The 57671-nt window shown below is 64.5% G+C and carries 45 protein-coding genes and 1 riboswitch (1 of these 46 only partly in view); of the genes, 26 read left to right on the top strand and 19 right to left on the bottom strand.

Features of this window, described 5'->3' with window-relative positions:
• The first annotated feature begins 5 nt into the window (after positions 1-5).
• Entirely contained in the window at positions 6-899 is an 894-nt protein-coding gene (locus tag HV823_RS01575) for a LysR family transcriptional regulator (RefSeq protein WP_176947989.1), read from the top strand.
• A 128-nt stretch (positions 900-1027) separates the two neighbouring features.
• Entirely contained in the window at positions 1028-2311 is a 1284-nt protein-coding gene (locus HV823_RS01570; RefSeq protein WP_176947988.1) for an NAD(P)/FAD-dependent oxidoreductase, read from the top strand.
• 79 nt (positions 2312-2390) lie between these two features.
• Here the strand turns inward: HV823_RS01570 and HV823_RS01565 are convergent, their stop codons facing one another.
• Positions 2391-3587 carry an MFS transporter gene (locus tag HV823_RS01565; RefSeq protein ID WP_176947987.1) on the bottom strand — a complete coding sequence of 399 codons (1197 nt, stop codon included), beginning with the start codon at positions 3585-3587 and terminating at the stop codon, positions 2391-2393.
• Positions 3588-3704: 117 nt separating this feature from the next.
• Between HV823_RS01565 and HV823_RS01560 the strand changes: the two genes are divergently transcribed.
• The 6 genes from HV823_RS01560 to HV823_RS01535 all read left to right on the top strand — a co-directional run bounded on the left by HV823_RS01560 (position 3705) and on the right by HV823_RS01535 (position 8954).
• Positions 3705-4529, top strand: a complete 825-nt coding sequence (locus tag HV823_RS01560) for an AraC family transcriptional regulator (RefSeq protein WP_176947986.1) — start codon at positions 3705-3707, stop codon at positions 4527-4529.
• Between the two features lie 133 nt (positions 4530-4662).
• Positions 4663-5445, top strand: coding sequence for a precorrin-6A synthase (deacetylating) (gene cobF / locus HV823_RS01555; RefSeq protein ID WP_343051694.1), 783 nt, complete (start codon positions 4663-4665; stop codon positions 5443-5445).
• Positions 5442-6830 carry a precorrin-3B synthase gene (cobG, locus tag HV823_RS01550; protein ID WP_176947984.1) on the top strand — a complete coding sequence of 463 codons (1389 nt, stop codon included), beginning with the start codon at positions 5442-5444 and terminating at the stop codon, positions 6828-6830. Before cobF ends, cobG begins: the two co-directional genes overlap by 4 nt.
• On the top strand, positions 6827-7459 hold the full coding sequence (locus HV823_RS01545; RefSeq protein ID WP_176947983.1) for a precorrin-8X methylmutase: 633 nt from the start codon (positions 6827-6829) through the stop codon (positions 7457-7459). The genes cobG and HV823_RS01545 overlap by 4 nt, the downstream gene beginning before the upstream one ends.
• A complete protein-coding gene (locus HV823_RS01540) occupies positions 7456-8193 on the top strand; it encodes a precorrin-2 C(20)-methyltransferase (protein ID WP_176947982.1) in 738 nt (245 codons plus the stop codon). Before HV823_RS01545 ends, HV823_RS01540 begins: the two co-directional genes overlap by 4 nt.
• Positions 8190-8954 (top strand): precorrin-3B C(17)-methyltransferase, encoded by a 765-nt coding sequence (locus HV823_RS01535; RefSeq protein WP_176947981.1) that lies wholly within the window; start codon positions 8190-8192, stop codon positions 8952-8954. Before HV823_RS01540 ends, HV823_RS01535 begins: the two co-directional genes overlap by 4 nt.
• Here the strand turns inward: HV823_RS01535 and HV823_RS01530 are convergent.
• Positions 8918-9688: a cobalt-precorrin-6A reductase gene (locus HV823_RS01530; RefSeq protein WP_176947980.1), complete on the bottom strand. Its 771-nt coding sequence runs from the start codon at positions 9686-9688 to the stop codon at positions 8918-8920. The two genes, HV823_RS01535 and HV823_RS01530, sit on opposite strands and share 37 nt — an antisense overlap.
• On the opposite strand from HV823_RS01530, the gene cbiE reads away from it, so the two are divergent.
• Both cbiE and cobM read left to right on the top strand, forming a co-directional pair.
• Complete coding sequence (gene cbiE / locus HV823_RS01525) at positions 9672-10928, top strand: precorrin-6y C5,15-methyltransferase (decarboxylating) subunit CbiE (protein ID WP_176947979.1); 1257 nt, start codon at positions 9672-9674, stop codon at positions 10926-10928. The two genes, HV823_RS01530 and cbiE, sit on opposite strands and share 17 nt — an antisense overlap.
• 82 nt (positions 10929-11010) lie before the next feature.
• Complete coding sequence (cobM, locus tag HV823_RS01520; RefSeq protein ID WP_176947978.1) at positions 11011-11772, top strand: precorrin-4 C(11)-methyltransferase; 762 nt, start codon at positions 11011-11013, stop codon at positions 11770-11772.
• Between the two features lie 15 nt (positions 11773-11787).
• Here the strand turns inward: cobM and HV823_RS01515 are convergent, their stop codons facing one another.
• On the bottom strand, positions 11788-12663 hold the full coding sequence (locus HV823_RS01515; RefSeq protein ID WP_176947977.1) for a LysR substrate-binding domain-containing protein: 876 nt from the start codon (positions 12661-12663) through the stop codon (positions 11788-11790).
• 81 nt (positions 12664-12744) lie between these two features.
• On the opposite strand from HV823_RS01515, the gene HV823_RS01510 reads away from it, so the two are divergent.
• Entirely contained in the window at positions 12745-13788 is a 1044-nt protein-coding gene (locus tag HV823_RS01510; RefSeq protein ID WP_176947976.1) for a YeiH family protein, read from the top strand.
• A 7-nt stretch (positions 13789-13795) separates the two neighbouring features.
• On the opposite strand, the gene metH is transcribed toward HV823_RS01510, so the two are convergent.
• Positions 13796-17587, bottom strand: a complete 3792-nt coding sequence (metH, locus tag HV823_RS01505) for a methionine synthase (protein ID WP_176947975.1) — start codon at positions 17585-17587, stop codon at positions 13796-13798.
• An 83-nt stretch (positions 17588-17670) separates the two neighbouring features.
• On the bottom strand, positions 17671-17886 hold the full coding sequence (locus HV823_RS01500; RefSeq protein ID WP_176947974.1) for a hypothetical protein: 216 nt from the start codon (positions 17884-17886) through the stop codon (positions 17671-17673).
• 99 nt (positions 17887-17985) lie between these two features.
• Positions 17986-18206: riboswitch (cobalamin riboswitch) on the bottom strand.
• 442 nt (positions 18207-18648) lie between these two features.
• On the opposite strand from HV823_RS01500, the gene HV823_RS01495 reads away from it, so the two are divergent.
• Both HV823_RS01495 and HV823_RS01490 read left to right on the top strand, forming a co-directional pair.
• Positions 18649-27138, top strand: coding sequence for a glycoside hydrolase family 94 protein (locus HV823_RS01495; protein ID WP_176947973.1), 8490 nt, complete (start codon positions 18649-18651; stop codon positions 27136-27138).
• 91 nt (positions 27139-27229) lie between these two features.
• Complete coding sequence (locus HV823_RS01490) at positions 27230-28390, top strand: OpgC family protein (protein ID WP_246300643.1); 1161 nt, start codon at positions 27230-27232, stop codon at positions 28388-28390.
• Positions 28391-28582: 192 nt separating this feature from the next.
• Here HV823_RS01490 and HV823_RS01485 read toward each other — a convergent pair whose 3' ends face one another.
• Positions 28583-30343: a glucan ABC transporter ATP-binding protein/ permease gene (locus HV823_RS01485; RefSeq protein WP_176947971.1), complete on the bottom strand. Its 1761-nt coding sequence runs from the start codon at positions 30341-30343 to the stop codon at positions 28583-28585.
• Between the two features lie 295 nt (positions 30344-30638).
• Between HV823_RS01485 and HV823_RS01480 the strand changes: the two genes are divergently transcribed.
• From HV823_RS01480 to HV823_RS01465, 4 genes are all read left to right on the top strand, one after another.
• Positions 30639-31379, top strand: a complete 741-nt coding sequence (locus HV823_RS01480; RefSeq protein ID WP_176947970.1) for a LuxR family transcriptional regulator — start codon at positions 30639-30641, stop codon at positions 31377-31379.
• Between the two features lie 112 nt (positions 31380-31491).
• Positions 31492-34947 (top strand): pyruvate carboxylase, encoded by a 3456-nt coding sequence (pyc, locus tag HV823_RS01475; RefSeq protein ID WP_176947969.1) that lies wholly within the window; start codon positions 31492-31494, stop codon positions 34945-34947.
• A gap of 187 nt (positions 34948-35134) precedes the next feature.
• On the top strand, positions 35135-35689 hold the full coding sequence (locus HV823_RS01470; RefSeq protein ID WP_176948176.1) for a GNAT family N-acetyltransferase: 555 nt from the start codon (positions 35135-35137) through the stop codon (positions 35687-35689).
• 106 nt (positions 35690-35795) lie between these two features.
• On the top strand, positions 35796-36953 hold the full coding sequence (locus HV823_RS01465; protein WP_176947968.1) for a glycosyltransferase family 92 protein: 1158 nt from the start codon (positions 35796-35798) through the stop codon (positions 36951-36953).
• An 18-nt stretch (positions 36954-36971) separates the two neighbouring features.
• On the opposite strand, the gene HV823_RS01460 is transcribed toward HV823_RS01465, so the two are convergent.
• The 3 genes from HV823_RS01460 to acnA form a co-directional block, all read right to left on the bottom strand.
• Positions 36972-37367, bottom strand: coding sequence for a DUF2794 domain-containing protein (locus HV823_RS01460; RefSeq protein ID WP_176947967.1), 396 nt, complete (start codon positions 37365-37367; stop codon positions 36972-36974).
• A 487-nt stretch (positions 37368-37854) separates the two neighbouring features.
• Positions 37855-38625, bottom strand: coding sequence for a DUF1223 domain-containing protein (locus HV823_RS01455; RefSeq protein ID WP_176947966.1), 771 nt, complete (start codon positions 38623-38625; stop codon positions 37855-37857).
• A 173-nt stretch (positions 38626-38798) separates the two neighbouring features.
• Positions 38799-41492 carry an aconitate hydratase AcnA gene (acnA, locus tag HV823_RS01450; RefSeq protein ID WP_176947965.1) on the bottom strand — a complete coding sequence of 898 codons (2694 nt, stop codon included), beginning with the start codon at positions 41490-41492 and terminating at the stop codon, positions 38799-38801.
• A 268-nt stretch (positions 41493-41760) separates the two neighbouring features.
• On the opposite strand from acnA, the gene ccmA reads away from it, so the two are divergent.
• The 5 genes from ccmA (at position 41761) to HV823_RS01425 (ending at position 44891) form a co-directional block, all read left to right on the top strand.
• Positions 41761-42408 carry a heme ABC exporter ATP-binding protein CcmA gene (ccmA, locus tag HV823_RS01445; protein WP_176947964.1) on the top strand — a complete coding sequence of 216 codons (648 nt, stop codon included), beginning with the start codon at positions 41761-41763 and terminating at the stop codon, positions 42406-42408.
• Between the two features lie 196 nt (positions 42409-42604).
• Positions 42605-43264 (top strand): heme exporter protein CcmB, encoded by a 660-nt coding sequence (gene ccmB, locus HV823_RS01440; RefSeq protein ID WP_176947963.1) that lies wholly within the window; start codon positions 42605-42607, stop codon positions 43262-43264.
• Between the two features lie 60 nt (positions 43265-43324).
• Positions 43325-44125, top strand: a complete 801-nt coding sequence (locus tag HV823_RS01435; RefSeq protein ID WP_176947962.1) for a heme ABC transporter permease — start codon at positions 43325-43327, stop codon at positions 44123-44125.
• Complete coding sequence (gene ccmD / locus HV823_RS01430; protein ID WP_176947961.1) at positions 44122-44283, top strand: heme exporter protein CcmD; 162 nt, start codon at positions 44122-44124, stop codon at positions 44281-44283. The genes HV823_RS01435 and ccmD overlap by 4 nt, the downstream gene beginning before the upstream one ends.
• Positions 44280-44891 (top strand): DsbE family thiol:disulfide interchange protein, encoded by a 612-nt coding sequence (locus HV823_RS01425; protein ID WP_176947960.1) that lies wholly within the window; start codon positions 44280-44282, stop codon positions 44889-44891. The genes ccmD and HV823_RS01425 overlap by 4 nt, the downstream gene beginning before the upstream one ends.
• Before the next feature lie 31 nt (positions 44892-44922).
• Here HV823_RS01425 and HV823_RS01420 read toward each other — a convergent pair whose 3' ends face one another.
• Entirely contained in the window at positions 44923-45564 is a 642-nt protein-coding gene (locus tag HV823_RS01420) for a LysE family translocator (protein WP_176947959.1), read from the bottom strand.
• Between the two features lie 231 nt (positions 45565-45795).
• On the opposite strand from HV823_RS01420, the gene HV823_RS01415 reads away from it, so the two are divergent.
• Positions 45796-46998 carry a multidrug effflux MFS transporter gene (locus HV823_RS01415; protein WP_176947958.1) on the top strand — a complete coding sequence of 401 codons (1203 nt, stop codon included), beginning with the start codon at positions 45796-45798 and terminating at the stop codon, positions 46996-46998.
• Between the two features lie 66 nt (positions 46999-47064).
• Here HV823_RS01415 and HV823_RS01410 read toward each other — a convergent pair whose 3' ends face one another.
• Positions 47065-48288, bottom strand: a complete 1224-nt coding sequence (locus tag HV823_RS01410; RefSeq protein WP_176947957.1) for an argininosuccinate synthase — start codon at positions 48286-48288, stop codon at positions 47065-47067.
• Between the two features lie 125 nt (positions 48289-48413).
• The gene (gene tenA / locus HV823_RS01405; RefSeq protein WP_210270656.1) at positions 48414-49073 is read right to left on the bottom strand and encodes a thiaminase II; all 660 of its coding nucleotides are present in this window, start codon (positions 49071-49073) and stop codon (positions 48414-48416) included.
• A gap of 102 nt (positions 49074-49175) precedes the next feature.
• On the opposite strand from tenA, the gene HV823_RS01400 reads away from it, so the two are divergent.
• Positions 49176-49826 carry a LysE family translocator gene (locus tag HV823_RS01400; RefSeq protein WP_176947955.1) on the top strand — a complete coding sequence of 217 codons (651 nt, stop codon included), beginning with the start codon at positions 49176-49178 and terminating at the stop codon, positions 49824-49826.
• Positions 49827-49871: 45 nt separating this feature from the next.
• Here HV823_RS01400 and HV823_RS01395 read toward each other — a convergent pair whose 3' ends face one another.
• The 7 genes from HV823_RS01395 to mtgA all read right to left on the bottom strand — a co-directional run bounded on the left by HV823_RS01395 (position 49872) and on the right by mtgA (position 56082).
• Positions 49872-50666 carry an ATP-binding cassette domain-containing protein gene (locus HV823_RS01395; protein WP_176947954.1) on the bottom strand — a complete coding sequence of 265 codons (795 nt, stop codon included), beginning with the start codon at positions 50664-50666 and terminating at the stop codon, positions 49872-49874.
• On the bottom strand, positions 50663-51544 hold the full coding sequence (locus HV823_RS01390; protein WP_176947953.1) for an ABC transporter permease subunit: 882 nt from the start codon (positions 51542-51544) through the stop codon (positions 50663-50665). Before HV823_RS01390 ends, HV823_RS01395 begins: the two co-directional genes overlap by 4 nt.
• 124 nt (positions 51545-51668) lie before the next feature.
• Positions 51669-52622, bottom strand: coding sequence for an ABC transporter substrate-binding protein (locus tag HV823_RS01385; protein ID WP_176947952.1), 954 nt, complete (start codon positions 52620-52622; stop codon positions 51669-51671).
• Between the two features lie 151 nt (positions 52623-52773).
• Positions 52774-53949: a dual-specificity RNA methyltransferase RlmN gene (gene rlmN / locus HV823_RS01380; RefSeq protein ID WP_246300711.1), complete on the bottom strand. Its 1176-nt coding sequence runs from the start codon at positions 53947-53949 to the stop codon at positions 52774-52776.
• A gap of 334 nt (positions 53950-54283) precedes the next feature.
• Positions 54284-54469, bottom strand: a complete 186-nt coding sequence (gene rpmF, locus HV823_RS01375; RefSeq protein ID WP_097137963.1) for a 50S ribosomal protein L32 — start codon at positions 54467-54469, stop codon at positions 54284-54286.
• Between the two features lie 188 nt (positions 54470-54657).
• Positions 54658-55317 carry a glutathione S-transferase family protein gene (locus HV823_RS01370; RefSeq protein ID WP_176947950.1) on the bottom strand — a complete coding sequence of 220 codons (660 nt, stop codon included), beginning with the start codon at positions 55315-55317 and terminating at the stop codon, positions 54658-54660.
• Between the two features lie 78 nt (positions 55318-55395).
• Positions 55396-56082 (bottom strand): monofunctional biosynthetic peptidoglycan transglycosylase, encoded by a 687-nt coding sequence (gene mtgA / locus HV823_RS01365; protein ID WP_425487625.1) that lies wholly within the window; start codon positions 56080-56082, stop codon positions 55396-55398.
• Between the two features lie 283 nt (positions 56083-56365).
• Between mtgA and HV823_RS01360 the strand changes: the two genes are divergently transcribed.
• Together HV823_RS01360 and hisC are read left to right on the top strand one after the other, a co-directional pair.
• The gene (locus tag HV823_RS01360; RefSeq protein WP_176947949.1) at positions 56366-57283 is read left to right on the top strand and encodes a polyprenyl synthetase family protein; all 918 of its coding nucleotides are present in this window, start codon (positions 56366-56368) and stop codon (positions 57281-57283) included.
• Between the two features lie 4 nt (positions 57284-57287).
• On the top strand, positions 57288-57671 hold the 5' portion of the coding sequence (gene hisC, locus HV823_RS01355) for a histidinol-phosphate transaminase (protein WP_176947948.1). 672 nt of this gene lie beyond the right edge of the window; 384 of the gene's 1056 nt are visible here — the first part of the coding sequence; it begins with the start codon at positions 57288-57290; the stop codon falls past the right edge of the window.

The raw sequence follows: 57671 nt of genomic DNA, 5'->3' as shown, positions 1-57671 counted from the left end.
GCCGAATGAAGTTGAGCCGCAGGCTGATCCCCGACGTGACGACGCTGCAGGCGTTCGAGTGTGCTGCACGCCATGGCAGCTTCACGCAGGCGGCCAATGAGCTGAACCTTACCCAGAGCGCGGTCAGCCGGCAGATCAAGGACCTGGAAGAACAGCTCGGCGTGCTGCTGTTCGAGCGCGTACGCCAGCGCGTCGTGCTGTCGGAAGACGGGCGCCGGTTCCTGCCCGAAGTGCGCAAGCTGCTGCACCAGACGGAAGAGACGATGTTGCGCGCCATGTCGGCGGCGCGCTCGGACCACAGCCTCACCATCGCCACGCTCCCGACCTTCGGCAGCCGCTGGCTAACGCCGCGCATCCCGGCATTCCTCAAAAGATATCCGGGAACGGTGCTCAATGTCGCCTCGCGCTCGGCGCCGTTCGATTTCGACGAGGAAAGTTTCGATCTCGCCATCCACTATGGCCAGCCGGTCTGGGCGCGGGCCACCTGCTCCTATCTCTGCAGCGAGGTGATCCTGCCTGCGGCGAGCCCGGAGCTTCTGCGGCACTGGCGGCTGAACGAGCCGAAGGATCTGGAGACTGCGCCGCTGATGCATCTGGCCACGCGGCCGAAGCTGTGGGCGCAGTGGTTCGAGATCAACGGCGGGGCGACCGAGACGGCCTACCGGGGCCACCGCTTCGACCAGTTCTCCATGGTGATCGAGGCGGCGGTGGCAGGCCTGGGCTTTGCGCTCCTGCCGCGCTACCTGATCGAGCAGGAACTGGCGAACGGCCGGCTCGCCGTCGTCTTCGACCGGCCGATGCAGACGGACAACAGCTATTATCTCGTCGTGCCGGAAGGCAAGCTCGAGAACTCGCTGAGCCAGGCCTTCCGCGCCTGGATCGCGTCCGAGGTCAATTGAGCGGTGCCGACAGCGCTCGGGCTCATTCGCAGGCTGAATGACCCGGTGCCGAAACAGCACTTTCCACCTTGCCGGCAATGGGGGAATGTGGCGTTCATCCAGAACTCGTCCATTGAAGAAGACAACCCATGCAGAACGATCCCCGCTCCCACGGCCTTTGGGAACTGACCGCACCGCCTGCGCCGCCAACGCAGGCCCTCTCCGGTCCGGCGGAGGCGGATGTCGTGATCGTCGGGGGCGGGTTCACCGGCTTTTCCGCGGCGCTCCATCTGGCCGAGCGTGGGACGAAGGTGGTTCTGCTGGAGGGCAAGGAAATCGGCTTCGGCGGCTCGGGCCGCAATGTGGGGCTCGTCAATGCCGGCATGTGGACGATGCCCGACGATCTTCCCGGCGTCCTCGGGCAGCTCTACGGCGATCGCCTGCTCGATGTCCTCGGCAATGCGCCGAAGCTCGTGTTCGAGCTGGTGCAGAAGCATGCGATCGAATGCGAGATCAATCCCGTCGGAACGCTGCATTGTGCGATCGGCAAATCCGGCCTGGAGGAGTTGCAGGCGCGGGCGGAGCAGTGGTCGCGCCGCGGCGCGCCGGTGACGCTGCTGGACGCGGCGGAGACGGCCAGGCGCGTCGGGACCGAGGCCTATGCCGGAGCCTTGCTGGACATGCGCGCCGGTACGATCCAACCGCTCGCCTATGTCCGCGGGCTGGCGAAGGCTGCGATCGCGGCCGGTGCCCGCGTGCATACATCAAGCCCGGTGACGGGAGCCGAGCGTTCCGGCAGGCGCTGGACGGTCAAGACCGACAGGGGTTCGGTCAACGCGGACTGGGTGATTGTCGCGACCAACGCCTATACGGTCGCGCCCTGGGCCGAGGTGCGTGCCGAGCTCGTCCATCTGCCTTACTTCAATTTCGCCACGAAGCCGCTGACGCCGGAGCTGCAGACGAAGATCCTGCCGGGGCGGGAGGGTGCCTGGGATACGGCGGAAATCCTCTCCTCCTATCGCTATGACAAGCTCGGCCGGCTCGTTTTCGGCAGCGTCGGCGCGCTGCGCGGCACCGGCATCGCGATCCACCAGGCCTGGGCGCGCCGCTCGCTGAAGAAGCTGTTTCCCGAGATCGGCGAGGTCGAGTTCGAGGCCGAATGGTACGGCAAGATCGGCATGACCGTCGACAACCTGCCGCGCTTCCATCGCCTTGCCGAGAATGTGATCGGGTTTTCCGGCTATAACGGCCGCGGCATCGCGCCGGGGACGGTGTTCGGCAAGGTGCTGGCCCGCCACATTGCCGGCGAGATCGTGGAGGGCGACCTGCCATTGCCGGTCACCGAGCCGATTGCGCAATCCTTCCGCCCGATCCGTGAAGGTTACTACGAGGTCGGCGCGCAACTGGCGCATCTGGTTCAGGCGCGCGTCTGAGCGGGCGCTAGGAACGTCCGAAATGACAGGCCCGCGCTTCCGGGGAAGCGCGGGCCTTTTTGCTGTACGGTGCGCTTGCTCAGCGCACCGGCAGGCGCGGCAGGAAGATTGTCAGGATGCCGAGCAGCGGCATGTAGGAGCAGACGCGGTAGACGAAGTCGATGCCATGGGTGTCGGCGAAGACGCCAAGCGCTGCCGCGCCAAGGCCGCCCGCGCCGAAGGCGAAGCCGAAGAAGACGCCGGCGATCAGCCCGACCCGGCCCGGCACCAGTTCCTGCGCGAAGACGACGATAGCCGAAAAGGCGGAGGAGAAGATCAGGCCGATCAACACCGTCAGCACGCCCGTCCAGAAGAGGTTGGCATAGGGCATGATGAGCGCGAAGGGAATGACGCCGAGAATGGAGAACCAGATGACGAAGCGCGCGCCGAAGCGGTCACCGATCGGTCCGCCGAGGAAGACGCCGGCTGCGGATGCGCCGAGGAAGAGGAAGAGCATCAGCTGGGCTTCCTGCACCGTCAGGCCGAATCGCCCGATCGTGTAGAAGGTGAAATAGCTTCCGATCGAGGACAGGTAGACGTTCTTCGTCGTCGTCAGCAGGACCAGCACGGCAAGCGCCCAGGCGACGCGGCCCCTTGGCAGCGGCAGTTCACGGCTGACGGGGGGACGGCTTGCCATGCGCAGGCGCTCCTCGGCGTACCAGCGGCCGACCCAGGTCAGGATGACCATGCCGAGCATGGCTGCGACGGAGAACCAGGCAACGCTCGTCTGGCCGAAGGGCAGCACGATGAAGGCCGCAAGCAGCGGGCCGAGCGCCGTTCCGGCGTTGCCGCCCACCTGGAACATGGATTGCGCCAGCCCGTGGCGGCCGCCGGAGGCGGCGCGGGCGATGCGCGAGGATTCCGGGTGGAACACCGCCGAGCCGAAGCCGATCAGGCAGGCGCCGAGCACGAGCACGGGGAAGGAATGCGCATAGGCGAGGAAGAACAGCCCGAAGAAGGTGCTGCCCATGCCGAGCGGAAGCGAGAAGGGTATCGGCCAGCGATCCGTCACCATGCCCACAACCGGCTGCAGCAGCGAGGCCGTCACCTGGAACGCCATGGTGAGCAAGCCGATCTGGACGAAGTCGAGCGAATAGTTGTCCTTCAGAAGCGGGTAGAGCGACGTCAGCAGGGACTGCATGATGTCGTTCAGCATGTGGCAGATGCTGACGGCGACGATGATGGAGAAACTGGTTCGCGCGACATGAGCGTGCGCGACGGGAACGGCCGTCGACATGGAATCCTCGGTCCTTATTCAGAATTGGTTCTTGTGTTTCCTCATGCCTCCCATAGCGCGATTGCGCACGGCCTGCTTTTGTGCTCTGGTCCAATTCCTTCGAGAGTGGGCCAAAAGATGCAGAAGCTCAACCCGAAATTGCTGTCGACCCTGAATGACGACCATTTGCGCAATCTGTCGTGGATGGAGCAGTCCAATGCCGACGTGCTGGTTCACAGCAACGAGATTCCGCACGGCTACGTGGTGCCGGTGCACAGCCACCGGCGCACGCAGCTGCTGTGCGTCTTTGCCGGCGTCGTGCTCGTCGCCACTGCACGTGGCCGCTGGATGATCCCGCCCGGACACGCGCTGCTCATCCCGCGCGGTCTGGAGCATTCGGTGGAAATGTACAGCGACGTCAGCATGCGCTCGGTCTACATCCTCTCGCCGCACGGCCGGGCCGAGGCGTCGGCTCCCGTCGTGCTGGAGGTCAGTGCGCTTGCGCATCATCTTCTGGCCGATGCCATCAGGCTGAAGGACGAGGAGGGGGATGGCCGCCGCGAGGATCTGGTGATGGCGCTGCTTCTCGACGAGATCGAAAGGCTCACCGAGCAGCCGCTGGGCCTGCCCTTTCCCGCCAGCGGGCGGCTCGCGGCGCTTTGCCGGGATTTCATCGAGCGCCCGGTGCCGGGGGCGAAGATCGATGACTGGGCCAGACGGCTCAACATGAGCCGGCGCTCGTTTACCCGGTTCTTCCGGGAGGAGACCGGCGTCAGCTTCGCCACCTGGCGACAGCAGGCCTGCATCTTCGCCTGCATGCCGCGCCTGGCGAACGGCGAAGCGGTGACGACGGTGGCGATCGACGCCGGCTATGAGAGCGTTCCAGCCTTCATCACCATGTTCAAGCGGATGCTCGGCGCATCCCCGCGAACCTATTTTACCGCCCGCCAGGCAACGGTCTGAGACCCTTCGTCTCAAAAAGACAGGCCGACGACGCCCACAGGGCACTGTTCTTGGCCGACCTTTGAGATTAGGAAGAAGCTGCGGGACCCAAGCCGGGCCGCAACCGGGAGCGCTGGCCGCACGGGGAGTGAGCGTGTCGAGAACAATTCTGATCATCGGGATAGGCGCAGGCAATCCCGAACACATGACCGTTCAGGCGATCAATGCGCTGAACCGCGCCGACGTGCTGCTCATTCCGACCAAGGGAGAGGAGAAGGCCTTCCTTGCCGACATGCGCCGCGATATCTGCGAACGCTACCTGACGAACGAAGCCACCCGCATCCACGAATACGCGGTACCGAAGCGCCGGACCGACGGCAGCTACGATGGCGGCGTCAACGACTGGCATCATGCAATCGCTTCGATTTACGAGGAAACGCTCCTTGAGCGATCCGGGCCGGACGATACAATCGGACTGCTCGTCTGGGGTGATCCGATGCTCTACGACAGCACGATCCGCATCGTCGAGCACGTCCGCGCCGCCGGGCGCGTCGCTTTCGAGCTGGAGGTCATTCCGGGCATCACCAGCATCCAGGCACTCTGCGCCAGCCGCAAGATCGCGCTCAACCGCATCGGCCTGCCGGTGCAGGTCACGACGGGGCGGCGGCTGTCCGAAGGCTGGCCGGAGGGGACGGGTGATGTCGTCGTCATGCTCGACGGTGTCGAGGCATTCCGTACGGTGCAGGATCGCGATGCGGAAATCCATTGGGGTGCCTATCTCGGCACGCCGCTGGAGATAACGATTGCCGGCCGGCTCGGCGATGTTGCCGAGACGATTTCTGAAACCCGCAGTCGTGCACGCCAGGAAAACGGCTGGATCATGGACACCTACCTGATCCGCCAGCGCAACGGGCAAGAGGCGGAGGGCGAGACGTGAGCCCCGGCCTGCAACGGACCGGCAATGCGCCGGCGGTACCTCAGGTCGCTGCGGCGTCCCTGCGGCGCGGCGCCTGCCCCTCACTCGCAGCCCCCATGCAGACGGGCGACGGACTGCTGGTGCGGCTGCGGCCCACGCGCCCCGGCCTGCCGCCGTCGGACTACGTCCTGCTCGCACAACTTGCCGCAGAGCATGGAAACGGCCTTTTGGAAGTTACCGCGCGCGGCAACCTTCAGATCCGCGGACTGCGAGGCGAGACTGTGCCGCGCCTTGCCGCAGCACTTGCCGAAGCGGGGATCGATTTCCATCGCGGCGTCGCGGTCGAGACCCCGGCGCTATCCGGCCTCGACCCGCAAGAGATCGCGGATGCGACGCCGCTCGCAGCTAGTATACGCGATGCGCTCGGCGGGCCGCTCTCCATGCTTCGGCTGGCGCCGAAGCTCTCGATCGTCGTCGACGGCGGCGGGCGGTTGAACCTTGCCGACATGGTGGCGGATATCCGGCTGGATGCGCTGCGTGGCGGAGAGAGCCTGTTCTGGCGGATTTCCGTCGGCGGTGATGCCAAAGCCGCGCGCGCCGTTGCGACCGTCGCGGATGCAGATGCGCTTGCTGCACTCACGATCGTTCTAAAGGCACTTGATGGAGCCGGTCCTGCTGCACGCGGGCGCAGTATTCACGTCGACGGGTTGAAGGACGCGCTTGCCTCGATGGCAACCGAGGGGAGTCCGGGAACGCCGCCTGCACCTTCTCCGTCGCCGATCGGCCGACATGAAGTCGGCATGCGCGGCGTGCTTGGCATCGGCCTTCCCTATGGCGCAGCCGACACCGCCTCGCTTCAAGCCCTCATGCGCGGGCTTTCCGGCCTCGGGGCGACGGAGATCCGGCTGTCGCCGCATCGGGCGCTGCTGGCGCTCGGCCTTTCCGCAGACAACGTGGAGGCAGCGGCCGTACTGGCAGAGGAATTGGGGTTCTGGACACGGGCCGATACGCCCGGCAATGCGATCGCCGTCTGTGCCGGTTCTGCCGGCTGCGCGTCGGGAAGCTTCGACACCAGGGCCGTCGCAGACCTGCTGACCGCGTCCGCGACAGACCTGCTGGACGGGTCGATGACCATCCACATTTCCGGTTGTCCAAAGGGTTGCGCGCATCCTCGTGCTGCCGGCCTGGCGCTCTGCGGCCGGTCGGAGGGCATCGGTCTCGTTCTCGGCGGGCTTGCCGGGGACGCGGCGCTGGCGACGCTTTCGCAACAGGCCGTTGGCAAGGTCATCGAAAATCTCGCGGCAAAGATCCGCGAACGGAGTTTGAAGGGGGAGACGGCGCATCGAACGATCGAGCGGCTGGGAGCCGGAACGATTCTCGAAGCCGTCCAGCAAGGCAGGCAATGACAGGTTACGACTACATCAAGGATGGCAACGCCATCTATGAAAGATCCTTCGCGATCATTCGCGCCGAGGCGGATCTGGCCCGCTTCTCGGACGACGAGGCGGATGTCGCCGTGCGCATGATCCATGCCTGCGGGCTGGTGGAGGCGGCGGCGCATATCGAGTTTTCGCCCGGTTTCGTATCGGCGGGGCGGGCGGCGCTACGGTCGGGCGCGCCGATCTTCTGCGACGCCGAGATGGTGGCGCGCGGGGTGACGGCCGCACGGCTGCCGGCGGAAAACGAGGTGATCTGCACGCTGCGCGATCCGCGCACGCCGCAGCTTGCAAGCGAGATCGGCAATTCGCGCTCGGCGGCGGCCATCCGGCTCTGGCTCGAGCGCATGGCCGGTTCGGTCGTGGCCATCGGCAACGCGCCAACCGCCCTGTTCTACCTGCTGGAGCTTCTGCGCGACGGCGCGCCGAAACCGGCTGTCATCCTCGGCATGCCGGTCGGCTTCGTCGGTGCGGCAGAATCCAAGGACGCGCTGGCGGAAAACGCCTACGGCGTCCCGTTTGCGATCGTTCGCGGCCGCATGGGCGGCAGCGCCATGACGGCCGCCGCACTCAATTCTCTGGCGAGGGCGGGCCTATGAGCACGGTTCGTGAGGGGCGGCTATTCGGCGTCGGGACGGGACCTGGCGATCCGGAGCTTTTGACGCTGAAGGCGGTGCGCGCGATCGGCGAGGCCGACGTGCTCGCCTTCTTCGCCAAGGCGGGCCGCACGGGTAATGGCCGGGCGATCGTGGAAGGCCTTTTGAAGCCGAGCATGGTCGAGCTGCCGCTGTACTATCCGGTGACGACAGAGATCGACAAGGATCACGACGACTACAAGAGCCAGATCACGTCCTTCTACGACGCCTCGGCGGCCGCCGTCGCGGAACATCTGCAAGCAGGCCGCACCGTTGCCGTCCTCTCCGAGGGCGACCCGATGTTCTACGGCTCCTACATGCACCTTCATGTCCGGCTTGCGGACCGCTTCCCGACGGAGGTGATCCCCGGCATCACGGCGATGTCCGGTTGCTGGTCACTCTCCGGGCTGCCGATCGTGCAGGGAGACGACGTGCTGTCGGTGCTTCCCGGAACGATGGTCGAGGAGGAGATGTCGCGCCGGCTGGCCGACACGCAGGCCGCAGTCATCATGAAAGTCGGGCGCAACCTGCCAAAGATCCGCCGGGCGCTGTCGGCCGCGGGCCGGCTCGTCGAGGCCATATATGTCGAGCGCGGCACCATGCCGGAAAGCCGGGCCGTCCGTCTCTCCGAAAAGCTCGACGACACGGCGCCCTATTTCTCGCTGGTGCTCGTTCCCGGCTGGAGTGGCAGGCAATGACCGGCAGGCTTTATGTGGTCGGCACCGGCCCCGGCAATCCGGATCAGATGACACCGGAGGCGGCGCGCGCTGTTGCGGATTCGGCCGAGTTTTTCGGCTACTTTCCCTATATCGACCGCCTGTCGCTGCGGCCGGACCAGAAGAAGGTCGCCTCCGACAATCGCGAGGAGCTCGATCGGGCGCAGGCGGCGCTGAAGCGCGCGGCCGAGGGCGTGAACGTGTGCGTGGTTTCCGGTGGCGATCCGGGCGTCTTTGCCATGGCGGCCGCGGTCTGCGAGGCGATCGATGCAGGCCCGGCCGAATGGCGCGGGATCGACCTCGTGGTCGTGCCTGGCGTGACTGCGATGCTGGCCGTCGCCGCCCGGATCGGCGCGCCGCTCGGCCATGACTTCTGCGCGATCTCGCTGTCCGACAACCTCAAGCCCTGGGCGGTCATCGAGAAGCGGCTGCGGCTGGTGGCCGAAGCCGGGCTGGTCATGGCGTTCTACAACCCGATCAGCAAGGCTAGGCCCTGGCAGCTCGGCAAGGCGTTCGAGATCCTGCGCGAGGTCCTGCCGGCGCACACCCCGGTCGTCTTCGGTCGCGCCGCCGGCCGGCCGGACGAGCGCATGCTGGTCATGCCGCTTGGCGAGGCGGACGCAGAAAGGGCCGACATGGCGACATGCGTCATCATCGGCTCGCCGCAGACGCGGGTAATCGCCCGCGAGGGGCGGCAGGACCTCGTCTATACGCCGCGCTTCCTGCAGGCGGAGGCGACATGATCGATCAGCGCCAACGCCGCATCCACCGTTTCCGCCGTCGGGACATTATCGCTTCCGGTGCGTTCGACCATGATCACCGGCAGGCCGAGCGTGCGGGCTGCGGCGATCTTGGCGTAGGTGGCCTCGCCGCCGCTGTTCTTGGAGACGATCACGTCGATGCGGTGATGGCGCAGGAGGTCGATTTCCTCCTCGACGGCAAAGGGGCCTCGGGCGAGGATGTAGGTCGCGTCCGGCACCGTCAGCGGCGGGTCGACGGGATCGACGCTGCGAACGAGGTAGCTGTGATGGGCGGCTGCGTTGAAATGATGGGCCTCCTGACGGCCGATCGCCAGAAACACGCGGCGCGGTTCGGTGCCGAGTGCTGTGACGGCTTCGGTGAGCTTGCGTACGCCCATCCAGCGGTCGCCCTCGACCTGTTGCCAGCCGGCACGCTGCAGGCGGATGACGGGCGTGTCCGACATCACTGCCGCGCGCTCGGCATTGGCGGAAATCTGGCGGGCGAAGGGGTGGGTCGCGTCGACCAGGAGATCGATGCGGTTGAGGCGGAGATAATCGTGAAGGCCCTGAACACCGCCGAATCCGCCGGTGCGGGTCGGAACCGGCTGCGGCGCGGGATCGAGCGTGCGGCCGGCGAGCGACAGCGTCACTTGGAGGGTGTCGCGCCGCGCCAGTCGCTCCGCCAGCTCGCGGGCTTCCGCCGTGCCGCCCAGAATGAGGATGCGCATCTTGTCCACGCCTGATTCGTCCGTCTCGTTCGCCGTCTCCGCGCCCTGGCTCACCATCGTCGGGATCGGCGAGGATGGTCTAGCCGGTCTTTCCGACGCGGCCAAGGCGGCAATTACGCGGGCCGAGATCGTCTTCGGCGGGGCACGGCATCTGGAGCTTGCGGCGGATGCGATTGCTGGCGAAGGCAGGGCGTGGCTCAGTCCGTTCGAGCGCTCCGTCGAGGCGGTCCTTGCCGCCCGAGGGCGGCCGGTCGCGGTGCTCGCCTCGGGCGATCCGTTCTTCTTCGGTGTCGGCGTGACGCTTTCACGGAAAATCGCGCGTGCCGAAATGACTGTGCTGCCTGCTCCCTCGGCCTTCAGCCTTGCGGCGTCCCGCATGGGCTGGGCGCTGCAGGATACCGCCTGCATATCGCTGCATGGCCGGCCGGTCGACCTTGTCCGTCCACACCTGCATCCGGGCATGCGGATCCTGGCGCTGACGTCCGACGGCGACGGCCCGCGCGCGCTGGCTGCGCTGCTTTCCGAAGGCGGCTTCGGCGGATCGCGGCTGACGGTTCTGGAAGCGATCGGCGGCCCGCGCGAGCGGGTCAGTTCGCACCTCGCGGAACGTCCCGAGTTCGGCGAAATCGACATGCTGAACGTCTGCGCCGTCGAGGTGGAAGCCGAGGCGGGCGCGCGCGTCCTGCCTTACGCGGCCGGCCTCGATGACGCGCTTTTCGAGCACGACGGGCAGATCACCAAGCGCGAGGTGCGTGCGCTGACGCTGTCGGCGCTGGCGCCGCGGCACGGCGAGCTTTTGTGGGATATCGGTGCGGGTTCCGGGTCGATCGGCATCGAATGGATGCTCGCCGATCCCTCGTTGCGCGCGATCGCGATCGAGGCTGTGCCGGCACGGGCGGCGCGCATCCGCAGCAATGCTGCCCGTTTCGGCGTCCCGGGCCTGTCGGTTACAGAGGGCACGGCACCGGCGGCGATGACTGGTTCTCCGGCTCCCGACGCGATCTTTATCGGCGGTGGCGGCAGCGAGGACGGGGTGTTCGACGCTGCGGCCACGGCGTTGAAGCCGGGCGGGCGGCTTGTCGCAAATGCCGTGACGACGGAGATGGAAGCGGTGCTGCTGGCCGCCCATGCGCGACGCGGCGGTTCGCTGATCCGGATCGACATCGCGCGGGCAGCTCCGGTGGGGCAGATGACAGGCTGGCGACCGGCCATGCCGGTGACCCAGTGGAGCTGGGTGAAGCCGAAATGACAGGGCCTGAAAGCGATACGGCGAAATCGCCGATGCGTTTCGGTTCGGCCCGCGATGCGGGAATGTTGAGGAAAGAGACAGAATGACCGTACACTTCATTGGCGCCGGCCCTGGGGCTGCCGACCTGATCACCGTCCGCGGGCGCGACCTGATCGGCCGCTGCGCGGTCTGCCTGTATGCGGGGTCGATCGTCTCGCCGGAGCTTCTGCAATATTGCCCGCCGGGCGCGCGCATCATCGATACGGCGCCTATGTCGCTGGACGAGATCGAGGCGGAATATGTCCGCGCCACGGAGGCGGGCGAGGACGTGGCGCGTCTGCATTCCGGCGATCTTTCGGTCTGGAGTGCGGTTGCCGAACAGATCCGCCGGCTGGAAAAGCACGGCATCGCCTACACGCTGACGCCGGGGGTGCCGTCTTTCGCGGCGGCCGCGGCGGCGCTGAAGCGCGAGCTGACGATCCCGGCCGTGGCGCAGAGCCTCGTGCTTACCCGCGTCTCGGGCCGGGCCTCGCCGATGCCGAACCGCGAGACGCTGCAGGGCTTCGGCGCAACGGGCGCGACGCTTGCGATCCATCTTGCGATCCATGCGCTGGAGCAGGTCGTTGCCGAGCTCGTGCCGCTCTATGGTGCAGAGTGCCCCGTCGCGATCGTCGTCAAGGCATCCTGGCCGGACGAGCGCGTCGTGCGCGGCACGCTTGCAGACATCGCCGCGAAGGTTGCCGAGGAGCCGATCGAACGGACGGCGCTGATCTTCGTCGGGCCTACGCTTGCGGCAGAGGATTTCCGCGAGAGCTCGCTCTACGACCCGGCCTACCAGCGGCGGTTCCGCGGCCGCGGAGAATAGGCACAATCGCGGTCGTCACATCTGGCCCTTTGCAAGGGCCTCGAAAGCGAGCGATGCCTTCGAGCGATGGCGCTCGCGATGCCGCAGCATGACGAAGTTCCGTTCCGGCAGCTCGAAGGCCAGCGGTACGAGCCGGCCGGACTCGATATCGGGTTGCACGATCAGTTCCGACAGCGCCCCTAGGAATGGTCCCGCCCGAACCGCAGCCCGTACGGCCTCGTTGGAGGGCAGCGTGAGCTCCAGCGCGAACTCCCCCGGCGCGGCATTCAACGCCGAAGTCAGGACCGACCGCGTGCCGGACCCGGGCTCGCGCAGCACCCATCGGGCGGCCAGCAGCTCGTCGCGCGCGACGTTTGGGCGGCCGGCGAGTGGATGGTCCGGGCGGGCGACGATCACGAGCCGGTCGCGGGCGACCACCTGCTGTGACAGCAGTACGCTTTCGACCTCGCCCTCGACCAGTCCGATCTCCGCGGCTCCCTCAATGACGGCTCCGGCCACCCGCTCGGTATTTGCCGCGGCCACGCGCAGGTCGAGGCCGGGGTGCTGGGCATGGAGCTGCATGAGCACAGGCGGCAGCCAGTAGCTGGCTATCGTTTGACTGGCCTGGATCGTCAGGGATCCGCGTACGAGGCTGCCGATTTCGGCAAGGAAGAGTTCCGCCTGCTGCGAACGCGCCACCGTGGCCTTCGCCTCAACGAGGAAGGCGCGACCGGCGTCCGTCAACTCGATCCTGCGCCCGGTGCGATCGAAGAGCGCAACCATGTAGCGTTCCTCGAGCACGCGGATGGCGGAGCTGACGGCTGAGGGCGTCAGGTGCAGCGCGTGCGCCGCCTGCGTCAGGTGCTCCCGTTCCGCGACCGCGATGAAGATGCGAAGCTGTTCGAGCGTCATTCTCAATCGTTCGATGAATTCGAACGAAACGTACTTCATTAGTCGATGGATTGCATAATGGAATTCCATCAAACATTGTGAATGAGCAAGTTTTTTCCGTTCTCTCCCTCCGAGGTCGCTCCTGGCCGCGTCCCCGGTGTCGCGTTGTCCGTGGCGATCGCCGTACTTGCAACACTTGGGGATGTGCTCGAACGGGCGCTCGGTGGTACGGCCTGGGTCGAGGCGCTGGTGCTTGCCATCCTGCTGGGGGCCGCCGTTCGGCTGGCACTGCCTCGCCCGGCCCTGTTCGGGCCGGGGATCGAATTCAGTGCGAAATATTTTCTCGAGATCGCGATCGTGCTGCTTGGCGCCGGCGTCAGTGCGTCCGCCCTGGCCGCAATCGGTCCCGCAATGCTCGGTGCGATCGCGCTTGTCGTCTTTTGCGCGCTTGCCGCAAGCTATGGCATCGGCCGCCTGTTCGGTCTGCCGAAGCGCATGGCGGTACTGGTCGCCTGCGGCAATGCGATCTGCGGCAATTCGGCGATTGCGGCGACCGCACCGGTGATCCACGCGAAATCCGACGACGTCGCCTCTTCGATCGCGTTCACGGCGGTGCTCGGCGTGCTCACGGTGCTGCTTCTGCCGCTGCTCGTTCCGCTGCTCGGCCTCTCCTCAACCGACTACGGCGTTCTGGCCGGAATGACCGTCTATGCCGTTCCGCAGGTGCTTGCCGCCACGGCGCCGGTCTCGGTCGCAAGCGCCCAGGTGGGGATGCTGGTCAAGCTCGTCCGGGTCCTGATGCTCGGCCCGGTCGTGTTTGCGCTCTCGCTGATGGCCGCACGCGCCGGTGCCACGGGTCGCCGCCCGCCGCTTTATCGACTCGTGCCGTGGTTCATCATCGGCTTTCTGCTGATGCTGGCGGCGCGCTCGCTCGGATTTATCAGTGAACCCGCTGCGGCCGCCATGGGCCATGCATCCGGCGTGATGACGGTGGTGGCGATGGCAGCGCTCGGGCTCGGTGTCGACTTGCGCAAGGTGATGCAGGCGGGAGCGCGCGTCAGCGCCACGGTGGTGCTGTCGCTGTTGGCCCTGTTCGCCTTAAGCTACGCGATGATCTTGCTGCTTAGAGCGCTCGCGACGTCATGAGCGCCACCTATTCCGCCGCCTCCGCAACCGGCGCCGGCACGTAGTTCAGGACCGGTCCCAGCCAGCGCTCGACTTCGCTTACCGCCATGCCCTTGCGGGCGGCATAGTCCTCGACCTGGTCGCGCTCGACCTTGGCGACGCCGAAATAGTAGCTTTCGGGCGAGGCGACGTAGAGGCCGGAGACGGAGGAGCCGGGCCACATGGCGAAGCTTTCCGTGAGCGTGACGCCGATCTCCCTTTCCGCATCGAGCAGATGGAAGAGCGTCGCTTTTTCCGTGTGATCGGGCTGGGCGGGGTAGCCGGGTGCGGGGCGGATGCCGGTATAGGGTTCGCCGATCAGATCGGTCGGGCCAAACGTTTCGTCCGGTGCATAGCCCCAGAGCTCCTTGCGGACATATTCATGCATCCGCTCGGCAAAAGCCTCGGCAAAGCGGTCGGCCAGCGCCTTTACGAGGATCGAGTTGTAGTCGTCGTTCGCCCTTTCGAAGCGCTCCGCAATGGCAATCTCGCCAATGCCGGCCGTGACGACGAAGCCCCCGACATAGTCCTGCTTGCCGCTTGCCAGCGGAGCCACGAAATCGGAAAGCGCCAGATTCGGCCGTCCGTCGCGCTTGGAAAGCTGCTGGCGGAGCGTGAAGAAGGTGGCGAGTTCCCTGTTGCGCGCCTCGTCGCTGAAGAGGCGGATGTCGTCGCCGACGGCGTTGGCCGGCCAGAAGCCGACGACGGCTTTCGGCGTGAACCACTTTTCCGCGATGATCTTCTCCAGCATCGCCTGGGCGTCGGCAAAAAGCTGGCGGGCGGCAGCGCCCTGTTTCTCGTCGTCGAGGATTTTCGGATAGATGCCCTTCAGTTCCCAGGTCTGGAAGAAGGGCGTCCAGTCGATGTAGCGGGCAAGGTCGGCCAGATCCCAGTCCTGCCAGACGCGGGAGCCGAGGAAGGAAGGCGTCTTCGGCTGGTAGGCGGACCAGTCCGCCTTGAAGGCGTTGTCTCGGGCCCTTGCGAGCGGCAGACGCTGCTTTTCAGCTTCGCTCCTGGCATGGGCGTCGGCAACCTTGCGGTATTCGGCCTGCAGCGTTTCGACATAGCCGGGCTTCATTTCCGATGACAGCAGGCTGCCGACGACGCCGACGGCGCGGCTGGCGTCGGTGACATAGACCGCCTGGCCCCGGTCGTAGCGGGGGTGGATCTTGACCGCCGTGTGCACGCGGCTCGTCGTTGCGCCGCCGATCAAAAGCGGGATGTCGAAGCCCTCGCGCTCCATCTCGGCTGCGACGTGCACCATCTCGTCGAGCGAGGGCGTGATCAGGCCTGACAGGCCGATAATGTCGACCTTCTCGGCCCTCGCCGTCTCGAGGATCCTGGTCGCCGGCACCATGACGCCGAGATCGATGATCTCGTAGTTGTTGCAGGCGAGCACGACGCCGACGATGTTCTTGCCGATGTCGTGCACGTCGCCCTTGACGGTCGCCATCAGGATCTTGCCGGCACTCTGTCGTTCGCCGCTTCCACCGTTGGCCAGCTTCTCGGCCTCCATGTAGGGCAACAGCACGGCGACGGCCTGCTTCATCACGCGGGCGGATTTCACCACCTGCGGCAGGAACATCTTGCCGGCACCAAAGAGGTCGCCGACGACGTTCATGCCGGCCATCAGCGGGCCTTCGATGACGTGCAGCGGCCGTTGGGCGTTCTGCCGCGCCTCTTCCGTATCCGCCTCGACGAATTCGGTGATGCCGTTGACCAGCGCGTGCTCCAGTCGCCTCTCCACCGACCACTCGCGCCAGGCGAGATCGCGCTCCCGGGCCTCCTTGCCGGCCGCGCCCTTGAAGCGCTCGGCGATGTCCAGCAGGCGCTCGGTCGCCGTGCCGCCGCCCTTGGGCTGGCGGTTCAGCACAACGTCCTCGCAGGCCTCACGCAGCTCCGGCTCGATGGTGTCGTAGACGGCGAGCTGGCCGGCATTGACGATGCCCATGTCCATGCCCGCCTGGATGGCATGGTAGAGGAAGACGGCGTGCATCGCCTCGCGAACGGGTTCGTTGCCGCGGAAGGAGAAAGACAGGTTGGAGACGCCGCCGGAAATATGGGCGTGCGGCAGGGTGGCGGTGATCTCGGCGGTCGCCTCGATGAAGTCGACGCCGTAGTTGTCGTGCTCCTCGATGCCGGTGGCGACCGCAAAGATGTTCGGATCGAAGACGATATCCTCTGGCGCGAGCCCGGCGACTTCGGTGAGCAGCCTGTAAGCGCGGGTGCAGATCGCCACCTTGCGCGCCTTCGTATCGGCCTGGCCTTGTTCGTCGAAGGCCATGACGACGACGGCGGCGCCATAGGCGCGTACGAGCTTGGCGTGATGCAGGAAGGCCTCTTCACCCTCCTTCAGCGATATCGAGTTGACCAGCGGCTTGCCCTGGACGCATTTCAGGCCGGCCTCGATCACCTCCCATTTGGAGCTGTCGATCATCACCGGCACGCGGGCGATGTCCGGCTCTGCGGCGATCAGGTTGAGGTATTCCACCATCGCCCTGGCCGAATCGATCAGGCCTTCGTCCATGTTGATGTCGATCACCTGCGCGCCATTGGCGACCTGCTCGCGGGCAACGTCGAGGGCGGCCGCATAGTCGCCGGCGGTGATCAGCTTGCGGAACTTGGCCGAGCCGGTGACGTTGGTGCGCTCCCCGACGTTCACGAAGGGAATGGTGTCAGTCAGCGTGAAGGGCTCAAGGCCGGAAAGGCGCATGTGGCGCGGGATGTCGGGGATCTGCCGTGGCCGATGGCGGGCGGCGGCGTCCGCGATCGCCTTGATGTGCGCCGGCGTCGAGCCGCAGCAGCCGCCGACGATGTTGACGAGGCCGTCGCGCATGAACCCTTCGATCTGGGCGGCCATCTCTTCGGGCGTCTCGTCGTACTCGCCGAAGGCGTTGGGCAGTCCGGCGTTCGGATAGGCACAGACGAAGGTGTCGGCGACGGAGGAAATCTCGTCCAGATGGGCGCGCATGGCATTGGCGCCGAGCGCGCAATTCAGGCCGATCGAGAAGGGCTGCGCGTGGCGGACCGAGTTCCAGAAGGCCTCCGGCGTCTGGCCGGAAAGCGTACGGCCGGACAGGTCGGTGATGGTGCCGGAGATCATGACGGGCAGTTCGATGCCCTTTTCCTTGAACACTGCGCGGGTCGCGAAGATCGCAGCCTTGGCGTTCAGCGTGTCGAAGATCGTCTCGATCAGGATGATGTCGGCGCCGCCGTCGATCAGGCCCCGGACCTGGTCGGCATAGGCGATGCGCAGATCGTCGAAGGTGACGGCGCGGTAGCCGGGATTGTTGACGTCAGGCGATATCGAGGCGGTGCGGTTGGTCGGGCCGAGTGCGCCGGCGACGAAGCGACGCCTGCCGTCCTTTTTCTGCGCGCGCAGGCCGGCGCGGCGGGCGAGGCGCGCGCCGTCGCGGTTGAGCTCGTAGACCATCTCTTCCATGCCGTAGTCGGCCTGGGCGATGGTGGTGGAGGAGAAGGTGTTGGTCTCGAGGATATCTGCGCCGGCAAGCGCGTAGCGATAGTGGATGTCCTCGATCGCGGCGGGCTGTGTCAGCGTCAGCAGGTCGTTATTGCCCTGCTGGTGGCAGGCGCAATCGCCGAAGCGGCTGCCGCGGAAGTCGTCTTCGACCAACCCCAGCGTCTGGATTTCCGTGCCCATTGCCCCGTCGAGAACGAGAATGCGCTCGCGGGCGGCTTCGCGCAGCGCGTCTGCGATGTCCTTGCCGTTGCGGGGTGGAAGTTCAGGACCGAAAAGGTCGTCGAGGTTGGCCGATGCCATGGCAAAGCCCTCCGATGCAGCATGTCTGCATCGGAGATCACATAAAGATATGTTTATGTCAATATGCGTTTATGCGATTGTCGCTAGTGCGGTCTGCCCTTCCGTCCCGCCAGCTGCTCGAAAAAGGAGCGCAGCCGGACGATGTCCGGGTCCCGATCCTTGTAAGGCGCAAGCTTTGTCAGTTCCTTCATGGCTTCGACTGCGAGATCGGCACCGCGCGGCTGCCACAGCAGCCACGAAATGAAGACGGATTCAGGCCTGCTGGACCCGGACGGATTTGGTTCGACGGTGGCAAGCATTGATGTCCCCAATCTTCGAATTGGGGGATGACCGGACGCACGCAGGCTGATTTTCGCATCATGCGAAGCCGCGCACCCTTGGGACACCCCGCCCATGGACGTTACGAGTTCATCAGGGCAGGTCTCCTGGCTTGCGAGTCGTTGCGGCTGTCTGGCCTTCCCGGCACGGTCGATGTGCCAGTGGCTTGGGCGACAGCAGCTCGTCGCTTACAGTTGCGGGGGCAGCGCCGGCATGGATGCGTGTGACGGCATCGCACCGGCTTCCCTCTTAGCTCCCGGACCGCAATCGATCCGAAAGAACCCTGATAACCGAAACTGCCTCGGAGCAGGCCGCCGTGTCAACGCGGCATAAGGGGATATCGACCAAAAAGTCGGGTCGCGGGAACCGGGGATGCTGCACGTGCGTTCAGGCCCGGTTCACCCCCGTTCGCGTAGGGCAAGGGCCGATTTTCACAGTTTACCAATTCACGGAGCAGAGCTGCCCTTGTCTTCCAGTCTTGTTGCAACTGCCTGTCAATGCGGCTAAAAAATGCCGTCTTCATGCACCACGCGGTAGCGATGCACATGAGCGTGTCGCCTGAGCCATCGAGCGCCTTTTCGAAAGTGCAGCCTTTCGCATATCCGCCCGGAGGAGGGGCCGATGACGCGAGGGAAGACGCATGAAGTCGTCTTGGCACATGGCGGCGCACCGATGAACTCGTCCGCCTAATGCAGCCGGCCCGCGCCGGATCCCTAATTCTTGCTCGAACACAGAAAAAGCTGATGTCTCTTCACAACCGACCACAGACTTCGTCGCGCGAGGCTGAATCCAAGCAGATCGACTACAACGATTCGATCCGGGATACCTATTTCACACTCGAGGAGCTGAGCGCTTGCGGTGAGGAACTGGCGCGCAACGGCGCGAATACGCTGCCGGGCTATGCTCCGTTCGACTTCCGCGCGCGCCACCGGGAAAACGAGAAGGAGATCTTCCGCGTCTACCAGACGACGGCGCGCGACGTCGAGGCCGGCATGACGATCACGCCGGCGGCCGAATGGCTGCTCGACAATTATTACGTGGTCGAGGAAGCCGTCCAGGAAGTGCGCCGCGATTTTCCACGCCGCTTCTACCGGCAGCTGCCGACGATGAAGATCGGCGATACCGAGATTCCCAGGACGCTGGCGCTCGGCTGGCTCTACGTCGCCCACACCCAGAGCAGCGTGTCGCGCGAGAGTCTCACGGCGATCGTGGAAGGCTTCCAGAAAGTGGAGGCCTTCAAGATCGGCGAACTGTGGGCGATGCCGTCCATCATCCGCTTCATCCTGATCGAGAACCTGCGCCGCATTTCCAGCCGCGTCGAGCGGTCGCGCTCGATGCGCCGCAAGGCCAACGAGATCGCAGACGAACTTATTCGGCAGAACGACCCGGAAAAGAGTGTTGTCATTCTGCGGGAGGTCGAAGACCTCGTCGCCGACAACACGTTCGTCGCCCAGCTGCTCTACCGCCTGCGTGACGGCCTTCAGGCGTCCGGTGCCGCGATCCAGTGGCTGGAGCGTCAGATCGAGGCGCGCGGCACCGATCTGGAAGAGGTACTCGTGGCCGAACAGAACCGGCTCTCGTCCGGCAACGTCACGATGAGCAACCTGATCAAGGGGCTGCGGTCGATCGACGATACCGAATGGCCGGTCTGGGTCGAAAGCGTCAGCCGGCTGGACGCGGCGCTGCGCGAGGGGTCGGACTATACCGACCTCGATTTCGGCTCGCGCAACGCCTATCGCGACACGATCGAGAAGATGGCCCGCCGTTCCGGCAAGACGGAACTGGAGGTCACGCAGATCGCGCTCGCCATGACTGCCGAGGACGTGGCAGCCGGCAACGTCGCGGGCGCGCACGAGGCCAATGTGGGCAGCTATCTCGTCGGCAAGAAGCGCAAGCTTCTCGAAGAGCGAATAAGCTACCGCCCCTCGATCCTGCAGCGCATCGTCCGCCTCGGCCGTTCGCTCGACTGGTTTGCGATCGCCGGGCCTGCAATCCTCCTGACGCTGTTGGCGATGGTCGGGGTCTACTACTTCCTCGATCAGATGGACATTCCGGACGGTGCCTGGCTGATCATGCTGATCCTGTTCGCGCTGCCGGCTTCGGAAGGCGCGCTCGGGCTCTACAACACGCTCGTCACGCTCTGCGTGAAGCCGACGCGGCTGGTCGGCTACGAGTTCCGCGAAGGCATTCCGGAGGAAGCCCGTACACTCGTCGCCGTCCCCTGCCTGATCTCCAAGCGCGACCACGTTGACGAACTGGTGCGCAACCTCGAGGTCCACTATCTCGCCAACCCGCGCGGCGAGATCTATTTCGCCCTCGTCAGCGACTGGATCGACAGCAAGGTCGAGGAGACGCCGGAAGATCTCGAGGTGCTGGAATACGCCAAGCGCGAGATCGCGCTGCTGTCGGCCCGCTATGCCTATGACGGCCGGACCCGCTTCTATCTCCTGCATCGCCGTCGGCTGTTCAATCCGCAGGAAGGCGTGTGGATGGGCTGGGAGCGCAAGCGCGGCAAGCTTCACGAACTGAACCTTCTCCTGCGCGGTGACGGCGACACGAGCTTCCTGCCGGGCGCAAATACGGTGCCCGAGAATGTCCAGTATGTGCTGACGCTGGATTCCGACACCAGGCTGATGCGCGATGCGGCGACCAAGCTCGTCGGCAAGCTGTTCCACCCGATCAACCGGCCGCAGATCGACCCCGAGACCCAGCGGGTCGTAGCCGGCTACAGCATCCTGCAGCCGCGCGTCACTCCGTCGCTGACGACCGGCGACGACGCTTCGACCTTCCAGCGCATCTTTTCGGCCAACCGCGGCGTCGATCCGTATGTCTTCACGGTTTCGGACGTCTATCAGGACCTCGCCGACGAGGGCACGTTCACCGGCAAGGGCCTCTACCACGTCGATGCCTTCGAAGCGGCCCTGAAGGGGCGCATCGAGGAAAACACGATCCTCTCGCACGACCTTCTCGAAGGTTCCTATGCCCGCTGTGCTCTGGTCACAGACGTCGAGTTCATCGAGGATTTCCCGATCCGCTACGAGGTCGAGACGTCGCGCCAGCATCGCTGGGCGCGCGGCGACTGGCAGCTCCTGCCCTATATCTTCAAGCCGTCCAGCGGCGTTTCCATGCTCGGCCGCTGGAAGATGTACGATAATCTTCGCCGCTGCCTGATCCCCATCTGCTGGCTCGTGGCCTCGGTCATGGGCTGGTACTACATGGAGCCGCGCCAGGCGTTGATCTGGCAGCTGGTGCTGATCTTCCTCTTGTTTGTCGCACCCACGCTGTCGCTCTTCACCGGGGCGATCCCGCGCCGCAGCGACATCGTCGCGCGGGCACATCTGCAGACGATCCTTTCCGACATCCGTGCCGCGAACGCCCAGGTCGCGCTGCGCATCGTCTTCATCGCGCACCAGGCCGCGCTCATGGCGGACGCGACGGTGCGTTCGCTCTACCGCATGTTCTTCAGCCGCAAGCACATGCTGGAATGGCGGACGGCAGCGCAGGTTCACAGTTCTGCCGGCGGCGGTATCGGCTCCTACTACATCGACATGTGGCAGGCGCCCGCTCTTGCCGTCGCCGCGGTCGCGCTGGCCCTGTTCTCCAAGACGGGCGTGCCTTTCATCGCGCTCCCCTTCGTCGCCATCTGGATCCTGTCGCCGGCGATCGCCTGGTATGTGAGCCAGTCGGCCGAAACCGAGGACCGGCTGATGGTTCCGGATGACGTCGTGGTCGAGCTTCGCAAGTTCGCCCGCCGCACCTGGCGCTACTTCGAGGACTTCGTCACGGCCGAGCAGCACTTCCTGCCGCCGGACAATTTCCAGGAAACGCCGCATCCGGTGCTGGCCGAGCGAACCTCGCCGACGAATATCGGCGTCTATCTGCTGTCGGTGATTTCGGCACGCGATTTCGGCTGGATCGGCTTCGAGGAAACCGTGCGCCGGCTCGAGGAAACCGTTTCCACGATCGACAGCATGCCGAAGTTCCGTGGGCACCTCTACAACTGGTACCGCACGAACACGCTCGAAACGCTGGGACCGCGATACGTGTCGGCGGTCGACAGCGGCAATCTTGCCGGCCATCTGATCGCCGTGTCCTCGATGTGCCGCGAATGGGCCGAAGCGCCCTCGGCGCACCTGCATGGCAGCCTCGACGGTATTGGCGATGCGGCCTCGATCCTTTCCGAGACGCTGGCCGAACTGCCGGACGACCGAAAGACTGTGCGGCCGCTGCGCCGGCTGATCGAGGAGCGGATCTCCGGCTTCCACAATGCGCTGGCCGCCGTGAAGCGCGAGCACGAGTTCGCCTCGATCCGCGTGATCAACCTTGCGGTGCTTGCGCGTGACGTCAACAAGCTGATCGCCAATCTCGACCACGAGATCAAGAGCTCGCAGAGCGGCGAAGTGGTCAAATGGGCCAATGCGCTGGTCGCCAACTGCGAGGCGCATATTGCCGACAGCGTGTTCGATCTCGGCAGCATCGAGGCCCTGCGCCAGAGACTCATCGTCCTGCGCGACCGTACCCGCGACATCGCGTTCTCGATGGATTTCGGCTTCCTGTTCCGTCCCGAGCGCCGGCTGCTGTCGATCGGCTACCGCGTCGAGACGAACGAACTCGACGAGGCGTGTTACGACCTGCTGGCCTCGGAAGCGCGCCTGACCAGCCTTTTCGCCATCGCCAAGGGTGACCTGCCGACGGAGCACTGGTACAAGCTCGGCCGGCCGGTCGTGCCGATCGGCGCGCGCGGCGCGCTGGTCTCCTGGTCGGGCTCGATGTTCGAGTACCTGATGCCGCCGCTCGTCATGCAGGAGCCGCAAGGCGGCATCCTGAACCAGACCAACAATCTCATTGTGCGGGAGCAGCAGAACCACGGCAAGCGGCTCGGCACGCCCTGGGGCATCTCCGAGGCGGCGTTCAATGCCCGCGACCATGAGATGAACTACCAGTACACCAACTTTGGCGTGCCGACGCTGGGGCTGAAGCGCGGCCTCGGCCAGAACGCGGTGATCGCGCCCTACGCCTCGTTGCTGGCCACGCAATACGATCCGAAGGCGTCGCTGGAAAACCTCAACGAGCTCCGCGCGCTGGGCGCGCTCGGCATCTACGGCTTCCACGATGCAGTCGACTTCACACCGACCCGCGTGCCGGAGGGCAAGCGCTGCGCGGTGGTGCGCAACTACATGGCCCATCACCACGGCATGTCGATCGCGGCCGTTGCCAACGTGGCGTTCAACGGCGCGCTGAGGGCCCGGTTCCATTCGGATCCGGTGATCGAAGCCGCCGAACTCCTTTTGCAGGAGAAGGCGCCACGCGACATCCCGATCATCAACACCAAGCGGGAACCGGAGACGGTCGGCAGCACGCAGGCCGATCTGCTGCGCCCGGAAGTGCGGGTCATCGAAGATCCGATGAGCGAAGATCGCGAGGCGGTCTTCCTCACCAACGGCCACTACTCGGTCATGCTGACTGCAACGGGTTCGGGCTACTCGCACTGGAACGGCCAGTCGGTGACGCGCTTCAAGCCGGACCCGGTGGAGGACCGCTGGGGTACCTTCATCTTCCTGCGCGACACTGCCACCAACGACTGGTGGTCGGTCACCGCAGAGCCGAAACGGGCGGAGGGCGAAGAGACCAAGACGCAGTTCAGCGACGACAAGGCGGAATACTTCAAGACGGTCGGCACGCTTTCGAGCGAGGTCGAGTGCATCGTCGCGACCGAGCACGACGCCGAGGGGCGCCGGCTGACGCTGTTGAACACAGGTCCTGAGGACCGCTTCATCGAAGTCACCTCCTACATGGAGCCCGTCGTTGCGACCGATGACGTCGACAACGCGCATCCGCTCTTTGCGCGCATGTTCGTCAAGACGGAAATCGGTCGCCGTGGCGACGTGGTCCGCGTCGAGCGCAACAAGCGCACGCCGAGCGAGCCGGACATGTGCGTCGCGCATCTGATCGTCGACAATGCCGGTTCGCGCCGGACGGAGATCGAGACTGACCGACGCAACTTCATCGGCCGGGGCCGCAGCCTTCCGACGGCCGCTGCCTTCGACCCGGGCGTGCAGCTGTCCGGCACCGACGGCTTTACGCTCGATCCGATCGTGGCGCTGCGCCGTGTAGTGCGCGTGCCTGCCGGCAAGAAGGTCAAGGTGATCTTCTGGACCGTTGCTGCGCCGAACCGCGAGGAGCTCGATCGCGCGATCGATCGCTACAGGCACCCGGATGCGTTCAACCACGAGCTCATTCACGCCTGGACGCGCTCGCAGGTGCACCTGCGTCACATCGGCGTCAGCTCGCAGGAGGCCGCAAGCTTCCAGGCGCTCGGCCGCTATCTCGTCTATCCCGACATGCATCTGCGCGCGGATGCGGCGACCGTGCAGTCGGGCCTTGCCTCGCAGTCGGCGCTGTGGCCGCTCGCGATCTCCGGCGACTTCCCGATCTACGTCCTTCGCATCAATGACGAGGTGGATCTCGAGATCGCCCGCGAGGCCCTGCGTGCGCAGGAATACCTGCGCCATCGCGGGGTGCTGGCCGATCTCGTCATTCTCAACGAGAAGGCCTCTTCCTATGCGCAGGACATGCAGCACACGCTCGAGCAGATGTGCGAGAACCTGCGCATGCGCGGCCAGTCGGACGGCATGCGCCAGCACATCTTCGCCGTGCGGCGCGACCTGATGGAGGTTTCGACCTGGCAGACGCTGCTGGCCACCGCGCGCGCCGTGTTCCACGCCCGCAACGGCCGGCTTGCCGACCAGATCGAGCGCGCCGTCTCGATCTTCGCGATGCCGTCGACATCGGAGCAGCCGGAGGCGCGCCACGCGGCGCCGATGCCGACTGCCGCACGCAAGAGCGAGCCGGTGGCGCTCGACGGCGGCGAACTCGCCTTCTGGAACGGCTATGGCGGCTTCAACGTCGAGCGCCGTGAATATGTCATCAAGCTCCGGGGCGGCGAGGGAACGCCGCATCCGTGGATCAACGTGATTTCCAACGAGCGTTTCGGCTTCCATGTGGCCGCCGAGGGCGGCGCCTATACCTGGAGCCGGAACTCGCGCGACTACCAGATCACCCATTGGACGAACGACCCGGTGATCAACCGCCCCGGCGAAGCCTTCTATGTGAAGGATCGCGAGAGCGGTGCGGTGTTCGCACCGTTCGCAGGGCTGTCGCGCGATCCTTCGGTGCTGTTCGAGGCCTGGCATGGCCTCGGCTACTCGGCGTTTCGCACGGCCTCCGGCGGCCTGGAACTCGATCTTGTGCAGACCGTCGATTCCGAGCGGCCGGTCAAGTACTCGCGCCTGATCGTGCGCAATACCGGATCTGCCGAACGCAACCTGTCGGCATACGGCTATGTCGAGTGGGTGCTGGGCAATGCACCGGCGAAGACCGCCCCCTTCGTGCTCTGCAGCCAGGACGAGGAGACGGGTGCGATCCTTGCGACCAACCCCTACAGCCTCGACTTCTCCGGCCGTACCGCCTTCTTCGCGGTTAATGGCACAGTGGATGGCGTGACGACGAACCGGCGCGAGTTCATCGGCCGGGAAGGCGACATCGTCTTGCCCGCGATCCTCGCCAGCGGCGCGAAGCTATCCGGGACGATGGAGAGCAATGGCGCTCCCTGCGCAGCACTCGTATCGGACTTCACGCTTTCTGCCGGCGAGGAACGGGAGTTCCTGTTCGTGCTTGGCGACGGTGACGATGCGGATGCGGCGAGGGCGCTCGCAAAGGCGGTCCAGTCCGTCGTGTTCGACGAAGAGCTTGCGAAGGTGCGCAATTTCTGGAGCGATTTCACCGGCACGCTGCAGGTGGAGACTCCGGATCCGGCCCTCAACCTGATGATCAACACCTGGCTGCCCTATCAGAGCCTCGGCTGCCGTGTCATGGCGCGGTCGGCGTTCTACCAGGCAAGCGGTGCATTCGGTTTCCGCGACCAGTTGCAGGACACGCTGGCCTTCCTGACGCATCGCCCGGAACTTGCGCGCAAGCAGATCCTGAATGCGGCGTCGCGCCAGTTCCACGAAGGCGACGTGCAGCATTGGTGGCTGCCGGATTCGGGCGCGGGCGTGCGGACGATGATCTCCGACGACGTCGTCTGGCTCGCCTATGCGGTGACGGAATATTGCGGGTCGACGGGAGAGCACGGGATCCTCGATGAGAAGCTGACCTTCATCGAAGGTCCGCCACTTGCAGATGGCCAGCACGATGCGTTCTTCAAGCCCGGCCGATCGGTGGAGGCCATAGCTCTCTACGAACACTGCGCCCGGGCACTCGACCTGGCGATTCAGCGCACCGGCGAGAACGGGTTGCCGCTGATGCTCGGCGGCGACTGGAACGACGGCATGAACCGCGTCGGCGAAGCCGGGCGGGGAACGAGCGTCTGGCTCGGCTGGTTCCTGGCCGGGACCCTGCGGGCGTTTGCGCCGATTGCGCGCAAACGAGGCGACAAGCACCGTGCCGATGCCTGGCTTGCCCATCTGGAACGGCTCAAGGCGGCGCTGGAGAGCGCGGGCTGGGATGGCGCCTATTATCGCCGCGGATACTTCGACGACGGCAGCCCGCTCGGCGCAAACGGCGCCAGCGAATGCCGGATCGATTCGATCGCGCAGTCGTGGAGCGTGATGTCCGGCGAGGGAGACAAGGAGCGGGCGCGGCTCGCCATGGACGCGGTTCTCGCTGAACTCACCGACGAGAAGGACGGCATCATCAAGCTGTTCACGCCGCCCTTCATCGACGGCGCCCAGGATCCCGGTTACATCAAGGCCTACCCGCCGGGTGTGCGCGAGAACGGCGGGCAGTATACGCATGCAGCAACCTGGGTCGTCATGGCGCTTGCCATGCAGGGCAGGGCCGATGAAGCCTGGAAGTGCCTCGGTCTGCTCAATCCTATCAACCACGGCGCAACGCGCGAGGCGATCGAGACCTATCGCGTGGAGCCCTATGTCGTCGCGGCCGACGTCTACGGCGAGGGCAATCGCAAGGGGAGAGGCGGCTGGACCTGGTACACGGGCTCGGCCGGCTGGCTCTACCGCGCTGCGGTCGAGGGTATCCTCGGCATCCGCAAGGAGGCAGGCCGCCTGAAGGTCGATCCGGTGATGCCGAGCAGCTGGGAAGGCTTCTCGGCGGTTGTGACCCTGGATGGGGTTGCGCACGCGATCCGCGCAAATCGTTCCGGCAACGGGGAAATTGTCGTGAACATTGATGAAACTGTCATAAAGACTCCGCAAGAAGAGTATTCGCTCTAACTCGGATTCGGACATTGGGGCATTTCGGTTCCGGCACATGAGGCGGGGCCGTGATGCCCCGTTTCATGTCCAGCGTTCGGGAAGGCACGCATTGACTTGGAAGACTGAAACGGCACTGACTGCGATTGTCCCGGCAGCAAAGAGCCAGCGCGACACGCGAATTGATGTTCTGCGCGCCCTTGCGCTGATCACGATCTTCATCAATCACGTTCCCGGCAATTATCTCGAACATCTGACGCTCAAGAACTTCGGCTTTTCCGATTCGGCCGAAGCCTTCGTGCTCATTTCCGGGATTTCCGTAGGGCTCGCCTACAAGACCCGCTTCGCGGTCGGCCAGCGAATTGTCGCGAGCGCAAAAATCCTGCGACGCGCATTCACGCTCTATGTGGCGCATGTCATGACGAGCGTCGTCACCTTCGCGATCTTCGCCGGCGGCGCCTTGTGGTTCGCCCGCCCCGACCTCCTTTCGGAGATCAACCTGCGCGCCGTCGTCGATCGCACGGAGCAGGGCCTTCCGAGCATGGTGCTGCTCGGGCACCAGTTCGGCTACAACAACATCCTGTCGATGTATGCGGTGCTGATGCTGATGCTGCCGGGCATGCTCTGGATGCATGCACGCAACCCTGTCGCGCTGCTGGTTGCTTCAGGGCTGCTGTGGCTGGCGGTGGGGGTATGGAACATTGCGCCCTCGAACTTCCTCGACGATGGCTACTGGTTCCTCAATCCGTTCTCCTGGCAGTTCCTGTTTGCGATCGGCATCGTCGCCTCGTCCAAAGCAGCAACGACCGCCTGGCCATCGAAGAACGCCGTTCTGACGGGCATTTGCTGGGTCTATCTCGCCATATCGCTGGTCTGGGTGATCTTTTCCCTCTGGTCCATCGATACCTCGCTGGGGCTGCCTGCGGTATTGACGGGTTTCGACAAGACCTTCCTGTCGGCGCCGCGGCTGCTGCACGTGCTGGCGCTCGCCTATCTGGTCGCGACCATTCCGCGGATTTCCCGCCTGTTCGCCCTGCCGGCCGCTCATCCGCTGACGGCGGTCGGCCGCCATGGCCTGGCGATCTTCATCTTCGGCACCATCCTTGCCATGATCGGCCAGGTGCTGATGTTCGTGACCGGCAAAGCCCCCTGGTTCGGCACACTCTACGTGGCCTGCGGCGTCGGGCTGCTGTTTGCCTATGCGCGCTACCTCGACTGGCTTGTGGGGCTCGGCCGGGCGGGAGCGCCGAAGGCGGAAAAACAGGCGGCCTGAAGAGCGCGTCCGATCCATTGGCGCATGAGGTTGAGACCGGGCTGGCTTTATGGCGGTCGACGTTCGAATGACCGGGCCTGACCGGTGGCGCGAGGCCATCGATAACGGGCGTCCGGCCAAGCATGCCCCTAACGGAAAACGCCGCGCTGGAAATGCTCCCGCGCGGCGCTTTCGTCTGATGCTCGGCCCGTATCAGGCGGCGGTCGTATGGCTCTTGCGTACGTCCTCGTCGGTGAGGATGCCGCTTGCACGGAGCAGGGCGGCAAAGCGGCCGTTGCTCTGGCTGAGTTCGTGGAACGTGCCCATCTCGGCGATACGGCCGTGGTCGAGGAAGAGCACCTTGTCCGCCTCGCGCACCGTCGAAAGGCGGTGGGCGATGATGAAGGTCGTGCGGTTCTTGCGCAGATTGTCGATCGCGGCCTTCACGCGTGCCTCGGTCTCGACGTCCAGCGCGCTGGTCGCCTCGTCGAGGACGAGGATCGGCGCATCCTTCAGGATCGCGCGGGCGATGGCGATACGCTGGCGCTCGCCGCCCGACAGCCGGTTGCCGCGCTCGCCGACATGGGTGTCGTAGCCGTTCTGGCGCGAGCGGATGAAGTCATCGGCAGCCGCAGCCTCCGCCGCGCCCATGATCTCGTCCAGCGTCGCGCCGTCGCGGCCGAGGCGGATGTTGTCGCCGATCGAGCGGTTCAGCAGGCCGGCATCCTGGAAAACGGTGGCGATGGAGCGACGCAGCGATTTGCGCGTCACGGTGGAGATGTCGACGCCGTCGATCAGGATCTGGCCCTGGCGCGGCTCGTACACGCGCTGCAGCAGGTTCACCAGCGTGGTCTTGCCGGCGCCCGTGGGGCCGACGATCGCGACGGTCTCGCCGGCCTCCGCCGTGAACGAGACGTCACGAACGCCTTGCGTGGCATTGGCGAAATCGAAGCTGACGTCGCGGAATTCGACCTTGCCGCGCACGTCGGTGAGTTCGGCGGCATCGCTCGGCTCCTCGCGGTCCTTGACGGCGTCCTCGAGCGTGAAGAAATCCTCAAGCTTTGCGCGCGCTTCGAAGATCTGCGTGGCGAACGCCTTCATCTGGTCGAGGCGGCCGATCAGCAGCCCGGCAAAACCGATGAAGGCGATGACTTCACCGACCCGCAGTTCGCCGCGCTGGACGAGAACGGTGCCGATCACCAGGATGGTCATCATCGAGATCGTCGAAGCGATGCGGTTCAGTGCGCTGGCCAGCGCCCACCAGTCGAGGACGGGATACTGCGCGTTGATCAACTGCTGGGCGAACTGCTTCAACTGACGGGTCTCGGCCTCGATGCGGTTGTAGCTGTGCACGACCGAGACATTGCTGATCGAGTCGGAGACATGGGAAAAGACGGTGTGGTAATGCCCCTCCACCGATGCCTGGCCATCGCGGGTCTTGTTCATGACCACCTTGCCGATGATGACATAGGCGATGCCCAGAACCAGCAGCACGATGGATAGACGATAGTCCATAGCAAAGGCAGTCGGCACGAGAAGCACCAAGGCAATCGCCGTCGCCAGATGCGTGCGCATGAATTCGAGCCAGAGGCCGAACAGCGTTTCGCAGGCGCGCAGCAGCGTGTGCAAAGCATTGGAGGTGCCGCGCTGGCTGTGCCAGGAAAGCGGCATCGATATGATCCGGCCGAAGGCTTCGGTGATCAGGCTGGCGCGGCGGCCATGCGCAAGCCGGTCGGCCTCGCGGGCGACCAGGACGAAGGCGACGGTGTTGAACACGCCGAAGCCGGCCCACATCAGCAGCATGGGGGTGACGGCGCTGCTGGACGAGATGGCATCGATGATTTTGCCGAAAAGGATCGGCTCCGCAATCGTGATGACGGCGAGGACGACGTTTGCGACGACGATCGACGAGACGCGCATTCGGTAGACCGAAAGGTAGCTCAACGCCCGCGCATAAACCTGGAACAACGACACTTCAAAACCCTTTCGCGGTCCTGCATTGTGCGCCGCATCATTGTCATTCGTCCGACGCGGGCAACGCGGTAAAGTTCCACCCCGTGGACGGCGTAAGGCCGCGGCGGGGCGTTTCCAGCGATGAGGGAATGCTATTCACCTGTCGATGAATGGACGCTGAACAGTCCGTTGCCAAATCGGCTCAAATTGCTAAACGGAACTGTGACGCGTGTTTTGTTCACGACGCGCGCGTTGCGCGCAATGATATTTTCAAGCTATTACGTATAGAGGGGCCGCGTGTTCGGTCGATTTTATAATGAACATCAACCTGCTCGCCCAGTTTACGGGGTTGCTCGACGAATTATCCGAGCGTGACGAGATCGTTGCGGAATTCGAACGATTGCTCGATCTCTACGGCTTTCAATATTACGGGGTCGTGCGACAGCCAAAGCCCCATGAGGATCCGCTGAGCCTGGTTCTCGTCGGCCGGTGGCCTGACCGGTGGCCGGAAGCCTATATCCGCAAGAGATACATCGTCATTGATCCGACCATCGTCTACCTGAACCACGCCCAAGCCGGATTCCGCTGGCGGGACTCGTTCACGGCATTGCGCTCCAACCCCCATCGCAAGCGTATGGAGCGCATGATGGTGGAGGCACGCCAACATGGTCTCGAAGACGGCTATATCTTTCCGGTTCACGGTAGACGTGGGCTTTTGGGGGCCATGACGGTCGGAGGCAAGGTCGTAGACCTTCATCCCGCCGAGATGGGGCTGTTCGAGAACGTTGCCAAGAAGCTTTTCTGGAAGTTGCTCGGTATTCAGAAGCCGCAGATATCGGACGAGCTCTCAGCGGAGGTAAACCTGCATCTGACGCGTCGCGAGATGGAGGCGCTGAGCTATCTGGCGGATGGAATGACCTCGCACGAGATCGCACGCAAGCTGTCGATCTCAAACCACACCGTCGACTGGTACATGAATGGCATACAGTCGAAGCTCAAGGCGAAGAACCGCCACCACGCGGTCTCGCTGTCGTTCCGACTGGGGCTGATCTCCTGACGACGCAATTGGCGGAAAAGCACCGCTTGTGGAAATTGAACTTCCTATTTTGACTCGCTAATGTCTCTTCGCGGGTGCAGCATTCCCGCGTTCAAGTCATGAGGAGTTCGACTTGCCCATTTCCAAGATCCTTGTCGCCAACCGTTCCGAAATTGCCATCCGCGTGTTCCGCGCGGCAAACGAGTTGGGTCTCAAAACGGTTGCGATATGGGCTGAGGAGGACAAGCTGGCGCTGCATCGGTTCAAGGCGGACGAGAGCTATCAGGTCGGCCGCGGGCCGCATCTGCAAAAGGATCTCGGGCCGATCGAAAGCTATTTGTCGATCGATGAAGTGATTCGCGTGGCGAAGCTTTCGGGCGCGGACGCCATCCACCCGGGCTATGGCCTCCTGTCGGAGAGCCCCGAATTTGCCGAGGCCTGCGCTGTCGCCGGCATCACCTTCATCGGCCCGAAGCCGGAGACGATGCGCCAGCTCGGCAACAAGGTGGCGGCGCGCAACCTGGCGATCTCGATCGGCGTGCCGGTCGTGCCTGCGACCGATCCGCTGCCGGACGACATGGCGGAAGTGGCGCGGATGGCCGAGCAGATCGGCTATCCGGTGATGCTGAAGGCGTCCTGGGGCGGCGGTGGACGCGGCATGCGCGCGATCCGCGATCCGAAGGACCTGGCCCGCGAGGTGACTGAAGCCAAGCGCGAGGCGAAGGCCGCCTTCGGCAAGGACGAGGTCTATCTGGAGAAGCTCGTCGAACGCGCTCGCCACGTCGAAAGCCAGATCCTCGGCGATACGCACGGCAATGCCGTGCATCTGTTCGAGCGCGACTGCTCCATCCAGCGCCGCAACCAGAAGGTCGTCGAGCGCGCGCCGGCGCCCTACCTCACCGAGGCGCAGCGCCAGGAACTGGCCGACTATTCGCTGAAGATCGCCCGGGCGACGAACTATATCGGTGCCGGCACCGTCGAGTACCTGATGGATGCCGATACCGGAAAGTTCTACTTCATCGAGGTCAACCCGCGCATCCAGGTCGAGCACACCGTCACAGAGGAGGTGACCGGCATCGATATCGTCAAGGCGCAGATCCACATCCTCGACGGCTTTGCGATCGGCACGCCGGAATCGGGCGTGCCGGCACAGGCGGACATCCGTCTCAACGGTCACGCGCTGCAGTGCCGCATCACCACCGAGGATCCCGAGCAGAACTTCATTCCCGACTACGGGCGGATCACCGCCTATCGCGGCGCGACCGGCTTCGGCATCCGCCTCGACGGCGGCACGGCCTATTCGGGTGCGGTGATCACGCGCTTCTACGATCCGCTTTTGGAGAAGGTGACCGCCTGGGCGCCGACGCCCGAGGAGGCTATCCGGCGGATGGACCGGGCGCTGCGGGAATTCCGCATCCGAGGGGTCGCGACAAACCTGACCTTCCTTGAAGCGATCATCGGGCACCAGAAGTTCCAGGACAACAGCTATACGACCCGCTTCATCGATTCGACGCCGGAACTCTTCGCCCAGGTCAAGCGCCAGGACCGCGCGACGAAGCTCCTGACCTATCTCGCCGACGTCACGGTCAACGGTCACCCGGAGGCGAAGGGCCGGCCGAAGCCGTCCGACGACATCGCCCCGCCGGTCGTGCCCTACTCGGAAGGACCGATCGCTGCGGGTACCAAGCAAAAGCTCGACGAACTCGGGCCGCAGAAGTTTGCCGAATGGATCCGCGGACAGAAGCAGGTGCTTCTCACGGACACGACCATGCGCGACGGGCACCAGTCGCTGCTGGCGACGCGCATGCGTACCTACGACATCGCCCGCATCGCCGAGACCTATGCGCGGACCCTGCCGCAGTTGTTCTCGCTGGAATGCTGGGGCGGGGCGACTTTCGACGTCTCCATGCGGTTCCTGACCGAGGATCCCTGGGAACGGCTTGCCATGATCCGCGAGGGTGCGCCGAACCTGCTCCTGCAGATGCTTCTGCGAGGGGCCAACGGCGTCGGCTACAAGAACTACCCGGACAACGTGGTGAAGTATTTCGTCCGCCAGGCGGCAAGGGGCGGCATCGACGTCTTCCGCGTGTTCGACTGCCTGAACTGGGTCGAGAACATGCGCGTGTCGATGGACGCGGTTGCCGAAGAGAGCAAGATCTGCGAGGCGGCGATCTGCTATACGGGCGACATCCTCAACGCCGCCCGGCCGAAGTACGACCTGAAGTACTATGCCGCACTTGCTTCCGAGCTGGAACGGGCCGGGGCGCACATGATCGCAGTCAAGGACATGGCGGGACTTCTCAAGCCTGCCGCTGCCCGCGTGCTGTTCAAGGCGCTGCGCGAGGCGACCGACCTGCCGATTCACTTTCACACCCATGACACCTCAGGCATCGCGGCTGCCACCGTGCTCGCCGCCGTCGAGAGCGGCGTTGACGTCGTCGATGCGGCGATGGACGCGCTGTCGGGCAACACCTCGCAGCCCTGCCTCGGCTCGATCGTCGAGGCGTTGCGCGGTTCCGATCGCGATCCGGGGCTCGACCCGGAATGGATCCGCCGCATCTCCTTCTACTGGGAGGCGGTGCGTCATCAGTACGCCGCCTTCGAGAGCGACCTGAAGGGACCGGCATCGGAGGTCTATCTGCACGAGATGCCGGGCGGCCAGTTCACCAACCTCAAGGAACAGGCGCGCTCGCTGGGGCTGGAAACGCGCTGGCACGAGGTGGCGCAGGCCTATGCCGACGCCAACCGCATGTTCGGCGACATCGTCAAGGTAACCCCGTCGTCGAAGGTGGTCGGCGACATGGCGCTGATGATGGTGAGCCAGGATCTGACGGTCGCCGACGTCGAGAACCCGGACAAGGACGTGTCCTTCCCCGAATCGGTCGTCTCGATGCTCAGGGGCGACCTCGGCCAGCCTCCCGGCGGATGGCCGAAGGGGCTGCAGGAGAAGGTGCTGAAGGGCGAGGCGTCTTACACCGCCGTGCCCGGTTCGCTGCTGCCGCCGGCCGATCTCGAAGCCGAGCGCAAGGCGATCGAGACGAAGCTGGAGCGCAAGGTCGACGATTTCGAGTTCGCCTCCTACCTGATGTACCCCAAGGTGTTCACCGACTATGCGCAGGCGCACGAGACGTACGGCCCCGTCAGCGTGCTGCCGACGCATGCCTATTTCTACGGCATTGCCGCGGGCGAGGAACTGTTCGCCGACATCGAGAAGGGCAAGACGCTGGTCGTACTCAACCAGGCGCAGAGCGAGGCTGACGACAAGGGCATGGTCAAGGTGTTCTTCGAGCTCAACGGCCAGCCGCGCCCCATCAAGGTGCCGGACCGAAACCGCGGGGCTTCCAGCGCCATCCGCCGCAAGGCGGAGGTCGGCAACTCCGCCCATCTCGGTGCGCCGATGCCCGGCGTCGTCTCGACCGTTGCGGTCGCGGCGGGACAGGCGGTCAAGGCCGGCGACGTTCTGCTCTCCATCGAAGCGATGAAGATGGAGACGGCCCTGCATGCCGAGAAGGACGGTACCATCGCCGAGGTGCTGGTGCGCGCCGGCGATCAGATCGACGCAAAGGACCTCCTTATCGTCTTCGGCTGAAGGCGGTTCTCCGCCGGCCGATCGGGGCCGCGTTCCGAAATGCACAATCCCTCCGAAAGAGGGATTGTGCCCCAGTGGCCCTGGCTGCGATGCTCGCTTGCGGAGTTGTAGCCATTTTTCAATCGGGCGAGCAGCCGGCCTGGCCGCCGCCAAAGCCTTGTCTGATCGTCCCGTGATAGTTGCAACAATGTCCTATGCCATTCGCACCGCCGAAGCCGGCGATGTTCCCGCCATTGCCGAGATCTACCGGGAGTCCGTTCTGCACGGCGTCGCCTCCTATGAGATCGAGCCGCCGACGCTGGAGGAGATGCACAACCGCTTTTCGGCGATCACGGCGGCGGGATACCCTTATATCGCTGCCGTCGACATGGGCGGGACCGTCCTTGGCTACGCCTATGCATCCGCGTTCCGCACCCGTCCGGCCTATCGCTGGCTGGTGGAGGACTCGATCTACCTCGCGCCGGAAGCGAGGGGCCGCGGCATCGGCGGGGCACTGCTCTCCGAACTGATCACACGCTGCACGGTCCTCGGTTTCCGGCAGATGGTGGCGGTCATCGGCGGGGCGCATCCGGCTTCCGTGGCGGTTCACCGCGCAGCGGGTTTCGATCATGGGGGGCTGATGAAGGCGACGGGCTTCAAGCACGGCCGCTGGCTCGACACCACAATCATGCAGCGGGCGCTTGGCGAGGGGGCGGGCACCGATCCGGAGCCTGACGTTCCTTTGACGGGTGCCAAGAGCTGAAGGCACGGACGCCCGGCGCAATGCGCGGTAATCGCGAAACTTGGCAAGCGGGCGTGAAGGCCGTATCCATCGGGCCGAACGCCGCCGGAACGGCCTTTGGATGGAAATGATGAAGATCGACGCGCAACTGAGCTTCGTGAAGGTGGCCGAGGATTGCGGCATCGTGCGCGACGCACCGCTGCCGCCGGAGTTCAGGGACAAGACCTACAACGCCCTTTATGACTTCGAGACACTGTTTTACGATGTCTACCGGTGCGGGAAGTACACCGTTCTCCAGGGGCCGCCCTTGTTCAACTTCCAGGACCATTTGGAGGAGACGGAATTTTACGCCGATTTCACCAGGAGCGGTGGCGTCTTCATCGACAGGTCGTCCGGGGTGGAGTTCTGGCTGAAGGGCGATCGGCCCGATATCACGATCGACGGTTGCCTCGGCCGGGTGACGGCGAGTGTGCAGCCGGATCTCAGTCAGGTCTTTCGGAAGAAGCGCGTTCTCTTCACCCTGTCCAAGGACAACGACGTGCAGTGGATCAAGGACTGGGTGCAGTTCCATGTCCGCATTCACGGCGCAGATGCCGTACTGCTCTATGACAATGCGTCCACCTCCTACGCCGCGCGGGAACTCGAAGCTGAGCTCAGGCGGACCTTTCCCGGCATCACCGTCTGTGTCGTAAACTGGAACTTCAAGTTCGGCCCGCGTGTCTGGCGCCGGCGCGATGCGAGCGGCAACGAGGTGCGGATCAGCTCGAAGTTTTGCCAGGCGGGCGCCCTCCAGCATGCCCGTTTCCGTTTTCTGCAAAAGGCCAAAAGCGTTCTCAACTGCGACATCGACGAACTGGTGCTCCCGTCGGGTGCGGGTGGGTCGGTCTTTCGGGCGGCGGAAACTTCGCTGCTGGGCGCCGTTCATTTCCGAGGCAGGTGGATTGGTGACGCCGGCGCCGGGCGTGGCGAACAGGTCCCGCGCCACGCGGATTTTGCCAGCTATGATGCCGGTGACAAGGTCGGTTGCCCGCAGAAATGGGCCGTCGTGCCGTGGCGATGCACCAGAGCGATGACGTGGTCCGCTCACCGGGTAAAGGGGCTGGAGAACTACTTCACCCGTTCAAGCCGCGTCGCCTACGGTCACTTCAGCGAAATCACAACGAACTGGAAATACAACAGGACCGCAAAAAAAGCGCCGGCGGATATCTCCCGTTATCAGCTGGACGATGCGCTGCTGCGCGCGATGCGAACGGCTGGTCTTCACGGTGCTCTGCTGCCGGCGTGAGTTCGCCTGCGACGATCGTTACGTTTCGACCAGCTTCAGGACCTTGTCGAAAACCTTGAGCACCTGCTGCAACTCGCGGCCCCGCTTGAGGATCACGCCATGGGTGTTGACGACGCTGTAGGCGCCCTGCCTGGTGGCGAGCTTCGGGTTCTTCTCGACGCGGTAGAGCGGCATTTCGCCCGAGCGCTTGAAAATCGAAAAAACCGCCTTCTCGGGGCTGTGGTCGATCGCGTAGTCACGCCACGCGCCCTCCCCGACCATGCGCCCATAGATCCTCAGGATCAGGTCCAGTTCCTTGCGGTGGAAGGTGACCGGAAGCGGGTCCTTGTTGCTGCGATATTCCCGGAGATCGACGACCACGTTCGACCTCTGGGCGGCAGCTTCTCCCGGCGGCAAATCCGGCTGGTCTGTCATCGATTCTCCGCACTTCGTCGATGTCATTTCGATGACAGTGTGCCCTAGCTGGACGGAAATGCAAGCATGGAGACCCGCCGACTGGCGGCGGGACGGCGGCGATTCGCTGCAACGCTCCAATATTCCGGCGTAATTTTTTCGCTGACGATCGCAGCGATTCGCAAAGCGATTTTGGGCGCTTCGGGGAAGGTGTGCATTGTCGAAACAGGCCGGCTGTGCCGTTGTTAACCACTACGGCACGGCAAAAACCGAACTTGCCCCATTTCAGACAAAACCGCGCCCCATTTTTCAGAGAAAGTTTCGTCGCTGTCCCGCAGCCGACCGCTTTGCATGTGCGGGAAATCGGTCGGCCTCAGGGGATATGCGTCGAAGCTGATCCTGTATTCCGTTGCCGGATGCTTCGTCAAGGTCCGGCCCGGCGTGTCTTCGAACCCTCAAGCCCCAGCCCCTCGAAGATCCCGGTCCGGACCCCCTCATCCTCAAAAACTCACTTTCGATTGGCCGTCTGCGGCAGTGTTGGCGTAATGACGGTCGCCCCTAGAATGGCACCCGGCGTGTCTGCCGCTTTCATCCGCTGCAGGAGGATGGCGCATCCCCCCGTGCCCTTCTGATGCAGGATGCTCGCGGGCAGTACCAGGGTCGACGCCTTGCCTTCCCACATGCCGATCGTTTCCATGTCGGTTACGGCGTGCCAGTAGGAAATTCGCCTTCCGCGATTCTCGCCTTCCTTGATATCCACCGACTGCGGGTCGTTGAAGTAGGCGACCATCACATTGGCCTTGCCGTGGCCGCTGCCGAGGCGGATGCGGATTTCGTCCTGAACGATGTCTGCGGATACATCCACCGACAGCCCGCGCCCCTGCGTGCTCAGGATCTCGATCTGGTTGCGGATCTGCCTCAGTTCGCCGCCATTGACGTGCTCGCGTCCGTTGATCACCGCCTGAGGCGTGTAGACGCTGCTGCGGCCGAACATGCGCGCATAGGAATACTGGCGCTCCGTGTTCTCCTTGGTGGAGAACGTGTCGGCCCAGCCGAGATAGTTCCAGTAGTCGACGTGATAGGCCAAGGCGACGACGTCGCCGTCGCGGATCAACGTCTCCAGCGCCTGGTCGGCCTTGGGACAGGACGAGCATCCCTGGCTGGTGAACAATTCGACGATGCCCTTCGGCTGCTTCAGTTCCTGTGCCAGCGCGCCGACGGCCGACGGCAGGGCCGCCAGCAGGCTCGCAACACAACCTATGATGAGCAGTCTGGGCATGTGTCGTTCCAGGAAATTCAGGCGAGGCACCTGTTGTCGGCAATCGTCTTACCCGCTCGGACAGTCAACAGGAAGTCACGATGGAGTGAGACTCAAGGTGCCGGAAGTATGTCTCAAAAAGAAATGCCGGGGCAACCGCCCCGGCATCTTGTCGATCGGTCATCCCGTCGAAATCAGGCAGCGAGATCGCGCAGAACGGTCTGCAGGATGCCGCCATTGTTCATGTAGGTGACCTCGTCGAGCGTGTCGATGCGGCAGAGGAGCGGAACCTCCTTCACCGTGCCGTCGGAGTAGGTGATCTTGGCGATCTTCTTCTCGCGCGGCTTGATTTCGCCCTCAAGGCCTTCGATCTCGACCAGTTCGTCGCCCTTCAAGTCAAGGCTCGCCCAGGTCGTGCCTTCCTCGAAGACGAAAGGCACGACGCCCATGCCGACCAGGTTCGAGCGGTGAATGCGCTCAAAGGACTGGGCGATCACGGCCTTGACGCCGAGCAGGTTGGTGCCCTTGGCCGCCCAGTCGCGCGAGGAGCCGTTGCCGTATTCGACGCCGGCGAAGATGACGAGCGGAACGCCCTCGTCCTTGTACTTCATGGCGGCGTCGTAGATCGACATCTCTTCCTTGGAAGGATAGTGGATGGTGTAGCCACCTTCCTTGCCATTCGGGCCGAGCATGTGGTTGCGGATGCGGATGTTGGCAAACGTGCCGCGCATCATCACCTCATGGTTGCCGCGACGGGTGCCGTACTGGTTGAAGTCAGCGACCTGCACGCCATTGTCGAGCAGGTAGGCCCCGGCCGGGGAAGCGGCCTTGATGGAGCCCGCCGGCGAAATGTGGTCGGTGGTGATCTTGTCGCCGAAGAGGCCGAGGACGCGCGCGCCCTTGATGTTCTTGAGGCCCGTGCCCTTCTTGCCCATGCCGACGAAGTAGGGCGGGTTCTGCACGTAGGTCGACTTGTCGTCCCAGGCGTAGGTCTGGCCCGCCGGTACCTGAACCGCCTGCCAGTTGGCATCGCCCTTGAACACGTCTGCGTATTTCGACGCGTAGAGCTCGCGGGTCACGTACTTCAGGATGAATTCCTGGATCTCGTGCGACGTCGGCCAGATGTCCTTGAGGTAGACCGGCTTGCCGTCCTTGTCCTCGCCGATCGGCTCCTTGGTCAGGTCCTTCTGGACCGTGCCGGCCAGCGCATAGGCGACGACCAGCGGCGGGGAGGCCAGGTAGTTGGCCTGGACGTCCGGCGAGATGCGGCCTTCGAAGTTGCGGTTGCCCGACAGGACGCCGGCGGTGATCAGGCCCTTGTCGTTGATCGTCTTGGAGATCGGTGCCGGCAGCGGGCCGGAATTGCCGATGCAGGTCGTGCAGCCGAAGCCGACGAGGTTGAAACCGAGCGTATCGAGGTCCTTCTGCAGGCCGGACTTGGCGAGGTACTCGCCGACCACCTGCGATCCCGGTGCCAGCGAGGTCTTGACCCACGGCTTGGTCTTCAGGCCCTTGGCGACGGCGTTGCGGGCAAGGAGGCCGGCAGCGATCAGGACGCTCGGGTTGGAGGTGTTCGTGCACGAGGTGATCGCAGCGATCGCGACGTCACCATGGCCGAGATCGAAGTCGGTCCCTTCGACCGCGTAGCGGTTCGAAAGCTGGCCCGGCTTCTTGTAGTCGCCTTCGAGCGCGGTCGCGAAGTTCGGTGCGATCGTCTCAAGCGGCAGGCGGCCTTCCGGACGCTTCGGGCCGGCCATCGACGGCACGACGTCGCCGAGGTCGAGTTCGAGCGTGTCGGTGAAGACGAGGTCGGAGCCGTCGCCCTCACGCCACATGCCCTGCGCCTTGGAATAGGCCTCGACGAGCGCGATGCGGCTCTCTTCGCGGCCGGACATGGTGAGGTAGTTGACGGTCTCGCCGTCGACCGGGAAGAAGCCGCAGGTGGCGCCGTATTCCGGGCCCATGTTGCCGATGGTTGCGCGGTCGGCGAGCGTCATGTTGTCGAGGCCGGGGCCGAAGAATTCGACGAACTTGGAGACGACGCCCTTCTTGCGCAGCATTTGCACGACGGTGAGCACGAGGTCGGTGGCGGTGACCCCTTCCTTCAGCTTGCCGGTCAGCTTGAAGCCGATGACTTCCGGCAGCAGCATGGAGACCGGCTGGCCGAGCATGGCAGCTTCCGCCTCGATGCCGCCGACGCCCCAGCCGAGAACGCCGAGGCCGTTGATCATCGTGGTGTGGCTGTCGGTGCCGACGCAGGTGTCGGGATAGGCGATCGTCTCGCCGTCCTCTTCCTTGGTCCAGACGGTCTGGCCGAGATATTCGAGGTTGACCTGGTGGCAGATGCCCGTGCCCGGGGGAACGACGCGAAAATTCTTGAACGCCTGCTGACCCCACTTCAGGAAGCGGTAGCGCTCGCCGTTGCGCTCGTATTCGAGCTCGACGTTGCGGGCAAACGCGGTTGCCGTGCCGAATTCGTCGACGATGACGGAGTGGTCGATGACGAGGTCGACGGGGACGAGCGGGTTGATCTTCTCCGGATCGCCGCCGAGCGCCTTTATGCCGTCACGCATGGCGGCGAGGTCGACGACGGCGGGAACGCCGGTGAAGTCCTGCATCAGAACGCGGGCCGGGCGATAGGCGATCTCGCTCTCAGTCAGGCCCTTGTTCGTCAGCCAGGCGGCGACGCTTTCAATGTCCTTCTTCGTGACCGAGCGGCCATCCTCGTTGCGCAGCAGGTTCTCGAGCAGAACCTTCATCGAATAGGGAAGCTTCGAGACGCCGGCGAGGCCGTTGGCTTCGGCCTTGGGGAGGCTGTAGTAAACGTAGTCGACATCGCCGACCTTGAGCGTCGAGCGACAGTTGAAGCTGTCTAGGGATTTGGACACTTTGTACCCCGTTCCGTCTGGTCGCCAAAAGCTGACGTACGAACGCCCGTGCGCCTGGGAGGCGCGAAATGGGATGCGGGTGCGGCCATTTCCGCTGTCCGTACGCGGAAATCATTCCGGGTTCGGCGCTTGGATGAAAATCACGCCGACCGCTGGCGTGTTGCCGGCCTTATAGATAATTTCTAAGGAACGATCCAGAGCGCCGATGTATGGATCGGGAGAATTTTTTTGCAGTGCGACCAAGGTCGTAAAGGGAAAGTGAAAGCCGATGCGCCTCGTTGCCGAGGGCCTGAGTGCGAAACGGGGCGAAGACCTGATCTTCCGGGATGTATCCTTTGATATCGGTGCCGGCGAGGCGCTGGTGGTGAAGGGGCCGAACGGGTCCGGCAAGTCGACCCTCCTGCGGGTGGTCGCCGACCTGCTGCCGCGCGAATCGGGCAAGATCAGGCTTGCCGGCGGCGAGACGCAGGGCTTCGACAGCGTTGCCGGCGCCTGTCACTATCTCGGCCATCGCAACGCGATGAAGCGGGAACTGACGGTCGAGGAGAACCTACGCTTCTGGAAGGCCTTTTTCGGTGATTCGCGTGGGGGTACAGGCGTCGCGATCGACGAGGCGGCGGATGCCGTCGGCCTCGGTGGGATCCTGCACCTGCCCTTCGGCTATCTCTCTGCCGGCCAGCAGCGACGCATGGCCATGGCGAAGCTGCTCGTCGCCTGGCGGCCGGTCTGGATCCTCGACGAGCCGACCGCGGCGCTGGACGCGTCCGCCGAGGCGATGTTCGCGGGGCTGGTCAAGGCGCATCTCTCCCGCGGCGGGCTGGCGCTGGCTGCGACGCACCAGCCGCTGGGCCTGGGGGCGGTGAGCGAACTGCAGATGGGCGGTTTTGCCGCCATTTTTGCGGAGGCCTGGGTGTGACGACTGTCGCGATTGGCACATCGGCCGGCAATCGGAATTTGCTCCTCGCCCCAACCCTAACCCAGTCCCCGCAGGCGGGGAGAGGGAGTGGATGCGTTGGCGGCAGTCGCGCTTCCCCCGGCTCGCGGGAAGAAGGTGCCGGCAGGCGGATGAGGTGCGGCTGCGGTCCTATGCCCGCGCGTGGAAGGACGTGGGCATGACCGCGCTTCTTCTCCGCGATCTCAAGCTCTCTGTTCGCGCCGGGGGCGGCGCGATGATCGGGGTATTGTTCTTCATGACGGTGGTGGCCGTCATTCCGTTCGGCGTCGGCCCCGACCTCAACCTGCTCGCCCGCATCGGCCCGGCGATCCTCTGGATCGGGGCACTGCTCGCCGCCCTTCTCGGGCTCGACCGGCTGTTCCAGGCAGAACGCGAGGACGGCTCGCTCGACCTGCTTTTGATGCAGGAGACGCCGTTGGTGCTGACGGTGCTGGTGAAGTGCCTGGCCCACTGGCTCGCGACCGGCCTGCCGCTGGTGCTCGCCTCGCCGCTCTTGTCGCTGTTCATGAACATGGACGTGTCGGCGATCGGTGCGACGATGCTGACGCTGCTCGTCGGTACGCCCGCGATTACCTTCATCGGAGCTGCGGGGGCGGCGATCGCCGTCGCCCTGCCGCGCGGTGGGCTGCTGGTTTCGATCCTCGTGCTGCCGCTGGCGATCCCCGTGCTGATCTTCGGTGTCAGCGCCGTCTACGCCGCCATTCAGGAGCCGGCGCCGTTCCTGCCGCCGTTCCTGTTTTTGACCGCGTTGACGCTGGTCTTCGCCGTGATCGGTCCGGTTGCCGCGGCCGCGGCGCTTCGAGCGTCCACCGATTGACGCAAATGTGATTGATTCCGGTCAATTGAAGCCTGGCAGGGAACGCGGTAAACAAGGCGCATGAACGAACAGAGCCTGGCCATACGCAAGTTTTCCGACCTCGCCAACCCGACGCGGTTCCTGGCGCTGAGCGGCGCCGTCTGGCCGTGGATGGCGGCGGCAACCGCGCTGTTTTTCGCCGTCGGCCTCTATCTCTGTTTTGCCACCGTCGGCGACTACCAGCAGGGCGAGACGGTCAGGATCATGTATGTGCACGTGCCGGCGGCCTGGCTGTCGATGATGTGCTATTCGGTGATGGCGATCTCCGCACTCGGCACACTCGTCTGGCGGCACCCGCTGGCCGACGTCTCGGCAAAGACCGCAGCACCGATCGGCGCCTGTTTCACCTTCATCGCACTCGTTACCGGTTCGCTCTGGGGCAAGCCGATGTGGGGCACCTGGTGGGTGTGGGACGCGCGGCTGACCTCGGTCTTCGTGCTCTTTCTGATGTATCTCGGACTGATTGCGCTGAACCGCGCCGTCGACGACCCGGCGCGCGCGGCAAAGGTCGGCGCCATCCTGATCCTGGTCGGCTTCGTCAACATCCCGATCATCAAGTTCTCGGTCGACTGGTGGAACACGCTCCACCAGCCGGCGAGCGTGATCCGGCTCGACGGCCCGGCGATCGATCCGGAATTCCTGCGGCCGCTACTGGTGATGGCGATCGCCTTCACGCTGCTTTTCTTCACGCTGCACGTTCTGGCGATGCGCAACGAGATCCTGCGCCGCCGCGTCGCCACGCTACGGCGCCTTGCGGCGCGCTCCGCCGGTCGCGGGGCGTCCGGACCAGCTACGGCCGGCCGCGGGGAGGGGCATCCATGACCCATCTCGGCTATGTCGCAGTCGCCTATGCGGCGACCTTCCTGACCGTTGCTGGCCTTGTTCTCTGGGTCTGGCTCGACGGACGCGCGCGAAGGCGGGATTTGGCCATTCTGGAAGCTGCCGGCATTCGCAGACGCTCGGCCGGAGAGGCGCAATGAGCATGCCTGCTCAGGACAAGCCGGCCGGTTCGCGCACGCGGGTGCTTCTGGCGCTTCTGCCACTCATGATTTTCGCCACACTGGCGGCGATCTTCTTTTTCCAGCTGCGTTCGGGACGGGACGTGTCGGAAATTCCCTCGGCGCTTATCGGCACGCAGGCGCCGTTCCGCGACCTGGAGCCGCTCGCCGGTGCCATGCGCGACGGCGTTCCGGTGCCGGCGCTGACGGCGGAAGCGGCAAAGGGCAAGCTGACCCTCGTCAACTTCTGGGCATCCTGGTGCGTGCCCTGCCGGCAGGAACACCCCGTGATCATGGCGCTGGCGCAGGATCCGCGGCTGACGGTGCTGGGCGTCAACTACAAGGACGGCAACGAGAACGCGTTGCGATTCCTCGGCGAACTCGGCAATCCCTTTGCGGCGATCGGGCTCGATCCGAACGGCAAGATGGCAATCGACTTCGGCGTCTACGGGATCCCGGAATCCTATCTCGTCGGTCCAGATGGCACGATCCTCTACAAGAAGGTCGGCCCGTTCGACGAGGATAGCCTGAAAAACGGGCTCATGCCGGCGATCGAAAAGGCGCTGGGCCAGCCGGCACCGGCCGGCTGAGCGATTTTCCAACGTCTTCGCGGTCCGGCGGTCATGCCCGGCGCCAGCCGGCAAGCCCGGGCGCTGCATGCCAGATCGCCTGTACGGCAAAGCCCATGAACAGCAGGCCGGACATGCGTACGATCGCAAGCTCATGGCGCTTGTAGAAACGGCGGACGATCGATGCGCCGATGATCGCGATCAGGATGATGTCGGCGATCAGGAAGCCGAAGAAGGAGACGGCTAGCAGCATCGGCAATGCCGAAAAATCCAGCGCATTCGAGGAGCTGGCGAGCAGGGCGGTAAACGTCGCCAGCGCGACCGGGTAGCCCTTGGGGTTGGTCAGTCCGAAAATCAGCCCGCGCCGCAGCGGTCGCTCCACGGCCAGCAGCGGCTTGTCCGTGCCGCGCGGCTTTGCCCGCAGCGCCGTCCATCCGATCCAGGCGAGATACAGGCCGCAAAGCAGGCCCAGCACGTCGAAGACCAGGGTGCCGACGGTCTTTGCGCCGACGATCGCCACAAGTGCAAGCGTCGACCAGACGAGATCGCCTGCGAGATGGCCGCCCATGAACATGGCGCCCGCCTTCCTGCCCTGGCCGGCGCCGATGCCGAGCAGCGCCAGGAAGGCCGGCCCGGGTATGAGCACGTAGAACAGAGCGGCCAGAAAGGCGCCGAAGAGCATGGATCCGGTCATGGGAAACTCCGCGAGGAAAGACCCGATCTGATCCTGCAATCGATCGTCCGTCAAGCGAGAAGCCGTTCGCGCCGAGGTGCCGCACTCAGTTCATCCCCATCACGTTCAAATCAAACATTGCAGGCGATTGGCTCCGGTCTCGCCCGCTGGATGCGGGTTGCTTTCCGCTGCGTGCGGTATGTAAGTGGGAAAGCACGGGCCCGAGGTTTTCGGGAACGCCAGGGAAGTTCGATGACGCCGATGAAGATGACCGAGCGCCGCACCACCCTGATCGGCGCGCTGATGACTGCGCTTGGTCCGGTTTCGATGGCGCTGTATACGCCGGCCATGCCGACCCTCGTGCGTGCGTTCGAGACGAGCGACGCCACGATCAAGCTGACGTTGTCGCTCTATTTCGGCGGCTTTGCCTTCGCCCAGCTCGTTGCCGGTCCTCTCGCCGACGCCTTCGGCAGGCGCGCAGCGACCATCCTGTTCCTGACGATCTATCTGGCAGGCAGCGTGATCGCCGCATTTGCCCCGAGCGTCGAATGGCTGCTGGCGGGCCGGCTGATCCAGGGCATCGGGGCATCCGTCGGCGTGACGGTGTCCCGGGCGATCGTGCGCGACCAGTTCGTCGGCAACGAGGCCGCCCGCATCATGAACATGATCGGCATCATGCTGGCGGTCGCGCCGGCGACGGCGCCGACACTCGGTGGCCTTGCGCTCGCCGCGTTCGGCTGGACCTCGGTCTTCTTCCTGATGGTCGGCTTCGGCATCGTCGCCTGCCTGGTCGCCATTCTGTTCCTGCGCGAGACGGTCGTTCCCGATCCCCGCCGCGCCGCACCCGGACCGCTGTTGCAGGCCTATCTCGAGCTTGCGCGCGACGCCCGGTTTGTTTCCGCCGCATTCGTCATGGGCGGGGCCATCGGCGCGCTCTACGCACAGGCGACCATGCTGCCCTTCATCCTGATCGGCGAGGCGGGGCTGACCCCGACGCAGTTCGGCTTGAGCATGATCATGCAATCGGGGTCCTATTTCCTCGGTTCCGTCGCGCTTCGACACTTCTCGCGTCGGCGCGAGGGACTGGCGGCGGTCAAGGTCGGGCTGGTCTTCATCGGGCTCGGCGCAGCGATGATGACGGGATCGTCCTTCTTCCTGCATCCGAGCTTCTGGACGATCATGGTGCCGGTCGCGATCTATACGATCGGCATCGCCTTCGTAGGGCCGCAGATGACCACGGCCGGTATGTTTCCCTTCCCGCATATCGCTGGCTCAGCCTCCGCCCTGATGGGCTTCATCCAGATGGGTTTCGGCCTGCTCGGCGGCATCACCGCGGCTACGATCGGGGTGCCCGTCGTCGCCTTTGGCGTCGTCGTCCCCTTCATGGGAGCGGTCGCCATCCTTTCCTTCCTATGCTTCGTTTCGGCAGCGGAGCGCGCGGGTCCCGTTCGGTAGCGCAGAAAAAACCCGCCGAAGCTGCCTCCGGCGGGTTCATATTCGCTCAGGAGCGTGACAGGCGCGTCAGGCCTTGCGGTTGCGGGCCGCCAGCGTGCGCAGGCGCAGCGCATTGAGCTTGATGAAGCCGGCCGCGTCCTTCTGGTCGTAGGCGCCCTGGTCGTCCTCAAAGGTGACGAGCTGGTCGGAATAGAGCGACTTTTCCGATTCGCGGCCGATGACCATGACATTGCCCTTGTAGAGCTTCAGCGTCACTTCGCCTTCGACATGCTCCTGGCTCTTGTCGATCAGTGCCTGTAGCATCTCCCGCTCCGGCGAGAACCAGAAGCCGTAGTAGATCAGCTCCGCATAGCGCGGCATCAGCTCGTCCTTGAGGTGCGCGGCACCACGGTCGAGTGTGATCGATTCGATCGCCCGGTGCGCGGCCAGCAGGATCGTGCCGCCGGGGGTCTCGTAGACGCCGCGCGACTTCATGCCGACGAAGCGGTTTTCCACGAGGTCGAGACGACCGATGCCGTTGTCGCGGCCGTAATTGTTGAGAGTCGCCAGCAACGTTGCCGGCGACATGCGCACGCCGTTGATCGAGACCGCATCGCCACGCTCGAAGCCGACCTTGATGACCGTCGCCTGGTCGGGGGCGCTTTCCGGCGAAATCGTGCGCATGTGCACGTATTCGGGCGCCTCGACGGCCGGGTCTTCCAGAACCTTGCCCTCGGAGGAGGAGTGCAGCAGGTTGGCGTCGACGGAGAACGGCGCTTCGCCTTTCTTGTCCTTGGCGACCGGGATCTGGTGCTGTTCGGCAAACTCGAGCAGATGCGTGCGGCTCTTGAAAGCCCAGTCGCGCCACGGCGCGATGATCTTGATGTCAGGGTTCAGCGCATAGGCCGACAGCTCGAAGCGAACCTGATCATTGCCCTTGCCGGTCGCGCCATGGGCGATTGCGTCGGCGCCGGTCTTCTTGGCGATCTCGATCAGGTGCTTGGAGATCAGCGGACGGGCGATCGAGGTGCCGAGCAGGTAGACGCCTTCGTAGACGGCATTGGCGCGGAACATCGGGAAGACGAAATCGCGCACGAATTCCTCGCGCACGTCCTCGATGAAGATCTCCTTGATGCCGAGCATCTCCGCCTTCTTGCGGGCAGGCTCCAGCTCTTCGCCCTGGCCGAGGTCGGCGGTAAAGGTGACGACTTCAGCACCGAGCTCGGTCTGCAGCCACTTCAGGATGATGGAGGTGTCCAGGCCGCCCGAATAGGCGAGGACGACTTTCTTGACGTCTTTGGGAAGTGCCATGTCAATGTGATCCGTACGCATGGGCGACCGGAAGCCGCCGGTTCTTCGAGAAATTCGGGGCACTCTTAGCGAGTTTTGCGGCCGGCGCAAGGTTTCGCCGCGGCGCCGCAGAAGCCGATTGCGCCTCAGGCGAGGTCGAGGCCCATCTGCCAGAAATCGGCTTCCAGCCGGGTCGCACCGCGAAAGACGCCTGAGAGAGTGTCGATGCGCGCATCATCTACCCGTGAAAGCATGTTGTCGAGCCAATCGACCTCGGCTTTGACGAGGGATTGGTATTCCGTCCCCGCATACATCTCGATCCAGCTGCGGTAGGGATTGCCCTCAAGCCGCGTGAAGGGTTGCTCCATGATCCAGCGTGCGATGTCGCCATAGCCGACGATGCAGGGAGCAAGCGCGACATGCAGGTCGAGCAGGTCGCCGCTCATTCCGGCGTCGAGCACGTAGCGCGTATAGGCCATGGTCGCGCGCGATTCAGGCAATGTCTCCAGATCTTTTTCTCCGATACCCCAGTTCGCGCAGAAAGAGACATGAAGCCCGATCTCGACATCGACGATCGCCTTGAGGCTCGCAAGCCCCTGGCGGATCTCGGACAGGTTCCGGCTCTTGTAGACGGCAAGTCCCCAGGCTCGGGCGAACTGGATGAGGAACAGGTAGTCCTGCTTCAGGTAATGGCGGAACGCTTCCTGGCGAAGCGTGCCGTCGGCGAGAGCGCGTACGAACGCATGTTCGCAATAGGACTTCCATTCGCCAGTGTTGCGGGCCTTGAGGGTTTCGAAATTTGCCAAAGGGGGTCTCCATTTTTCTCGCGACCAAGGCAGCAAAAAGCGGCCATTGGCCGACGACGGCAAGGGAGGTATAAGCAAGGCATTCATCCTTGGGAACCGATCATGGAATATCTGCCCTCGCTGGCGACGTTCATCGCCTTCACCGCTGCAAGCCTTCTTCTGGCGGCAACGCCGGGACCCGACATGACGCTTTCGATCAGTCGGGCCCTGTCGCAGGGCCGCGGGCCGGCGCTCTGGGTGGTGTTCGGCACCAGCATGGGCATCGTCGTGCACACGCTGCTCGTCGCCTTCGGCATCTCGGCGCTGATCACCGCATCGCCCACTGCTTTCACGATCCTCAAGACCGGCGGCGCGGGCTATCTGCTGTGGCTCGCGATCCAGGCGATCCGCTACGGTTCCAGTTTTTCGGATACGCCCGGCACAGGCATCGCAATGTCGAAAGCATCCGCGCTTGCCAATATCTCCACCGGCTTCTGGGTCAATCTGCTGAACCCGAAGGTCATCATCTTCTTCATGACCTTCCTGCCGCAGTTCGTCTCGGCCGGCGACCCCGATGTCACCGGCAAGCTGATCGTGCTGGGGTTGCTGTTCATCGCGATCGGCATGCCGGTCAACACGATCGTCGTGCTGGCGGCCGACAAGCTTTCCGCCTGGCTGCGCAACAACAAGGGCGTCCTGCGCGGGCTCGACTATACGTTTGCCGGCGTCTTTTCGATCTTCGCCGTCAAGATCTTCATGACCCAGTCGCGTTGACCGAGACATCAGGGGAAGCGCCGACGCTACCCCTGACCTTCCATCTCAGCCGATCAGTAGCGCGTCGTCGTCCAGCGTCTGGCCGCGCATCTTGCGGAACATCGCGATCAGATCCTCCACCTGCAGGTTCTTGCGATTGTCGCCGGCAACGTCGAGGACGATCTCGCCGCCATGCAGCATGACGGTGCGGTGGCCGTAATCGAGCGCCTGGCGCATCGAGTGGGTGACCATCAGCGTCGTCAGCTTCCGCTCCGACACGATCTTCTGCGTCAGGTTCATGATGAATTCGGCCATGCCCGGGTCGAGCGCTGCGGTATGCTCGTCGAGCAGCAGCACGTCGGAACCGGCAAGCGTCGCCATCACCAGTGACACCGCCTGGCGCTGGCCGCCCGAGAGCAGGTCCATGCGGTCGCGCATGCGGTTTTCCAGCCCGAGGTTCAGCTCGGCGATCCGCGCGCGGAAATGTTCCCGCCGCTGCGTTCCGAGTGCCGGCGCAAGCCCGCGCCGTTCGCCGCGGCGCGCGGCGAGCGCCAGGTTTTCTTCGATCGACAGCGCACCGCAGCTGCCCGTCAGCGGATCCTGGAACACACGGGCGACCTGTCCGGCGCGCGCGGCCGTCCCCTGCCGGGTCACGTCGGCAGTCCCGATTTTCACCTGGCCCTCGGTCGCGATGACGTCGCCGGCGAGCACGCCGAGCAGCGTCGACTTGCCGGCGCCGTTCGAGCCGATGACGGTGACGAAGGAGCCCTCGTCGATCGTCAGGTCCACTCCGTTGAGCGCCTGCTTCTCCAGCGGCGTGCCGCGGCCGAAGACGACCTTGATTTTGGAAAGCGAGATCACGATGCGGCTCCTCCGCGGCGAAGACGCGGCAGAACCAGCGCCACGGTGACGAGGACCGCCGTCACGAGATTGAGGTCGGACGCCTGCAGGCCGAGCACGTCGGAGGAAAGCGCAAGCTGGATGGCGATGCGGTAGAGGATCGAGCCGAGAACGCAGCCGATCAGCGCCATCAGGATGCCGCGTGCGCCGAACAGCGTCTCGCCGATGATGACGGCGGCAAGGCCGACCACAATCGTGCCGACGCCGGACGTGACGTCGGCAAATCCATTGGTCTGGGCGAAGAGCGCGCCGCCCAGGGCGACCAGCGCATTCGAAAGGGCGATGCCGAGGTAGATCTGCCGGTTCGTGTTGACGCCCTGCGCCCGGGCCATCCGCGCATTGGCGCCGGTTGCCCGCATCGAAAGCCCCGCGTCGCTTTCGAGGAAGCGCCAGACGAGGAAGACGGCAACGATCACCAGCACGCCGACGAAGAGGGGGCGCACATAGAAATCGCGCAGGCCGTGGCCGAAGAACGGGCTCAGCATCGTGTCTGCATTGATCAGTGCGACGTTGGGCTTGCCCATCACGCGAAGGTTTACGGAGAACAGCGCGATCATCGTCAGGATCGAGGCAAGCAGGTTCAGGATCCGGAAGCGGACGTTCAGCATCGCCGTGACGAGGCCGGCGCCGGCACCGGCGACCATCGCCACACCCGCAGCCAGCCACGGATTGACGCCTGCGATGATCAGCACGGCCGTCACCGCAGCACCCAGCGGAAACGATCCGTCCACGGTCAGGTCGGGGAAATCCAGCACACGGAAAGCGAGGTAGACGCCGATCGCGACGAAGGCATAGACCAGCCCCAGTTCGACGGCACCCCAGAAGGCAATCATGCTCACGGCAACGGTTCTCTCTTCTTGTCCCTCCCGCGAGGGCGCGGGGCGGGCACTCAACGTATCAACCGCCGCCGGCGGACCGGCGGCGGTTTGATTCCGTCCAAAGCGCCTGGTTCAGCGCGTTAGCTCATTCGATGACGTGCGTTGCACGTCCGACGACGGCCTCCGGCAACGTAACGCCCATCTTGGCTGCCGCGGCCTTGTTGACGACCAGATCGGTGCCAGCTGCGACCTTGACCGGGATGTCGCCCGGATTTTCGCCCTTGAGGATGCGGACCACGATCTCGCCGGTCTGCTTGCCGACGTCCTTGTAGTTGAAGCCGAGCGCGGCGATCGCACCGCGCGACACGGAATCCGTGTCGGCCGTGAACAGGGGCAACTTGCCCTCTTCGGCAACGGCGACGGCACCTTCCAGCGCCGAAATGATGGTGTTGTCCGTCGGAATGTAGATCGCGTCGGCACGGCCGACCAGTGCGCGGGCTGCACCCTGGACTTCGGCGGACTTCGTGGCTGCAGATTCTACGACGGTCAGGCCGGCCTTTTCCGCTTCGCTCTTCAGTACTGCGAGCAGCGAAACGGAGTTCGCTTCGCCGGAATTGTAGAGGTAGCCAATCGTCTTGGCATTCGGCAGGATTTCCTTGATCAGCGCCAGATGTTCGGCAACCGGCGACATGTCGGAAAGGCCGGTGACGTTGCCGCCCGGCTTGTCCATGTCCTTCACCAGCTGCGCGCCGAGCGGATCGGAAACTGCCGTGAAGACGACCGGAATGTCGCGGGTCGAGGAAACCACCGCCTGGGCGGACGGCGTGGAGATCGGAACGATGACGTTCGGACCTTCGCCGGCGAACTGGCGGGCAATCTGCGCAGCCGTCGCCGGATTGCCCTGGGCGGACTGATAGATGAAGGTGAGGTTCTCGCCTTCCTTGTAGCCGGCAGCGGCAAGCGCTTCCTTGACGCCGTCGCGGGCTGCGTCGAGCGCCGGATGCTCGACGATCGCCGTGACGGCAACCGTCACGTCTTCTGCCCGGGCAGGAAGTGAAATTGCAACTGTTGCCGCCAAAGCAAGCAGAAGTGCGCGCATGAATTGATCTCCTCGAATAATTTTCGAGCAGTTTTTAGGGAATACGGCCCTCGGAATCAATTCGCGCTCGCCACTACATCAATCAAATTTGTTGACCTGAGTATTTCTTCATCCGCACGGCGGACGAAACAGGCGGGCAACGGCACGGGCGTCAGTCGTCCTCGCCGTGGCCGGCAATCATCATGGCCTCGTAAGCCATCCGGTCGACCTTGCGCATCCGCTCGGAGTCGGACTTCAGCTGGCCGCAGGCGGCAAGAATGTCGCGGCCGCGCGGCGTGCGGATCGGCGAGGCATAACCCGCCTGGTTGATGAAGTCGGCAAACTTCTCGATCTGTTCCCAGTCCGAGCATTGATAGTTCGTGCCGGGCCATGGGTTGAACGGGATCAGGTTGATCTTGGCGGGAATGCCCTTCAGCAGTTGCACGAGCAGCTTGGCGTCTTCGAGCGTATCGTTGACGTCCTTCAGCATCACGTATTCGAACGTGATGCGCCGCGCGTTCGAAAGGCTCGGATAGGCGCGGCAGGCTTCCAGAAGCTCCTTCAGCGGATACTTCTTGTTGATCGGCACCAGCATGTCGCGCAACTCGTCGCGCACCGCGTGCAGCGAGATCGCCAGCATCACGCCGATCTCCTCGCCGGTGCGATAGATTTCGGGCACGATGCCGGAGGTGGACAGCGTGACACGCCGTTTCGACAGTGACAGACCGTCCCCGTCCGTCGCAATCAGCAGCGCCTGCTTGACGTTTTCGAAGTTGTAGAGCGGCTCGCCCATGCCCATCATCACGATGTTGGACACCTTGCGCCCGTCGTGCGGCACGATCGCGCCGGCCGGTGTCTCGCGGTCCGGGAAATCGCCGAGGCGGTCGCGAGCGAGAAGAAGCTGGGAAAGGATTTCTTCCGCCGTCAGGTTGCGCACCAGCTTCTGCGTGCCGGTGTGACAGAAGGAACAGGTCAGTGTGCAGCCAACCTGGCTGGAGATGCACAGCGTGCCGCGCCCCTCCTCGGGGATATAGACCGTCTCGACCTCGACCGGTCGGCCCGCGCCGCGCGCAGGATAGCGCAGCAGCCATTTGCGCGTGCCGTCGTTGGAAACCTGCTCCTCGACGATCTCCGGGCGCGCGATGGTGAAATGCTCCTTCAGCATCTCGCGCATGTCCTTGGAAACATTGAGCATATGGTCGAAATCTGAAACGCCGCGCACGTACAGCCAGTGCCAGAGCTGGCTCACCCGCATCTTGACCTGCCGCTCCGAGACGCCCTTTTCGACCAGCGCCTTGCCCATGTCCTCCCGCGAAAGGCCGATCAGCGACGGCTTCTCCGAAGGCATCGCCTTGCGCGGCGGTTTCGCGGTCGAGGGCTCCGAGCCGTTCAGAAAATCCAAGGTCGCCATGGCTGCAATCCCGTTACGGCACGCGTCCCACGTCGCCCTTGAGCCCGCAGTCGCGCCGTCTCTCTATCGTGAAGTCTTCGGAGCCTTTGGCGCAGCATCTGGCGCGCGGCTCCTCGTGTTGCCCGCGCCTTTAGCATCGTTCCGCGACAAAGTCACGTGCGGCGCGCCGGATCGGTCGCCTGGCAGCGGCGATGACGAGGAAGAGGTGCCGGAAAAAGAAAAGGGCCGGTCGAAACCAGCCCTTTCCAAACGGTCTTCAACGCGAAGGCGCTTATGCGCTTTCCTTCGGCGTCAGAACCTGGCGACCGCGGTACATGCCGGTCTTCAGGTCGATGTGGTGCGGACGGCGAAGCTCGCCCGAATTCTTGTCTTCGATATAGCTCGGAGCCTTCAGGGCGTCGGCGGAGCGGCGCATGCCACGCTTGGACGGGCTCGTTTTTCTTTTCGGTACAGCCATTTCACTACTCCACTGAACGTGCGAACACGTCAGGGGCCATTTAAAAGGGCCGAAAAGACGTGTATCCATCTCGGAAATTTGGCGGGCTTATACATGGCAAATTCCCGCTTGACCAGTCCCTGTGGGGATTTTTTCATCGGCGGCGAGGCGGGAGCCCGATGGCAGGCGGTCCTGTGCGGCCTCGGCGCTCAGGCCTCGTCTTCCGGCACGATCCAGGTTTCGGCAAGTGCTGCCTCCTGCCACTTCTTCCAGGCCGGGTGCGCCATGACGCGGTCCATGTAGGCGAGCGTGCCCGGATCGCTGGTCAGGAGATAGGCGTGCAGGCGGTTGACCACCGGGGCGTACATCGCGTCCGCGGCGGAAAAGGCGCCGAACAGGTAGGGGCCGCCGGATCGCTCCAGCGCCTCGCGCCAGATCGCCTCGATGCGTGCGACGTCTTCCATCACCCCGTCGGGAAGCTCGATCGCGCGCTGCGGCCGGCGAATGTTCATCGGGCAGGCGTTGCGAAGCGAACGGAAGCCCGCAAGCATCTCCATCGAAATGGAGCGGGCGTGGGCGCGCGCTCCGCGGTCCGCCGGCCAGAGCCCGGCATCCGGAAAGAGCTCGGCCACGTATTCGATGATCGCCAGCGATTCCCATACCCGCAGCCTGCCGTGGTGCAGCACCGGCACGCGCCCCGTCGGTGAAAGCTCCCTGAAGGCCGGATTGCCGGCTGCGAAATCGAAGGGCACGACCCTGTCGGAGAAGGGGATGCCTGCCGCCTCCATGGCGATCCAGGGACGGAACGACCAGGACGAGTAATTCTTGTTACCGATGTAGAGGACGAGATCGGAGGTGGGGTCTGACATGGTGTTCGGTTCCCTGGGCTTTATTCGCCTGTAACCGTAGAGACGCCGTCCGGCTGGCACCAATGAAAAGACATGAACTCACTCATAAAGGCACTTGATATATTCGCCTGACCGGCTGGCGCGCCGTTCTATGACCACGGCGAGACGCTGCAGGCCGCGCCCTGGCTTGCCGGCGTTTCGGTCGATCGGGTTGGGCAGGGACACGGCGAGGAGGGCCGCCTGGCGCCTTGAAAGCTTGCTGGCGGGCACATCGAAGTGATGCTGCGCGGCGGCCTCGATACCATAGATCCCCGGGCCCCATTCGGCGACGTTGAGGTAGATCTCCATCAGCCTGCGCTTGCTCCAGACGGTGTCCGCCACCATCGCAAGCGGCAGCTCCAGCGCCTTTCTCACGAACGAACGGCCATTCCAGAGGTAGAGGTTCTTGACCGTCTGCATCGGAATGGTGCTGGCGCCGCGTGTCGAAGCCCCTTCCAGCGCATCGTTGACCACGCCACGCATCTCGCCCCAGTCGACGCCGCCGTGGCGACAGAACTGGCCGTCCTCCGACATCATGACGGACTGGACGAGCACGGGGGCGATGTCCTCGAAGTCGACCCAGCGACGATCGTAGCCCTGGAATGTCACTAGATCGCGCAGCATGAGCGTGGAAACGGGATGAACGAAGCCGAGCGCGTAGACGGGTATCAGCAGGTAGGGAAGCACCAGCAGGGCGAGCGCGACGAGCAACGCCTTCCGCCAGCCGCGCCGCAGCCGCCGGCTCACAGTCTCTTTTCCGTCAGCTCCCAGCCCGCCGGCTCCCGGCCCGGCAGCGCTGAGCGTGCCAGTACCGAGCCGGCTGGCGTCGTTGTGCCTGGCATCGAGCCCCGCCTCTGCGCGTCTTTCGGGTGAAATCTCCAAGGGCGGTGTCCGTCCTTTCGCCGTCGTGGGTTTTCATAGCGTCATGCCGCCCGGTTTGCCAGTGGTTGCGGCCAAACTTTGCTGCCTTTGCGGCAGCTATCCCACCTTCGCCGTTGCCTATCATCGCGCCGCATGCCAAAGAGCGGCCATGACCAGCCCTTCAGCCCTTTTCCGCCAGCGCCTGCAATCGAACGCCGCGGCCGTGGAGGCGACGCTTGCGGCCCTTTTGTCCGGCAATACCGAGGCCGGCGAGATCGCGCGGCCGGAGCGTTTGCTCTCGGCAGTCCGCCATGGCGTGCTGAACGGCGGCAAGCGGCTGCGCCCGTTCCTGGTGATGGAAGCGGCGGCCTTGTTCGGCGACGGCTTTGCCGCGCCGGCGCTGCGGGTCGGGGCCGCGCTCGAATGCATTCATTGCTATTCGCTGGTGCACGACGATCTGCCGGCAATGGACGACGACAACCTCAGGCGCGGCCAGCCGACGGTGCATATCGCCTATGACGAGGCAACGGCCATCCTCGCCGGCGACAGCCTGCTGACGCTGGCATTCGACATTGTTGCCGCGCCGGAAACGATGCTTGCCGACCGGATCAAGACGGCACTCGTGCTGGCGCTTGCGCGCGCTGCAGGCATCGGCGGCATGGCGGGCGGGCAGGCGCTGGACCTGGCGGCCGAACAGAAGGCGCCGGATGCCGAGGGCATCGTGACGCTGCAGGCGATGAAGACCGGTGCGCTGATCCGGTTTGCCTGCGAGGCCGGCGCCATCGTCGCGGACGCGGACGTGGAAGCGCGCAGCCTTTTGCAGCGCTACGGCGAGACCATCGGGCTGGCCTTCCAGCTCGCCGACGACCTGCTCGACCTGACGTCGGACGCTGCGACCATGGGCAAGGCCACCGGCAAGGATGCAGCCCGCGGCAAGGGCACGCTGGTTGCCCTCAACGGACAGGACTGGGCCGAGGAGAGACTGAACGCGCTGGTCGGCGAGGCGGAGGCCCTGCTTGCGCCGTTCGGCGAGCGCGGCGCCATCCTGGTCGAGACCGCCCGTTTCGTCGCCAATCGCAGGAGCTGACAGCATGAGCAAATTCTGGTCGCCGATCGTCTCGACGCTGAAACCCTACGTGGCCGGCGAGCAGCCGCGCATCGCCGATCTCGTCAAGCTGAACACGAACGAGAACCCCTACGGCCCATCGCCGAAGGCGATCACCGCGATGCAGGACGCCGTGTCGGACAGCCTGCGGCTTTATCCCGATCCGACCGCGCTCACCCTGCGGCAGGCAATCGCAGGGACCTATGGGGTGGAGACGGATGAGGTCTTCGTCGGCAACGGCTCCGACGAGGTGCTGGCGCACGCCTTTGCGGCCCTCCTCAAGCATGACATGCCGTTGCTCTATCCCGACATCACCTACAGCTTCTATCCGACCTATTGCGGCCTGTTCGGCATCGAAGCCATAGAGGTG

The sequence above is a fragment of the Mycoplana rhizolycopersici genome (genome assembly GCF_013378445.1).
GTDB classification, from domain to species: domain Bacteria; phylum Pseudomonadota; class Alphaproteobacteria; order Rhizobiales; family Rhizobiaceae; genus Mycoplana; species Mycoplana rhizolycopersici.
Note: the sequence above shows the minus strand (reverse complement) of the source record. Positions and strands in the feature narration are given on the sequence as shown.

Coding starts and splice junctions, on each gene's coding strand:
- HV823_RS01470 (WP_176948176.1), top strand. CDS start 35,135: ATGTCCTATGCCATTCGCACCGCCGAAGCCGGCGATGTTCCCGCCATT.
- cobM (WP_176947978.1), top strand. CDS start 11,011: ATGACCGTACACTTCATTGGCGCCGGCCCTGGGGCTGCCGACCTGATC.
- HV823_RS01435 (WP_176947962.1), top strand. CDS start 43,325: ATGAACGAACAGAGCCTGGCCATACGCAAGTTTTCCGACCTCGCCAAC.
- HV823_RS01570 (WP_176947988.1), top strand. CDS start 1,028: ATGCAGAACGATCCCCGCTCCCACGGCCTTTGGGAACTGACCGCACCG.
- HV823_RS01575 (WP_176947989.1), top strand. CDS start 6: ATGAAGTTGAGCCGCAGGCTGATCCCCGACGTGACGACGCTGCAGGCG.
- HV823_RS01400 (WP_176947955.1), top strand. CDS start 49,176: ATGGAATATCTGCCCTCGCTGGCGACGTTCATCGCCTTCACCGCTGCA.
- HV823_RS01360 (WP_176947949.1), top strand. CDS start 56,366: ATGACCAGCCCTTCAGCCCTTTTCCGCCAGCGCCTGCAATCGAACGCC.
- HV823_RS01455 (WP_176947966.1), bottom strand. CDS start 38,625: ATGCCCAGACTGCTCATCATAGGTTGTGTTGCGAGCCTGCTGGCGGCC.
- HV823_RS01535 (WP_176947981.1), top strand. CDS start 8,190: ATGACCGGCAGGCTTTATGTGGTCGGCACCGGCCCCGGCAATCCGGAT.
- HV823_RS01425 (WP_176947960.1), top strand. CDS start 44,280: ATGAGCATGCCTGCTCAGGACAAGCCGGCCGGTTCGCGCACGCGGGTG.
- HV823_RS01560 (WP_176947986.1), top strand. CDS start 3,705: ATGCAGAAGCTCAACCCGAAATTGCTGTCGACCCTGAATGACGACCAT.
- ccmB (WP_176947963.1), top strand. CDS start 42,605: ATGACCGCGCTTCTTCTCCGCGATCTCAAGCTCTCTGTTCGCGCCGGG.
- ccmD (WP_176947961.1), top strand. CDS start 44,122: ATGACCCATCTCGGCTATGTCGCAGTCGCCTATGCGGCGACCTTCCTG.
- rpmF (WP_097137963.1), bottom strand. CDS start 54,469: ATGGCTGTACCGAAAAGAAAAACGAGCCCGTCCAAGCGTGGCATGCGC.
- HV823_RS01465 (WP_176947968.1), top strand. CDS start 35,796: ATGATGAAGATCGACGCGCAACTGAGCTTCGTGAAGGTGGCCGAGGAT.
- HV823_RS01385 (WP_176947952.1), bottom strand. CDS start 52,622: ATGCGCGCACTTCTGCTTGCTTTGGCGGCAACAGTTGCAATTTCACTT.
- metH (WP_176947975.1), bottom strand. CDS start 17,587: ATGGCATCGGCCAACCTCGACGACCTTTTCGGTCCTGAACTTCCACCC.
- HV823_RS01370 (WP_176947950.1), bottom strand. CDS start 55,317: ATGTCAGACCCCACCTCCGATCTCGTCCTCTACATCGGTAACAAGAAT.
- HV823_RS01495 (WP_176947973.1), top strand. CDS start 18,649: ATGTCTCTTCACAACCGACCACAGACTTCGTCGCGCGAGGCTGAATCC.
- rlmN (WP_246300711.1), bottom strand. CDS start 53,949: ATGCCTTCGGAGAAGCCGTCGCTGATCGGCCTTTCGCGGGAGGACATG.
- HV823_RS01410 (WP_176947957.1), bottom strand. CDS start 48,288: ATGGCACTTCCCAAAGACGTCAAGAAAGTCGTCCTCGCCTATTCGGGC.
- HV823_RS01460 (WP_176947967.1), bottom strand. CDS start 37,367: ATGACAGACCAGCCGGATTTGCCGCCGGGAGAAGCTGCCGCCCAGAGG.
- HV823_RS01540 (WP_176947982.1), top strand. CDS start 7,456: ATGAGCACGGTTCGTGAGGGGCGGCTATTCGGCGTCGGGACGGGACCT.
- HV823_RS01545 (WP_176947983.1), top strand. CDS start 6,827: ATGACAGGTTACGACTACATCAAGGATGGCAACGCCATCTATGAAAGA.
- HV823_RS01515 (WP_176947977.1), bottom strand. CDS start 12,663: ATGACGCTCGAACAGCTTCGCATCTTCATCGCGGTCGCGGAACGGGAG.
- HV823_RS01565 (WP_176947987.1), bottom strand. CDS start 3,587: ATGTCGACGGCCGTTCCCGTCGCGCACGCTCATGTCGCGCGAACCAGT.
- HV823_RS01500 (WP_176947974.1), bottom strand. CDS start 17,886: ATGCTTGCCACCGTCGAACCAAATCCGTCCGGGTCCAGCAGGCCTGAA.
- HV823_RS01510 (WP_176947976.1), top strand. CDS start 12,745: ATGAGCAAGTTTTTTCCGTTCTCTCCCTCCGAGGTCGCTCCTGGCCGC.
- HV823_RS01420 (WP_176947959.1), bottom strand. CDS start 45,564: ATGACCGGATCCATGCTCTTCGGCGCCTTTCTGGCCGCTCTGTTCTAC.
- cbiE (WP_176947979.1), top strand. CDS start 9,672: ATGCGCATCTTGTCCACGCCTGATTCGTCCGTCTCGTTCGCCGTCTCC.
- HV823_RS01415 (WP_176947958.1), top strand. CDS start 45,796: ATGACGCCGATGAAGATGACCGAGCGCCGCACCACCCTGATCGGCGCG.
- HV823_RS01480 (WP_176947970.1), top strand. CDS start 30,639: ATGAACATCAACCTGCTCGCCCAGTTTACGGGGTTGCTCGACGAATTA.
- ccmA (WP_176947964.1), top strand. CDS start 41,761: ATGCGCCTCGTTGCCGAGGGCCTGAGTGCGAAACGGGGCGAAGACCTG.